The organism is Bartonella sp. AD24XZML (assembly GCF_042196485.1).
Lineage (GTDB): Bacteria > Pseudomonadota > Alphaproteobacteria > Rhizobiales > Rhizobiaceae > Bartonella.
In genome coordinates, this window is the sequence record NZ_JBHIQH010000077.1 from 1 (window position 1) to 57,671 (window position 57,671).

Genomic DNA, 57,671 nt, shown 5'->3' on the forward strand with positions numbered 1-57,671 from the left:
AGATGTTCCGGCTTTTTATAAAACACTTTGTGAAGCATCAACCATAACAAAACTGGCTTTGCGTCTGCTTATCCTTACAGGTAAACAACGCCATAAGATCACGAATAGACCAGCAATGGATTGGAAAGATGTTCCTGCCTTTTATCAAACACTTTGTCAAACAACAACCTTAACACAATTGGCTTTGCGTTTGCTTATTCTGACAGGGGTCCGTACCAACTCTTTACGTCATATTCGTGAAGATCAAGTTGATGGGGATATCTGGACCATACCTGCTGAAAATATGAAAGGAAAGCGCGATGCTACAACAGAATTTCGTGTGCCTTTATCATCAGAAGCAATGAAAGTAATTGAACAAGCCCGCTGTATCTCTAAAAGTGATTTCATTCTGTCTTTTTCTGGTCGTGCTCCCATTGCTGAAAATCGTATGGCTCAATATATGAGAGACAATAAGCTTGAAGCCTGCCCGCATGGTTTTCGCTCTAGTTTACGCGATTGGCTTGCTGAAACAACCGATGCCCCTTATGAGGTCGCTGAAACCATTCTAAGTCATACAGTAGGAGGGCAAGTAGAGCGCTCCTATCGTCGTACTGACTATCTAGGACAGCGCCGTGTCTATATGGATAAATGGGCGGCTTATGTCACAGGTCAAACCTAAAATATGGGGTGAATAACCCCATTATCTGTGGATAACTTTAGCTCTCTTTTCTCTCATTCTTTCTCAATAAGAGTCATAAATTATCACATCAGAAATTATATGATAAAATATTGTTTTCTATGAATAAAACATCTTTCTAAATGAACCAAAATGTGGTTAATAAATAGTTATGATTTGTTACCATTTTTTTATAGTGAAAGGATTTTAATATGACAGCAAATGATATTCTTTTAACAGACCGTGAAAGTGCAAAATTGCTTCATATGAGTGTTTCAACATTCCGCCGTCATGTAACCAATGGCTCTCTCCCAAAACCTTTAAAATTTGGTTTTTTATCGCGTTGGTTACAATCAGATCTTTTGAATGTCATCGAGCAAGCAAAACAGCAACGTTATAACGACGCGGCATAAAAAAACCTTGTCATGTAAGGACGGACAAGGCTTTTTCAAACTTATTATCCCAGAGCTTTATTTGGTGTAAATTCAAGGCTTTCTCTGCTGAAGCATGACTTAAGGTTTGCATTCAAGTTGTTCTGAATGTTTTTTACAATAAGGGCTATTTAAGCGCCTCTTGACACTTCTCTGTGGGATGACAGCACCTGGACGACAAATCGGAAGGTTTTCTTCTTTAAAAGTATAACACCATCCCCCTTCATGTTCATCTTTATAGTGGAATCCTGATTGAATCATGCAAGCATGGACTGTTGCCTATGCATTAATACTCTGCTCTCTGCTTTCTGAATCCTCATCATAAGGCATTGGCATTCCACATTCCAATAAAAGCTTTTCCTATCTCAGTAAAATCTGCTCCTGGCTTCTCCCACATATACATATACCCTGGAGCAGACTTAAAAAAATTACACCCAGCTATACTTAACAGGATTATCCCGCTTAATAATCTTAAAATGTGTTTCATTTTTTGCTCCATGAATTAATTGAATCAATTTGTATCCGGTGAGATGAACCATAATCATGCCTACATGCTCGATCCGCATTTGCATAACAAACATGAGGACTTGGATAATCAAATAGTACTTTCTTTGCCTCTTTAACTGCGTTACTACCAAGGGACTCTTGTCAAAAGTAGCGGGATTTTTGCCAAACACAACACCAACAAAATCATCTGCATGGTTTTCCAAGCCGACAGTGGTTTTCTTTCCATCCCTTAAGATATATAACGTATCTGCCATGTCTTGAGTATTATAAGCTGGACCAAAAAAATTAACCGTTGTTTCCTTTGCTATACCGTGAACACCATGCTTTACTAAATCGTGTGATCCATTTCCTGCTGTTATGGTCCACGACTATGGGCATCATCATGCAATCCTGTATTGCCATAAAGATACATTGTATCCTGGAATTTCTTGGTTGAATTGGTCAATCCAAAAAAAAATCTACCTTCCAGAAACTTCTGAAAAATCGCTATCCCTACTTCCACTTCCCAGTCTTCAGCTTCTGGGAAGTATGTAAAATAAAGGGGACCATGATCATTGTCAGCAAACTGGACAGTATAACGCGCAGCATCATCTGGTGAGGTAAAAATACCATTGTAAAACATATGAACCTTGCCATCAGAACCTTTTTGTAAATGTTTTTCTTCTTCTGGTGTTAAATAGTGATACAGAGGTATTTTTCTTCCATAGCTGTCTTTTATATAGTTTCCATTTTTATCTGTTGCATAGAGGACATTGCCATTTTCATCATGCTCAACCTCACCCTCAGGATGCTCTTTGAGATATGCGAATTCGCGTATTTTGTCCCAGTATCCCAATCCTTCATCCGATAAATCATTGATCATATCTACGCGATTATGCACTGCTCCTTCAAGCGGTGCGACATCTAGCTGTCCTACTGCTTGGTGGGCTGTAGCGGTGTTGCGGTTGAGTGCATCAATGATTTGTCCAGCATCTTGCCCCATCGCCCTCTGTCCAGTTGTATCAGTAAGGATGATAGTCCCATCGCTGATAGCAGATTTGGTTTTCCCTTCTGCTCCATCCTTGGCTTTGCCGTGATTTAAAACATTCTTGGCAATGTTTTTTATCGTGTCATTCCCAGAAATGCTAAACCCATGGCTGCTGGCTTTAGCATGCGCACTGTTGGTGATATCACTGGTGCTAATGCTTCCTGTGGTCAGGCTGTTTTTGTCCGCTGAGGCTGTGCTAGCAATAATGCCTCCGGTTAGGGTCGTTTTGTCTTTAACAATGATATTAAAGCCGCCATCACCCGCTTTGATGCCTGATTGCTCCACAACACTATGATAATCGCTAGAGGATTTATCCTTTTGGAAAGAGGCACTCATGGAGCCCCCACCTATTTACTAAGGAAATTAAACGTGTGTAATATCAAACATATCATCATACAGTCTGCTAAAGATGAGAGCTTTGTTTTTTACCATTGGCTATGAAAGAAAATCCTTTGAGGACTATTTCAATCAACTTATCAAAAATAATATTAAACTTTTGTATGATATTCGTAAAAATCCAATAAGCAGAAAATACGGATTTTCAAAAAGACAATTAGAGAAAGTTGTAAACAACATTGATATTGAATATATGGCATATGCCTGAACTTGGAATTGCCTCTGAAAAACGAAGAAATTTGAAAACACAAAAGATTATGATCGCCTTTTTGAAGATTATAAAAATACAACTCTCAAGGATAATTCTTGTGCAATAAACAAATTATATCAAATTTTTTTTAACAAAAAGCGCGTTGCAATCACCTGTTTTGAAGCCAATGTATGCATGTGTCATAGAGGACAACTCGCATTAGCTCTCATTCCATTGCCTGATTGGAAATATGAAATTAAGCACACCTAAAAAATAAATTTGCATATTTTTTAAAAATGGGAGTGCCCATATGCCTCCCAGCCCCCTACCCATTCCTAACAACTTTTAAGTGATGCATGATTCACGCTACGGGTGAATTCTGCGCAAATCAAGGAAAAGAAATATGAACTGACTGATAAAAAAATTGAGGTTGGTGGATACATTACACTTTACCGCATCCGTGCTTTGAGAGACTTTGGAGATGTAAAGGCAGGTGATCTTGGCGCTTTTATACAAAAAGAAGACAATCTAAGTCATGATGGCAATTACTGGATAAGTGATTATGCAAAAGTCTATGGTTATGCCAAGGTTTTTGGGGATGCACATGTTTACGGTGGCACATTTATTAGTGGAAAAGCTAAAATTTATGACAGTCCATTGATTTCCATCAGAGCAAATATACGCTGGCTATTAAACAAGCGCAAAATGGCATCTCCAAGAAAATAAACAGACTTACAAAAGGCTCTTTCGATTGGTTATTGCATCAGTATTTACAAAACATGCAATGGCATAATCAATCAGAATCTACTAAAAAAGTTAAATATCGAATTCTGAATAATGTTTCTAAACATATCGGTGATCGTGCATATAAAAGCATAAACAAACAACACATGCTTGAAGCCGTAGACAGAAGGCGGGATACCCTCGCGGCGGCAAAACATTTTTTAACCTCTTTAAACGGTCTCTTTAATTGGGCGGTTGATAATGCCCTTTTAAATAGAAATCCTGCCTTTAATATAAAAGCACCAAAATCTTTAAACAGTGGGGGATTACTGCCATGGCTAGAAGAGGACATAGACAAATATTATCACCGTTGGTCACATGGTACACATGAACGCGTCTGGATTGATGTTCTTCTTTATACAGGCTTGCGTCGTGGTGATGCCGTTCGTATCGGCTGGAAAGACGTCAAAGATAATATCATTTATCTCAAAACAGAAAAGAGCCAATTTAAAACAGATGTTTTTCTTCCTATTTTACCAGAACTAGAGGAAACCCTTAAAATTGGTCCCATAGGTAACGAAACATTTATTTGTGGTAAAGGTGGAAATAAGCTTGTCAAAGAAAGTTTTGGCAACCTCTTTCGTGAAGCATGTAATGCGGCGGGTATTAAAAAATCAGCGCACGGATTGCGAAAATTAGCAGCAACACGTGCAGCTAATGCTGGTGCGACAGTTTCGCAAATGAAAGCGCTTTTTGGCTGGACAGAAGATAAAATGGCATCCCTTTGTACCAGAACAGCCGATAGAAAACGACTTGCAATAGAAGCAATCAAAAAGCTACAAAAAAGTTAGAGCAATGGGCAGCAGCTAAAAAACAAACCAAAGCACCATCAAAATTATTAACGAAATCAAAGCGGCGTTTGAGGTGTATCAGAAACAAGAAGAGAAATAGGTGGTTGTGCCTGTTGCTTTGTTTGCCATAAATTATAGTTTGTTTGCATATCCAACCAAAATTTTGCTTTACTAAAACCAGCCAATTCTAATTTAATAGCAAGCTCGGTACTTATAGAAGCATGTCCGTTAATCACTCTTGATAAAGAAGCTCTTGTCATATGGAGATGATCAGCTAATTTTTGTATTGTTATCCCCATTTCTTCTAAGAAAGCTACTTTCAGAACTTCACCCGGATGTGCGGGGTTATGCATCATTTTTTTTCATTCCTCTCATCAATGGTAATCTTGATAATCAACAAGCTCCACATCTGTTCCTATAAAGCGAAAAGTAACACGCCAATTTCCATTCATCCATATAGAATAGTACCCTGTAAGTTCACCTTTAAGAGGGTGTATTTTAAAGGCAGGCGCTCTCAACATTTCAGGCGTAGTAGCACTTGTTAAAGCCGTTAAGATAACACGTGATTTTTTACGTGATCTGATCAAATAGCTTTTGTGGAACCTGTTGTATAAAATAATTTTAAGCCCTTATGTTTAAAACTCACAATTGCCATATACCGCCCCTTGTCGTATATCATTGCTATACGGTTAATAACAATAAGAGTCAAGCCCATGTTAGAAATATCTGATTCTATATCTGGAAAAATGGATGGGAATAAGTGATAAAAAAGCTTCAAAAAGGTTAGGGATAGATACCCAAAAAAACATAACAGAATCAATGATTATAAAATCCCTTACTCTTGTAATAAATTATTGATTTTAATTGCCTTTTTTACACTCTTTTAGTGGTGCAAAACTATAACGATGTAATCCTATAACTGGTCCATATTTATCAAGAGCTGTACGATGCGCTAGCGTTGCATAACCTACATGCTTCTCTAAACCATACCCTTTATAAACTTGTCCTGCACATTCCATCATCCGGTCACGCGTTACTTTCGCAATAATAGATGCGGCTGCAATGGAAACCGAACGCTGATCACCCTTAATCAACGCCATTGCAGGACAGGACAACTCAGAAGGAATATCACGCCCATCAACAAGGACATAGTGGACTGGTATGGCTAATCCTATAATACAGCGACTCATTGCTTCTAAAGTTGCTTTTCTAATATTGGATTGATCAATTGTACGGGCACAAAGACTGGCAACTGAAACCGCTAATGCACTTTGCAAAATTTCATGATAAAGTCTATTTCGTTGGAGAAAAGAAAGTTTTTTTGAATCATTTAACCCATTAGGAATACGATCTTTATCCAAGATAACTGCTGCTGTTACCACAGGTCCAGCGAGAGTCCCCCGTCCTACTTCATCAACACCTGCTATATAAAAAAAACCCTGTTTTTGCAAATCCAATTCGCACGAAAAATTTGGTTTTAGCGGAAAATTAAACATCTTTGATAAATCACAAATACAACAAACATACATCTATTTCTGTAGACTGATCATTTTTTGCAAGCATTACAGTTTTAAATGCCTCTTCAAACATTCCGCGAATTCTTGCACAAAAAATAAAAAAACACATTTCTTTGGTTACCCTCTTTTATTATGTATAATAAAATCATGATGAAATAAAAGCTTTTATATTTATTTATCAAATATTTCCTAAGTCATGATAGGTTTTACAAACCAATTTGGGTGCATTGATTTGATAAAAAGAGCTGCTTGTTGCGCCGTTTGTTTATTTTTAAAAATGCCAAAGCAAGTTGCTCCCGTTCCAGACATACGGGAAAAAAGAGCCCCACATTCATCTAATATAGATAACACTTCAGCTAACTGAGGTGCTATTTTTAATGCAGGAGAAAAAAGATCATTACGCGTTTCTTGTAAAACTTCAACTAATGAATCAACACTCTTTAAAGCGTCTGTATTAATTTTTAAAGAAGGATTATGACGCTTTTCTAACGCTTTAAAAACAGCTTGTGTTGAAATCTCTTGTCCATGATTAACCAATACCATTGCTAATGAACAAGCTTCTTTTAGTCGTATCATCTCTTGACCAATTCCTTTAACCAAAAGCGGCTGCTGATACTTTAATGCACAAAGGCACATGGGAACATCAGCACCAAGAACTAAGCTCATTTTTGCTAATTCTTCGTAAGAGCAATCAAGATTCCACTGCCGACGCAACATGCTGATAACCCCAGCTGCATCACCTGAGCCACCACCAATGCCTGAAGCAACAGGTAATGTTTTTACAAGCCGAAAAAAAGCAGGTTGAGCACATTCCGGAAAAGTCTTATGCATAAAGTCCCGTGCGCGAATAACCAAATTGTCTAAATGAGAAACAAGTCCTTTTGCAAACGGCCCCGTCAAAACAAACTGATTATTTTCACAAGGTGCATAGTGTAGACAATCACCGCTAAGACTAAAATAAACCAAACTTTCTATTAAATGATATCCATCAGCACGTTGCCCCACAACATGTAGAGCTAAATTCAATTTAATAGGTGTAAATAAATAGGAATGTCTTTGGAACGAAGTTTGTACATTTGATATCATATGACGTAATATTCACTTACATAGGGTTCTTTTACAAATTCCCCCTTTTATCCATACTTTTATTAGCACAAGCCCTATAAGCAGCTTGGAATATTCTTAATCGTTTTCTAAACAAACAATAAATATAAAGAGCACTCATACAAAATAAACGACATGTTTTCATTCATATCATTTCAAGCCTTTTTTCTTCTAGCATCTGTTTTTAGATAAAAATCTCTCTGGCTTGAATGAACCTTTCCATCACAAACCATAACGCTGCCAAAGCGCTCGCTCTTCTGCTGCCATCAATGCACTATCAACGACTGTATAAACCGTATGTGCCGTCACTCCTGAAGGCGTTTTAGGTCCTAAAAAACTTTTTGGAGGCATAATAAGTCGAAGTTTTGCATCATTACCAAAGCGCTCCTTAATAACAGAACGTACATCATTCAATCCATCAACCAGACCAAGCTCAACGCTTTGTTTTCCACTCCAAAACATTCCTGTAAAGAGATTCGAATCATCTGATAATTTTTCAGCACGCCGTTCTTTAACCAAATCGATAAAAGTTTGATGCACTTCAAGTTGGAGAGATTTCAAATGCTCAATATCCGCCTTTTTTTCTGGCTGAAATGGATCTAATGTAACTTTGTTCTTTCCTGCTGTGTATACACGCCGTTCGATACCAATTTTCTTCAAAAGTTCCGGAAAACCAAAGGAAGCTGAAACCACTCCAATGGAACCAACAATTGAAGAAGGATCTGCAAAAATTTCATCCCCTGCACAAGCAATCATATAACCACCAGATGCTGCAATATCTTCAATAAACACAAGAACCTTTTTATTTTTTTCTTCTGCCAAGTCACGAATGCGCTTGAAGATAAAACGCGATTGTACAGGTGAACCACCAGGAGAATTAATAATAAGTGCAACAGCCGGTGACTTTTTGTGTGCGAAAGCCTTCTCTAAAAGATTTGCACACCTACTGAGGGAAAGGGTACGAGATATAGATGCTGATGAATCCATAATTGCTCCTTGAAGGCGCACCACAGGAATTTCAAGTTTATCGGAAGAAAAACGGCGTGGAATAAAACTTTTAATAAAATCCATCAAAACAAAATCTCCTTATAAATTAAGAACAATTAAATAGGCAAGGACAACAAAAAGGAACAACGCTATAATATCCAAAAGCGCCAATCAATCCCCACATTACAACCAGAAATATAACTTCACCCAAAAGCTAAACCTCCCTAATGACAAAGTGTAGACTTTAAATAATAAACTAAAAAACACAAGATACTATTAGAAAAGTTCCCACAAGCTTATATATCCATTATTAATTGCATCAACTCGAGGTGAAAAAGTATGGTCATTACCTTCATGTATAACCAATGCCGGTAAAATAGATAAAGCTGCTCTGCTTCCTCGTTTTGCGTAAAATAAAAGACGAATTGCTGCTGTTTTCGCACGGGCATGCACAGGAATTATACAAATACCACCAAAACGCCCTTCTAAAGCACGCAAGATATCTGTCAGCGATTGTGGACGTGCAATGAGCCCTAAGTATCCACCTGGCTTAACAATAGCTGCTGCACTCCGCAACCAGTTATCAAACATTGCTTCAGACATAACATGTGCTTCAGATTTTTGTTTATCAGGTGTCTTACGATCGGTGGGATTATTAAAAGGTGGATTCATAATCGCAAAATCAAAGCTATTATCTATCAAACCTGCTTTTATACGGGCATTCCCTTTGAAGGTAACATCTGCTTCTAGCAAACAAATTCGGCTAGCAAATTGTTTATTTTGTTTTAGCATAAGCGTTTTTTGAGCGTAAGATACCATAAAAGCTGAACGTTCAACTAAGGTAACATGAACTTTCAGACAACGCGAAGCAACAGCCAACCCTGCAGCTCCAGCACCTGCACCTAAATCAACAACCTTGCCCTTTAAATCACTTGGAACCAAACTAGCTAATAACATCGCATCCATTCCAGAACGATGACCATATTTATGGGGTTGAACCAAATAAAATTTCCCGCGGTGAAAACTGTCAATTGTTTCACCACTCTGATTCGCTGCTTTATCCATTTAAAAGCCTAATGCTCACCTTTATAAACTGCATTTTTGCCATTCAGCTGCTATTTTAAATTTTTTATTATTTTATAACAATAAGATTACACTCGCTAAAGAACATTTCTTGCCAATAACATTCCAAGCTAACACTTTTAAACGACATCAAAAGCTTGAGTCAAAACCAAACCCCCTTTATGCTAATGAATAAAGTAAATTTTATATATGTCCATTGCAATACTCTAGGAGTAAACACATTGAGTGCAGCTATCAAACCAAAACAAATAAGAAATAATCAAATTTCTCTTCAATCTCTTGTCAATCTTACTCAAAAAGATATGGAGTGCGTAAATCAATTTATTCTCTCTATGGCAAAATCAGAGGTTGAGATGATCCCTGAAATTTCTAACCATCTTATTTCATCAGGTGGAAAGCGATTACGTCCAATGATTACGCTTGCTTCTGCTCATATGTTCGGTTATCAAAGTGACGGGCATATAAAACTCGCAACAGCTGTTGAATTTATGCATACAGCAACATTACTACACGATGATGTGATTGATGAAAGTAATTTACGACGTGGAAAATCTACAGCACGGATGATTTGGGGGAATCAAGCAAGTGTACTTGTTGGTGATTTCCTATTGGGTCAGGCCTTTAAAATGATGGTCGATGTCGGCTCCATAGAAGCGCTCTCTGTCCTAGCCAATGCTGCTGCAATTATTGCTGAAGGAGAAGTTATGCAACTTTCTGCTGCAAAAAATATCAAAACAAGCCCTCCAGACTATCTCAAAATCATCAATGCAAAAACAGCAGCACTTTTTTCAGCAGCCGCTGAAGTAGGACCCATTATTGCTGGCTATGGAAATAAAGAGCGTTCTTCATTACGTGAATATGGAACATCCTTAGGTTTAGCTTTCCAATTAATTGATGATGCACTTGACTATAGCGGTAGTGCTCAAAATTTAGGAAAAAATATAGGGGATGATTTTAGAGAAGGAAAAATCACAATGCCTGTTATTCTCGCATATGAGCGTGGGAATATGGTAGAAAAAGATTTCTGGAAAAAAGCGCTTGAAGATGGCAATAATAATGATGAATCCTTCGCACACGCGCAACACTTAATGGAAAAGTATGATAGTATCACAGATACAATAGAACAAGCACGCATCTATGGAAAATATGCAATTGATGCTCTTGTTCCCATGAACGAAAATCTTGCTTACAATGCTCTCGTTGAGACTGTTGAATTTTGTATTGCGCGCGTAAACTGAATTCTTTGCAAGAAGCGCAGTATTTCTCAATAAAGTAATGAGATATGATCTATAAACAACACCATCGATTGATTATCTTGAAAAGGATTAGCTCCATGTGCTCTGCAACGGTATCTCAACTTTTTGCCCTCTTTATCGTGGGTATCATGCTGATGCCATCCCTCACCTACAGTAAAATAAGTGCAGCAACTCATACAAGCTCATTTACAGGTGCTTATTTAGCTGGAAGGGTTGCAAATCATGAAAATAAAACAGAACTTGCTATCAATTATTTTAAACAAGCACTGGTTTATCAACCTGATAACATTGAAACACAAAAAGAGCTCCTTGAAGCTATGCTCTCAGTCGGAAACTTTAAAGAAGCTGTCCAACAAGCCCAAAAACTCAAAGAAAACGATGTTATAACTCCCTTTGTTTCCTTAACTTTGTCAGTAGAAAGTCTCATCAAAAAAGATTATAAGAATGCCAAGGCTCTTCTGAAATTAAAGGAACTTCCTACGTCCAATAATCCAATACCTGAACTCATCGGTGCTTGGATTACATTTGGATCTGGACAAAAATCTCAGGCAATCAATGATCTTAAGAAACTCAAAGGTCCTGTCTGGTATGATCTTTTTATATCTTATCATCTAGCACTTATGAGCGACCTTGCAGAACGGCCAAAGGATGCAAAAAAATATTTCATTAAAGCACTGAATAACAAACAGGGAACTCTTATCGCTCCTAATACTTATGAGCGTATTATCATAGCCTATGCCTCATTCCAATTGCGCCATAATATGCGCAACCAAGCTCTTCAAACAATCCAGCATGGCGAACAAATGTTGTCAGGTCGAGAAGTCCTTAAAAACTTTCGAGAAAAAATTGAAAAAAATTCTTTCTTAGAGAGAGTTATTAAAACACCTCAGCAAGGAGCAGCCGAGGTATTATATAATTTTGGAACAGCCCTCAACCACAAAAACTCAGGGCGAATTGCACGTATTTTTAAGCAATTATCTTTCGCCTTATACCCTCAAAATGACGCAACACTGTTTCAGCTCGCACACATTTCTGCTAAATTGAACGATCCACATCAAGCAATTAAACTTTATCGCGCTTTATCCCCTAAATCTCCTTATTATAAAGATGGGCAACTTCATCTTGCATTCCTTCTTGCCAATAACAATAATTACAAAGAAGCTATAAAATTACTCACATTATTAAATAAAAAATTTCCCAATGATCGTAATATTTTGATAACGCTCATTGCTTTTTATATGCAGGACAATAAATTTCTTGAGGCCATTAAAACTCTAGACTACGCTATTACAAAGATAAAAAACTTTCAGCAGGACGATTGGAAACTCTTTTATCAGCGTGGTATTGCTTTTGAACGTTTAAAGCAATGGCCAAAAGCAGAACTTGACTTGCGAAAATCACTTGAATTTTTCCCAAATCAACCGCAGGTTCTTAATTATTTAGCCTATTCCCTTGTGGAACGTGGTGAGAAGCTTGAAGAATCGCTCCGTATGCTACAAAAAGCCTCTGCTTTACAAGCTCACAACAGTCATATTCTCGATTCTTTAGGGTGGGCTTATTATAAACTAAAAGAATATAATAAAGCAGTGCAAATATTAGAAAATGCTGTCAGATTACAACCTGAAGACCCAACACTGAATGATCATTTAGGGGATGCCTATTGGAAAGTTGGGCGTAAACGTGAAGCAATCTTTCAATGGAATCACGCAATTGACGGAAAACCAGAAAATTCTGAACAAATTCAAGAAAAGTTGAAATTTGGTTTGCAATAAACGATGCTTAACCATAAACCACATGAATAATAAATAGAGAAACTAAAATTACTTTGGTTTTTTGTTTAGTCCAATATAAAGAGTATAAAGCGTGAAACTGCCTGAACATCTTAACCCCAAACGTTCTTTTCAGGGACTAATCTTAACTTTGCAAAATTATTGGGCACACTATGGATGTGCAATTTTGCAACCTTACGATATGGAAGTCGGAGCTGGAACTTTTCATCCAGCAACAACATTACGCTCTCTAGGACTACGCCCTTGGAAAGTTGCTTATGTCCAACCCTCTCGACGTCCAACAGATGGCCGATATGGTAAGAATCCAAATCGTTTACAACACTATTATCAATTCCAAGTGCTTCTCAAACCCTCTCCGCTCAATCTACAAGAACTTTATATAAAGTCGCTACAAGCTATCGGGCTTGATACAAAACTGCATGATATTCGCTTTGTTGAAGATGATTGGGAAAGTCCCACTCTTGGTGCTTGGGGGCTTGGATGGGAATGTTGGTGCGATGGAATGGAAGTCTCTCAATTTACTTATTTTCAACAAGTGTGCGGCATTGAATGCGCTCCAGTTTCAGGGGAACTCACATACGGTCTTGAGCGTCTAGCGATGTATATCCAAGGGGTTGATAACGTCTATGACCTTAACTTTAATGGTTTGGAGGGAGAAAACAAAATAAGTTATAGAGATATTTTTTTACAGGCAGAACAGGAATACTCATATTACAACTTCGAATTTTCTGATACAAAACTGCTCCATCAGCACTTTATCGATGCAGAACGCGAATGCAGGGCACTTCTTGATGCTGGAAAACCAAATAAAGAAAATGTATTCCATCGCTGTGTTTTTCCTGCCTATGACCAATGTATTAAAGCGAGCCATATCTTTAATCTTTTGCAAGCACGTGGCGTTATTTCTGTAACCGAACGACAAAATTACATTCTTCGCGTTCGTAATCTCGCGCGCCGTTGTGGGGAAGCCTTCTTACTCACAGAAGCTGGACAAATATATACTGGAGAAGCCTAATGTCTGATCTTCTTCTTGAACTTTTCAGTGAAGAAATACCCGCACGTATGCAACGAAAAGCTGCTGCTGATCTCAAAAAATCTGTTACAGATCAACTTGTGAATGCTGGATTGATCTATGAAGCTGCTCGTGAATATTGGACACCTCGTCGGCTAACATTGGACATACGCGGACTTTCCATACGCTCAAAAGATATCCATGAAGAACGAAGAGGTCCTAGTATAAAATCACCACAGCATGTAATTGATGGTTTTCTACGTGCAACAGGATTAAACGATATTTCTGAAGCACATATTGGACATGATGATAAAAAAGGGCATTTTTATATTGCTAAAATTGTTAAAAAAGGTCGAGCTGCAGAAGAAATTATTGCCGATATTTTACCGAATATTATCCGCAACTTTCCGTGGACGAAATCTATGCGTTGGGGAAAAGATTCAGCACAAAGTGGTGCTCTGAAGTGGATTCGACCTTTACAAAACATTCTTTGCGTCTTCGGACCAGAAATTGGTGAAACACATGTTATTCCGTTTACAATTGGTTCTCTTAAAAGCAATAATTTAACTTATGGTCATCGTTTCTTAAGTGATGGAAAGCCATTTCAAGTGCGCCGCTTTGATGATTATGTTACTCAACTTGAAACCCATAAAGTCATTCTGGATGCCGAGAGACGAAAGAATATTATTTTAGCTGATGCCCAAAATCTCTGCTTTGCCAACGGTTTAGAACTGGTTCAAGACAATCCGCTCCTAGAAGAAGTTGCTGGTCTTGTTGAATGGCCTGTTATCTTGATGGGTGATTTTGACCAATCATTCCTTGATATTCCTCCAGAAATTATTCGCTTGACCATTCGAGCCAATCAAAAATGTTTTGTTACCCGTAAACAAGGAGAAAAAGTAAAACTTTCTCATCATTTTATTCTCGTTTCTAATATTCTTTCAAATGATCAAGGCAAAGAAATTTCAAAAGGAAATAGTAAGGTTGTCCGTGCCCGTCTTTCTGATGCACTTTATTTTTGGCAAACCGATCAGCGTGATTTGCCTGATATTCAACAATTGGAATCTTCTATAAAAAAATTTGATCTTGATATAAAAAAGCCTCTTGATCAAAGAATGGCGCGACTTGATCATTTAAATGTAACTTTTCATGCTAAATTAGGTACGCAAGGTGCAAGAGTAGAACGCATTGCTACACTCGCACAAGAAATTGCACCTTTGATACAGACAGATCCTCTTTTAGCAAAACGTGCAGCAATCCTTGCAAAAGCTGATTTGCAAACAGAAATTGTCGGAGAATTTCCTGAACTACAAGGGGTTATGGGACAAAAATATGCCCTTCTTCAAGGGGAAGATCCTCGCGTAGCTGTAGCAATCGAAGAACATTATAAACCTCAAGGACCAACAGATCGTCTTCCACAAGAACCGCTTGCTATAACCGTTATGCTCGCCGACAAAATTGACACGCTCGTTGGCTTTTGGCTCATTAATGAAAAACCAACGAGCTCAAAAGATCCCTATGCGTTAAGACGAGCAGCATTGGGAATTATTAGGCTTGTACTTTCGCGAGATTGGAAAATCAATCTTATGCCGTTGTTCCAGTTAGCAACGAATCTTTTCTTACAACAAAAAAATAAATATGAAATCTCTCAAAAAGAAAATTCACAATTGCAGAATCTGCTTCCAGAAAAAACAGAATATATTTTATCAGACCTGTTATTCTTTTTTCATGACCGTTTGAAAATCTATCTAAAAGAGGAAGGTGCTCGTTACGATGCCCTTGAAGCCGTTTTAAATAAAGATTCTGATGATTTTTTATTGGTTGCACGTCGTGTCGAATCGCTTATCGCTTTTATCAATACCCATGATGGAATGAACTTTGTAGCCTCTGTAAAACGTACTGCCAATATTCTTGAAAATGAATTTCAAAAAAGCACAACAATAGCGAATGAAATTAATCCTGAACTCTTTGTCGAGAAAGAAGAAAAGCAGCTCTATCATGCAATCTGTGAAGTAGAAAAACAGGTTCTTGCTCCCATCAATGCGACAAATTTATCATTTGCACTCAGTGTGCTAGCGCCACTTGGAAAATTGATTGATATATTTTTCGAAAAGGTATTGGTGAATGATAAAAAACCTGATGTTCGTGCTAACCGTCTTGCTCTTCTCAAACACACTCACATTATTACACAATCGGTTGCAGACTTCTCAAAACTTATCATTTAAAATCAAATTACCCTATTAACTGATAAAAACAATGAAGATAATTTGTTCTTTTTTATGACTTTTATTAATTAATATTGAGAAAATCATGCAACCAAAGAGACTGTTCTTTATCTCTCAAATATCATTAATTAAGATATGTTTTCATTTTGATAAATGATTCTTTCTCAAGAGACTCTTTGATAAGTTCATCTGCCTTGTTAGAATCTATTTCCCTTGCAATAAGGGTACGTGCTGTAGAAATTGCCAAATCAATCGCCGATGAAGAAACCATGCGTATTGCATCAGCTTCTGCTTGGGCAATTTTTTGTTCTGCCAATTTATTGCGATTTTTTACATATTCTTCTGCTTTTGCACGGGCCTCAGCAATAACAGATTCAACTTCATGCTTTGCTGCTGCAATAATTTCTTGCGCATCTTTTTCTGCTTCTGCATGTTTGCGTTGATATTCAGCCAATATTTCCTGTGCCTCTTCACGAAGACGCAGGGCCTCATCCAGTTCATCTTTGATACGTTTCGCGCGCGCATCAAGATGGTGTATAACTCTCTGTGGAATTTGGAAATAGACTAAAAGAGCCAAAAAAAGAACTAACCCAACAAATGCCCAAAAAGTATCAGTCATCTTTGTCTTCCTCAATAATCCGCAGTTTTAACAACTGAACGAACAGCCTCTTTGCTGATATCAAAGTCAATCAATTTTTTCACAATTTCAAGAGCTACTTCTTCAGCGATAGAACCAACATTTTGCATCGCTTTATCCCGAATTTTTGCTATCTGTTTTTCAGCATCTGCAAGTTTTTTCTCTAGACTCTCTTCAATTTCTTTCCGTTCAAGCTCTGCCTTTTCTTTTAATTCTTCACTAGCTACCTGCGCTATAGCCTGCGCGTTCAAACGCGCTTCCGCTAATTTCCGCTCATAAGTTTCAACAACAATGTCTGCTTCTTGCTTCATGCGCATTGCCTGATCTAAATCAGATGCTATTCGATCTCGCCGTGTTTCAATAACACCGCCAATACGTGGTACAATTACACGGGAGATAAAAAGATAAAAAAGTCCGAAAGAAATTGCCAACCAGAAAAAATGCGAACCAAAATGCACAAAATCAAAAGGTGGAAACACACGCTTTGCATGCTCTGCCACCTTTTTAATATGTTCTATCGACGTTTCAGTGTTCTGTGCATAAGCGCTTGAAACAAACATCTTCTTTCATCCTTTAAATAGCTTATTAAAGCCCTCTATAACCGATGATAACTGACTAACATCTCTCTGGCATCTCTCTGGTTAAGAGCCTAAAAGGGTAAATCTTTCCTCATGCAAGAACAGATATACCCTTTTGATAATGATTAAACCCCAAAAAGAAGTAATAAAGCAATGAGCAATGAAAAAATTCCCAAAGCTTCTGTTACAGCAAAACCAAAGACGAGACGTCCAAACTGACTATCTGCTGCTGATGGATTTCGTAATGCACCAGAAAGATAGCTACCAAAAATATTACCAAGTCCTAAAGCTGTTCCAGCCATACCAAAGCAAGCAAGACCAGCACCAATATATTTTGCTGCAAGCACCATTTCCATGTTATTCTCCTTTAAAGCGAAATTGCATTATTCGACGGAAAACCGCCAGTTTATTAATGTCCTGGATGAATTGCATCATTAAGATACATACAAGTTAAAACCGTAAAGACGTAAGCCTGAAGAAATGCGACCAAAAACTCAAGAGCAGTAATTGCTACAGTCATAATAAGCGGTAAAATCGAACCACCCACACCTACGAGTCCTACCCCAATCATTGAAACAACAAACCCAGAAAACACTTTAAGCGTAATATGACCAGCAAGCATATTCGCAAAAAGACGAAGAGAAAGACTAATTGGACGGGAGAGAAAAGAAATAACCTCAATCATTGTCACCAGAGGTAAAACCACAACAGGAACTCCACTGGGAACGAACAGTTTCAAAAAACTGACCCCATGCTTATAAAAGCCATAACCAATCACCGTCAAGATTACCACCATTGCTAACGAAAACGTGATCATGATTTGAGACGTAACCGTATAAAAATAAGGAAAGAGACCAATAAAGTTAGCAACCAAAATAAAAGTAAACAGAGAAAAAACTAAAGGGAAAAACTGCATTCCCTGCACACCAGATGATTCCCGCAGAGTCGATGCTACAAATTCATATGCCATTTCCGAAAGAGACTGTATCCGCGTTGGAACCAATCCACGACTCGATGATGAAATAAAGAGAAAAATAGAAGTTACAACAACCGTGAGGGCTGTAAACAATGATACATTTGTAAACGATAAATCCATATTTCCTATGGAAATCTTAATCAGCCTTGAAACCTCAAACTGATGAATAGGATCTGGAGCGTGTGCTGTCACTTCAACCTCATTTATCGGACCTCTCATTGGCCCCTTTATCTTGTTTATCTTGGCGCAATACGCCTTTTTTTCCTAATTGACTGGAGGAAACATACCCCACAGACCGAAGAATACTCAATACACCCGCAGCAAATCCAAAGAAGAGAAAAAATACCAATCCCCAAGGCCATGAACTTGCTAACTTATCAAACCCCAACCCCAAAACAATACCAACTATAATACTTGCCAGAAACTCACTGGAAAGCTTAATTGCACCTGCCATCCTTCCTTGTGATTTTTCCCGCTTACTCTTATACTCCCGCTTCTTTAATGCTTGCTTGCGCACTAAAGCTACGCTTAAGTTCCTACTACGACATTCCAAATCCTCTGAATGAAGACACTCTCCTTGCTTTTTCTCTTCAGCCTCCTTACGGCTCATAACGGGTTTCTCGCCCATCGCCATCATTGGCTCCTTAATTAAAAAGCAACGTAAGAATACATTTCATAAAACCGTGTGCATCATATTGTTCCCGAATTTATTCGTCAAGATACTAAAAGAAATCTATCACAAGTTATCGTATAAATTTCATTGCAGAAATAACGTATTTTTCAATTTACATGCTTTCTTAAAAAGATATTCTAAGCACCTAAACCGATTTCACGACAGCACCCGTGAATGTATAACGAAAAGTTCCCGTGAATAATATAAAACTTATAGAACAACCATTTTACGCTTAACGAAAGATGTAAACTAATACCATCTTATTTTCCAACTCCCAATGTTATATCAGTCCTAGTTTTGAAAGAGAACATAGAAAACTAAAAACAGTATGAGAACGTTGGTTTTCTCCTTTTATTCGAATAAACTTGCACTTTTCATTTTATGAAAATGATAATAATCAATGGTTTCTGTATGATCCTATTCGCAAAGTATTTTATATACGCCATTACAAGCCTCATCACGAAATGAGCTTGAGGGTATTAAGAGAACCTCCTTTAAATACAAGATATTAATAAATCAAAAATTTCAAATAGATTAAGCCAATAGAACACAATAAAATTTAACTATGATTACCATACCACTTTATACAATTTTAATCCACTTTTATAAACTTCGCTCCTTACAATTGAATATCTGTGGATATTCAGCAAATATTTTTGCTTTTTATTCAGACAAACAAGCAAAAGCGCTTATTCATAAGCTTTATTTTTATGAAACGATAATCTAATGCTGCTTTTCAAACAAGCATCATAATTATATTCCCCTACCCTCATATTGCATCTATTCTTGCACTTAAATAACCCATTAAGAGGATTATGTACTCTTTCTTAAATACTCCCTATTAAACTCTTCTCATGACATGCAAATAAATGATCTTTATCAAGATGAGAGAGCTCTATTCAATAGCGCTCATAATAAATGATTATCAATAAAATTAAAACTTTAGCAAATAAAACTTTTTCTTTTATGAAAAGAAAGATCATTAAAAAACTTATTTTTAAGATTCTTAAGTATAGATTTCATTCACTTAAAAAATTAAAGAATTATCATTTCTTCTTGGAACGTGTCGCAAAAGGATTATCAGAGGCTCGTAATGATATGCGAACGGGTATACCAGACATATCAAATGTTTCACGTAACCCATTGACAAGATAACGCAAATACGACTGGGGCATACTTTTGGGGCGCGAGCAGGAAATCATAAATCCAGGAGGACGTGTCTTAACCTGTGTGATGTATTTAACCTTAAGTCGACGTCCAGAAACCGCAGGAGGTGGATGATGTGCCACAACAGCTCCAAGCCATTGGTTCAATTTAGCCGTCGAAATACGACGATTCCATACACGGTGCATCATCATGACATTTTCCATCAGTTTATCAATCCCTTGACCATATTGTCCTGATAAAGGAACAGCTCTCAAACCACGAACTTGAGGAAGAAATCGCGCACATTTTTCATGCAAATCAATCAATGTGATCTGACTGTTTTCAATAAGGTCCCACTTATTGAAAGCAATAACTGGAACACGCCCTTCACGAATCACAAGATCAGCAATTTGTAAATCCTGCTTTTCAAAAGGTATCGTTGCATCAAAAACAATGACCACCACTTCTGCAAAACGAATAGCACGTAAAGTATCTGCAACAGATAGTTTTTCTAATTTTTCTTGAATTCTCGATTTTCGACGTAAACCTGCAGTATCAAAAAGTTTAATATGACGACCACGCCATTCCCAATCTACAGAAATAGAATCACGCGTGAGTCCTGCTTCTGGTCCTGTTAACAATCGCTCTTGTTTCAACATACTATTGATAAGAGTGGATTTTCCTGTATTGGGACGCCCCGCAATTGCAATCCTAATGGGCTTACTTTCATCGTAAATAAGCTCCTCTCCTTCCAAATCCTTTACATCATCACCAACAGATGCAGGTTGTATCATTCTATCTTCTTCTTTGTTGTTGCCAAAAGCATGCTCTGACCCAACAGCATCTATAATTGCGTCACGCAGATCACTAAGTCCCAAACCATGTTCAGCCGATATTGGGCAAGGCTCCCCCAAACCTAATGACCACGCCTCATACTCTCCTCCTGTTGCCGCTCTTGACTCAGACTTATTGGCAACAAGCACAATTGGCTTTCCTGATTTACGAACCAATGAAGAAAAATTTAAATCACTTGGTGTTATTCCGCTCTTTGCATCAAATACAAATAAAATAAGATCCGCTTCATCAATTGCAACTTTTGTATGAGAACGCATACGCCCCTCAAGTGTATGATCACCTGCTTCTTCCAGCCCAGCCGTATCAATCACATAAAAACGTAGATCTTGAAGTTTTGCCGTATGAATACGCCGATCACGTGTTACACCAGGCTTATCATCAACCAAAGCCAATTTTTGCCCAACCAAACGATTAAATAGTGTTGACTTCCCAACATTGGGACGACCAACGATAGCAATGGTAAGGCTCATCGATTTATTCCTTATTTGCCTTGCCCTCTGCTTGTATAAGCTCAAGCATCATTCGAGCCCGATCTGTTATTTTTAAACCCAAAGAACCTTCTTCAGAAATTTTCTTAAAATAATAAACCGCCTCATCCATTTTATCCGCCTTATAAGCAGCTAAGCCTAAAGCTTCTCTTGCAGACATACGCATAGGATCGGTATCACTTGCCATATCTTTGATGCGCTTTTCAACATCAGTTAATGTCCCTGTATCAACCAGAATATAAGCCGCCCGAATTTTTGCAACTTTCTGCAAAATCTGCGGTGCTTTCTCGTCCGCTGCAACAGAATCAAAGATCTCCACTGACTTAATAATATCACCTTTCTCCATGAGTAAAGAAGCCTCACGTAAACGAGCAAGAAAAGGATACCCCCCAAAATGAGAGGTTTTAACCGTTTCTAATTGCTTTATCGCTTTATCAAAATCACGTGTATCCGCAAGATCAAGACTCTTTACAAATGCATCACCAATATAACCAGCTTTCTTTATTTGTGTATGATGATAAACTTGATAAGCAACTATCATGAATATAAAAAGAATAGCTGCTCCAATAATTGAAAAACCATACCGTCTCCAAAAAGCAAGCGCCTTTTCCTGACGAAATTCTGCATTCACTTCAGCAATAAAACTATCATACGACATATATCATACCTTGAAAAAAGTTACTTCACCTATGCTTTTACGCATAAATGGATAAAGATGGTAGCCCTAATTAACTAAAAATCTTTAAATTGCTCGTTTATTTATTTTAAATCAACATGTAGCCAATTCAATCAGATTTTTGCAACAGTCTTAATCGAAAATGATGTAAGCACCCTGTTTATTCACATTACAGCCTTTACATATATTGAGTCTTATGAAAAATTCACTGCCTTAATATTTATCATGATTGCCTATCATCTCAAGCGAACTTTCTCCCCATTATATAGAGGGATAATCTTTTGAAGTCTTCAACCGCAATCGTTGGTTGTATTGAATTATACAATTATAATAGAAAAACTAATTCTTGAAAAAACTTGAATAAACAGTAAATTTCCACGAATGTCTACTAAAACCAAATAGATAAAGTTTTATCTGTATCAAAAATACCGAAGCGCCGTGATTAAAGTGTGGTATAATTCCAAATCTTCAGTTAAAATTCTATATACAAAGTGTATCCCTTCAGCTTATCTTCATGCGATTAACAACTTTTTATAATTGATCCTTAAAGTTTTTTAAAATATCCTATTGTAAGGGCCAAACCCACATAAGCATTGGAACAGCAATAATAACGATCAACACCGCCAATGGAGCACCCAAACGTGGATAATCACTAAAACGATATCCTCCTGGCGCCATCACGAGCATATTACTTTGATGTCCAATAGGTGTAAGAAACTCACAACCCGCACCAATTGCAACAGCCATCAAAAAAGCTTCAGGCTTATAATGAAGGGAATGAGCAAAACTTGACGCAATTGGTGCTACCATCATCACTGTTGCTGCATTATTCAAAAATGGCGTGACCAACATAGCTGTCACCAACATAAGCGCTAAAGCACCGGATGGCGGGAAAAATATTGCCAATTGGCTCAGCCATTGACCAATGAGATCCGTACATCCTGTTTTCTCTAACGCTTCACTCACTGGAATAAGAGCCGCTAATAGCACTAATATTGGGCCATCTAATGCCTGATACAGATCACGCGCGGGTAAAACACGAAAGATCACCATTGCAGCAGCAGCAGAAAAGAAAGAAAAAGCAACTGGAACAATATGAAAAGCTGTAAAAATAATTGCTATAAATAAAACAGCTAAAGAGATGAAACCATGTCGTAAATTTCCAAACACAATATTTCGTTTTGCTAGGGGCAAGCATTTCAATTCTCTTAATAAATTTGGAATAACTGCATCCTGTCCTTGCAAAACAATCACATCTCCAAGATGGAAAATAATATCATCAAGTCTTCCCCGCACCCTTTCATGTTGACGACTTAACGCAAGCAAATTTACATTATAGTGATCAAATAGGGAAAACTCTTTCGCACTAATACCAATAAGAGGTGAATTATGGGTAATGACCGCTTCAATAATATCAATGTCACTGTCCTTATCACCTGCAGCAATAGTTCGCCCCTTAGAAAACTCTAAACGAGCAGAGTTCATCACGCTATCTAACCCTGTATGTGATCCTTCCAGCAAAATAATATCATTTTCAGACAAAACAAAATCTGGTAATGGTGAAATAGATACTTTGTTTCTGATGATTTGAATCACCATAACATCACCACTTGATGGCTTAACCAAATCAACAATATTTTTTCCCACAATCGGTGAATTTATTGGAATATGCACTTCTGCAACATAATTACGAATATCAATGGCATCATCAAACGATACACCTGAACGTACACGCACAGGCAAAAGCCAATAAAAAAGAACCAAATATAAAACACCAGCCGTCGCAATAACCGCACCAACTGGTGTAAAATCAAACATAGTAAAAGGTGTTCCTGCTAAACGTTCTTGCATCGCTGAAATAACAACATTGGGAGATGTTCCTATCTGTGTCATAAGCCCCCCCAACAAAGAACCAAAAGCCATGGGCATCAAAAAGACAGAAGGAGAAACCTGAGAACGACGTGCAAACTGAAAAGCTATCGGAAGCATAATCGCTAAAGCACCAATATTTTTAACAAACATTGATAATACGACAACAGAAAGAACCAAAAAAGCTAATTGAAGACGCACCGATTTCACATCTGGCCATATCCGTTGGATAATAAATTCCATTATACCAGAGCGAGATACAGCAGTACTGACAACAAACACACTCCCCACGATAATAACGATATCATTACTAAAACCACTAAAAGCTTCCTTCGGACTAACAAGACCAAGGGCACAAGCTATTAATAATGTACAAATAGCAACAAGATCATAACGAAATCGATCCCAAATAAAAACAACCATCATGAGACCAATGATCGAAAAAGCCATTATTTGATTTTCTGTCATAACACTTACCTCTCCCCTTTAAATTATAATGAACAAGAACATATTTTTTATGTTTTAAATATTCCTATAAACAGCAGCAAGATAAAAGCAGACATCGGAATATTTTAGGATAATTTTAAAGTGATAAAAAATTATGATGCGCATAAACTTGCCTCTCCTTATTATGCGTGCTTTTCTATAAAGTGCTGAACCCAAAGAAAATTGATAAAAGTTGATAAAGCTATATTGCAAAAAAGATGAGAATAACTCTAATATAGAGAGTAGATAATTGTTGAAACTGGTACACGCTATATTTAAACCTTTGTCGTTGCTTAAAAGAATTTATCTTCACTCTCAATTCAAAGAGTGATAAAAATGAAAGAAGAAAGAATGGTCAATCTTAATAGTGGGTATCAAAGTAACCTCAGATATTGGCTCACTTGCATTATTGGATTTGTTGCTATCTTGGCAATTATAATTGTTGGTGGATTTTATATTGCAAAACCCTATCTTGACAGTTTTGTAAGAAAAGAAATAGCCCGTCATTCCATAAAAGCCGAAACATCTGAAGTAAGCATTCTAGGTAAAATCAATTTGAAGAATGTGACAATACCTGTTCCAGCTGGTACATCACTTAAAATTGGTGCCATTTCTGCCCGTCCTCCTCTTTCCTTTATTCCCGGAACTTTTACATTTTATAATGTTGATTTAAAGCATAATAATATTCATGTGCAAATTCCCCAAATTTCTCTTCGGAATGTATCCTTAAAAGAAAAAGATAGAACGATAACATCACGTCTTTTACAATCAATGATGCGTATTGAGCTTTCCTCAATTATTGCTCCCAATATACAACTTTCTATAGAAAATAAAAATAACCGAACAGAAACGGTTGAAATCAAGAATTTCCAGCTTTCTGATTTTAGAAATAACCATATCCATTCAGTTAGTATCAAAAATATGGATCTTAAAACGGTCGTAGCAAATGGTGCCAAACAGATGCAACTTATGGCTAAAAGTGATACAATAAAAGCCCATGATATCGACATCAACTATGCCTACTCTATCATTTTTGGAAAAAACAATGCTCTCAATCAAGGTAAAACCGTTACTGGCCCCATTTCTTTGAATAATATAAATGTCGATATTTTTGAAGAAGCAGAAAAAAACAGCTCTTTCTTCCTTGGGCAATTTAAAACATCTGGTTTAAAGATGAAACCGCTTGAGCAAACTCCTGAAAATTTAATCAAAGCTTATCTTAATGCAAGAAAAGAGAATAATAAAATCGCTGAAAAAGTAGCACAAAATGGTCTTCTTCTAAACATACTGCTCGCCATTACCTCAGCGGATGCCAAAGTTGATAATATCACCGTTGATATACCGCAGTTGAAAGCAACGCTCGAATCATTCCAATTCAAACCAAGTTTGTGGAAACAACCTATCCCTAAAAAGCTTTTTCTTTCTCTCAATAACCTTTCCGTTTTACCTAAAAAAATGAATGAAAAAGACTTAGATTTCTTCAAAAATCTGAACTTTGAGCGCTTTAATGTTTCAGGAAAAATTGATATTTCTTACGATGAAAAAAAACGTATACTCTTTCTTGATACAATGTCTTTCAATATGAAAAACGTTGGATCTGGGAACATATCGGCTAAGGTTATTGATGTTGATGAAAAGCTTTTTTCGGGTCAGAAAAATATAATGATTGCTGCGTCTCAAGACCTTGGCATCAATGAAATTGATATACAATATACGGATGCAGGTTTCATTGATAAGCTTTTTTCTTATCTTGCGCAAAATCTTAATGACAGCCAACATGATCTAAAAAAGGAACTTTATGACGATTTCTATCTAATGATGACGCAGACCCCAAAAATTCTGCTAAAAAATCATGACGAAGCAGAAAAAATTTCAAAATCCTTAGGAGAATTTGCTAAAAATCCACAAACATTGATCGTTAAAATTAAAGCAAACGATAATAAAGGTCTCGCAATAGTTGATCTCGAATCTGCTCTACAAAATGATCTATCTAAGGCTTTAAGCAAAGTACATCTCACTATTAAAAATGAAACATCACCTTAAACATTTTGTGCTTTAAACATGATGATCTTGCCTATAAATTAAGAACTTTGTTCCTCTTTTTTCTTTTGTATGATACAGAAGGTATCATACAGAGTCATTTATACAGAGAATATAGAATCTAAAATTGTCGATGCTTGGAGTTGTTCATGTCTGATTTATCTTCAAATCGCCTGCCTAATCGCGCTTCTCGTGTCACTAATCAAGCGCTTTCTGCTATCGAGCGTTTTCTCCATATTGAAGCTCTTAGTGGTGTTGTTCTTTTATTAGCTGCTGCTTCTGCACTTATTTTTGCCAATTCTAAATATGCTGCTTTCTATGAATCTTTTTGGCATACACCTCTTGGCTTTAATTTGGGTCATTTCACTCTTTCATGGGATTTACATTTCTGGGTTAATGATGCCCTTATGACTATTTTCTTTCTCGTCGCAGGAATGGAAATTCGACGCGAAATTCATGAAGGTGCTCTTGCCGATTTTAAACAAGCAATCTTACCAATTGTTGCTGCAATAGGAGGCGTTTGTGTTCCTGCAATTATTTACTTTATCTTCAATTTTAACGAGGGACATATCCGCGGTTGGGCTGTGCCAACAGCAACAGATATTGCCTTTGCTCTAGGTATTCTTGCTCTTCTAGGAAAAAAAATTCCTTCTAATCTTCATATTATTCTTCTATCATTAGCGATTATTGACGATATTATCGCTGTTCTTATTATTGCTTTTTTCTACTCAACAAACATTGATCCTAGCGGTTTAATGATTGCAGGAGCAGGTATTGCTTTGGTACTATTTTTTCAGTGGATCGGGCTTGCATCAGCATGGCTTTACATTTTACCTGGTGCAATCATTTGGTGGGGTTTAATGGTAACAGGCGTTCACCCATCGCTTGCTGGCGTAATCTTAGGGATGATGACTCCCGTTCTTCCCACCCGTACTCTTGTAGCGCCACTCACCATGCTCAGTAACGCTATGCAAATTCTTCAAGAAAAAAATACAAAAACAGATCTACATCATATTTCAACAGCATTGAAAAAGATGCGCAAAGGACAACGGGCCATGATTGCCCCAGTAACACGTGTTCAAAAAGCATTGCATCCATGGGTTGCGTACGGTATCATGCCAGTTTTTGCCTTCGCAAATGCAGGAGTAAGTTTTGCAAACTTTGATCTTTCTTCTGACAAATCATTCTTGATTGTTCTGGGTGTTGTCATTGGTCTTTTCATCGGTAAGCCTCTTGGTATTATCACTGCCAGTTATATAGCTGTAAAATCAGGGCTATGCCGCCTACCCCCTCATATGACCTGGACAGGCGTTTTACTCATTGGTTTTTTAGCAGGAATTGGCTTTACAATGTCTATTTTTGTTTCAATGCTCGCTTTTAAAGATATTATTCTGCTTGATGCGGCAAAAATTGGGGTCCTTTGTGGCTCAGGTTTATCTGCTCTTATTGGTCTGGGATATGGATTTATTTATATTAAGCGCAATAAAGGAATTTCTCATAGTTCCTAACAAACTAACTGAAAATACATTTTTATGCAGAACTTTTAAAAAGCGATTTCGCTCATTTGTTGGGTTCGGACGATATTTAATGTAAAAGCTGTTGTCTCGCCTCATCTTTACACTTATAAAGGAGAAAACTAACATCATCATACTATTTACGAGCTTCTAATGTTGCAACACCTTTGACTCTTAAGAAGTCTTATAAGAGATATTTTATTCCTTTCTTCAATATTCTTTTACTCATTCACCAGCTCCACTCATGATATGCACAGAAATGATTTTAATTGTTTCAATATAAAAGGCTTCGTGGTTTCATAAAAGCTGCCTTTCGTCGGGACTATTATTCACTATAAAGAAAAAATTAATTATTATGAATCAATATCTTATGTTTAATTATACGAAACAGATAAGAATAAGCAAAGTTCAATAATCAGTTAAGTAATTCCATGGTTTATTTTTTTCCAATAAACCACCCTCCTCGTTACTGATTTTATTGCCGGTATTCTAAACAACTTTAATTTTATCTTCTTAAAAAGCACATTATTGTTGGGTAAAAATATTTAATTTATCATTATAAATCTTGAATGAAATTCAAATATCGTATGATTTCTTCATTTCAAATCTGTACATGATGAATCAATCAAGACTATTCTCTTACACGTCACAAGCCGAAGAGAAATATGGATTATTGAGGAAAGAAATAAGAATGCTTCATCATATCCATACAAGAGCTGTTCAACACGAAAACTAAAAATTAAATGATAACGGCCAACTGACACCTTTGATCTAAGAAGGAGATGGGGCCCAATAAACTTTACGTTATGCCATCCACAAGCGCCATAATAGTAGGGGAGCTTGGGGGGAGATATTTCTTCAAAACAAGCGCGTAAATTGGCACTATAATAGCGTTTTTTTACGTGAAAGGCATATATGATTTAATAACGCAATAAACAAAAACGTGAACCAATGTGTAATATCCATTATTTAAAAGATATTGCTGTCAATCCCTTTGAAAGTTGTAAAGCAGAATTAAAAGAAAGTTGTAAAATGGAAGTTGGTTTTCACTTTTATGGCTTCATATTCTCCCCCAATTAGGTTTTATCTCCATTCCAGAAATTACCCCAACAGGTATACGCAACATCCTTGTTCCTATCTGACATACAAAAACAGGAGTTGCTCGTAGGCCCCTTACCCGTCTCAATATATATCGTCAAACATGCATCTACGCTGATATTAGATATTGATACAGGTAACAAAAAACAAAAGATTTTTTTGGAATAACAACGTCATAACATTACTACTAGATTGACAATGGAGTGGAAAAATATTCCCGTTTTTTATCATCGACACATCGCTTATCTCACTCCATGAAAGAATTAAACTTGAAGCATGCTTTCACAGGAAGCACTCTAGTTTACGTAATTAACTCGCAGGAAAAAAGAAAATCCTAGTCATTTAGACTATTCTAAAACATATGATTGGTGGAAAAATAGAGCATATATATCGTTGTTTTCCCCTTTTTCCGCTTTTATTTGATATTTATTTTCTTTTTGTTTAAAGAGCTCGCTCTATATTTCTTGATACCATAAAATACTCTTTATAGATAATTTAAAAAGCAATATTTCCGAGACTTTCGAATTTATACAACACCACATAAAATACAAGAAGAGTAAAATAATATGGCTATATTTCTCACAAGAAGAGCTTTACTTACAAAGACCACCATTTGCAAAATATGTAAACATGATAAGAAACTAGCACGATATACTGCAAAAACGAAAGAATGTATTTCATGTGTGATTGGCAGTATGACACAGAAAATACTTATAATAGAGTAGTTAAGGGAAGAAAGTTAACCTAAAGAACATATGGAGGTATCAAAAACTTTGAAAATCTTAATCATAATTCAAAAAAGAGAAATAGACATGAATAAAAAATTAAGTAATAAAATCATAAAAGCAACACACTGTAACATTATCATTAGTTTTGATCTATATTTACATGATTTTATGAAAAGTACTTCTGAAGAAGCTATAAACGCATAAGATATGGTAATTTTATAACTTATAGTGCAACATAAATATTGTCTATAAAGATAGATTTTTTTATTGCCTCATAATACGGAAAAATTAAATTTTCAATATATACATAAAGTCATAAACAATCATTTGATGACAAACTAAACATCTCTAGAAAATACATCATCAATTCTATTTTTGGTAATTCCGTCACTAATCCAATGAGCGCCCATTTCTCTAAAATTTATAATATTAAATCTGTATTCACGAAGCTGTCCCTCATGTAACATGCATCCTTTGAATAAACGCAGTGCATTGTTCCTTAGTTCTATTAAGGCTTATCGTAAAGTCTTCTCCATCCCACTCTATAGGCTCTAAAACGTTTATAGACGGCATATTTTATATCCCTTCTTAAACAGAGTTTTTTACCTAAACATCTTTCTCTTGTAATATATAAGTGACCATTTTAAATTCATCATGAATAAGTTTAAAATAAGAGAATTCTGCTGTATTAAATATTCCATTTAAGTTTAAAATATAAATTATCCTTAACAAAAATTATTAATATATATTAAAGCTTTACGTTATTGAAACTAAAAAATACTTATCCCTTATCAAGTGCATAAACAGCATGTAATGTTCTAACCGCAAGTTCAGTGTAAGCACTATCAATCAAAATAGAAATTTTAATTTCTGAGGTCGTAATTGCTTGAATATTAATACCCTTTTCAGCCAAAGCCTTAAATGCTGTAGCGGCAACACCTGCATGACTACGCATTCCAATACCAATCACAGATACCTTGGCGAGATCGCTTTCAAATTGGAGAACATCAAATCCAATTTCTTTGCGATTCTTCTCAAGAAGTGTAACGGCTTTTTCTACATCTGATGATGGTACCGTAAAAGTCATATCAGTTTTTGAGCCATCTTCAGAAATATTTTGCACAATCATATCAACATTAATGCGTTCTTCAGCCAAGGGACCAAAAATTGCTGCCGAGATCCCTGGACGATCAGCAAGCCGCCGAAGGGAAATTTGTGCTTCATCCTTAGCAAAAGCAATACCAGTAACATTTTGTTGTTCCACAATTTCATCCTCATCGCAAATAAGTGTTCCAGAAGAACTCATTGGATCCTCCATGCCTAACGCATCAGGATTCTCAAAACTTGAACGCACAAAGGTACGAACCTTATGAACCATTGCCAATTCAACAGAACGAACCTGTAAAACCTTTGCACCAAGAGAAGCCATTTCTAGCATTTCTTCAAAAGCTACTTTTGGTAAACGACGCGCTTTCGGCTCTATACGTGGATCCGTTGTATAAACACCATCCACATCCGTATAAATATCACAGCGATCAGCTTGTACAGCAGCGGCTATAGCAACAGCACTTGTATCTGATCCTCCACGTCCTAAGGTAGAAATCCGATTATCCGGAGTCACCCCCTGAAAACCAGCAATAACGGCAACCTGACCTTCCTGAAAACACTCGATTAAAAAAGATCCATCAATATTAGTAATACGTGCACGGCCATGCGCATTGTCTGTATGAATAGGAATTTGCCAACCAAGCCATGAACGTGCATTCATCCCCATTTCTCGAAGTGTCAAAGCCAACAAACCTGACGTAACCTGTTCACCAGAAGCAACCACAACATCATATTCACGAGCATCTCTATGCATAGAGGAAGCATCACTTGTCCACTGAACAAGTTCATTTGTTTTACCAGCCATCGCAGATACGACAACGGCTACCTCATTGCCTGCATCAACCTCTCTTTTGACATGCCGTGCAACATTATGAATACATTCAATGTTTGCTACAGATGTTCCACCAAATTTCATGACAATGCGCGCCATTAATAACACTCTTACCTTTACATCTCTTATCTCAAACAGTAATGAGAATTAGATGCTGTATCAACTAACCATTTTCTCGACATAGCGAATATCTATCATTTGTGCAAGTTTCATTATGATTATATTAATTTCTCTTGACTTTGTATAAAATCTACTTGACCTGATCATTAAAAATAAAGGAAGGCAACATGATCGATGAAACACAAACGACTATTGATCAAAGTGAAATTGATCATTTTTCACGTATTGCTACAGAATGGTGGAATCCACAAGGAAAATTTCGACCTCTTCACCAATTTAACCCAACACGCCTTGCTTACATCAGAGAAAAAATCTGTTTAGAGTTTAATCGTGACCCTTCTTCACTTACGCCCTTTCACAATTTGAAAATTCTTGATATTGGCTGTGGAGGAGGCTTGTTATCTGAACCAATGGCACGTCTTGGTGCTATGGTCGTAGGCGTTGATGCTTCACAAACGAATATTGAAGTCGCAAAAATTCATGCAGCCCAAAATGATCTTTCCATTGATTACCGTACCACTACGGCAGAAGCACTCGCCAATGAAGGAGAAAAATTTGATATCATCCTTAATATGGAAGTTGTTGAACATGTCGCTGACGTTAATCTCTTCATAGCAGCTACAGCAAAAATGTTGAAACCACAAGGGTTGATGTTTGTCTCAACACTCAACCGCACATGGAAAGCATGGGGGCTTGCTATTGTAGGCGCTGAATATATTCTACGTTGGCTTCCTAAAGGAACCCATGATTATAAAAAATTCCTAAAACCTCTAGAACTTAAAAATTTCTTATCAAAAAACGCTCTGACTGTCATTGATGAGATAGGTATTACTTATAACCCATTAAACGACAGCTGGAATCGCTCAAAAGACATGGGCGTTAACTATCTCCTTCTTGCAAAACGGTCTTAAGAATATGTAATTTACAAATATTATATGCCTTGTAATAGAGAATTCAGCTTTCCCTCAGCCTCTAAAGCATAAAGATCATCACAACCGCCAACGTGATAATCACCTATGAAAATTTGTGGAAATGTATTACGTCCATTTGCACGCTGTACCATTTCTTGGCGAAGGGATGTGGAAGCATCAATATCTGTATACTTTACGCCTTTTTTATTAAGCAAATCACGTGCTTTTGTACAATAAGGACAACCAGGGCGTGTATAAATTATTATCTCTTTCATAGTATTATCCTCCAATATTTTTTAATAATATTCATTTTAAATTCCTCTTAAGAAGAGGGAAAAATAGAATCTTCTTTGAGAACACGCGAAAATGTTAGCACATCAACCTGTCGTGCACCTGCATCTTTTAATGCAGCAGCTGCTGCTGTAACTGTTGCACCCGTTGTAAATACATCATCAATCAGCAAAACAGAACATCCTTTGAGATATTTTTTAACTTTATGCGAAACCTTAAAAGCATTTTTTACGTTAAGTTTTCTCTCTCTCGAAGAAAGACTAACCTGCGGACGGGTATGCCGACAACGAACAAGCCAACTCGGTTTTAAAAGCTTTTTTTGTGATGCTGCAATATAACGTGCAAGCTCAGCAGATTGATTATAACGCCTCTCCCAAAAACGACGAAAATGCAATGGAATGGGAATAATAACATCACAATCATCAATAACCTCGCGTCCAGCAAACATCATCCAATTGGCCATAAATGATGCCAATTCTATATGATCACCATATTTTAAGCGCGTTACTAAAGTTCGTGCAAGCCCTTTATGAACAATGACTGAGCGAACACGTGAAAAAGGATGAGTATTACGGAGTGCTTCACCACTAAGAAAACCATCCCCCATATCACAAACAAAAGGAGTCCCCATAACAGGACAATAAGGTTTCGTGATAAATTGAAAATCTTTCCAACATTCGGAGCAAATCGTACCATAAGTAGAAACATTTTGCTTACATCCAGGACAAATTGGTGGATAAAGCATCGTTTTCAAGCGTTCAACGAACTTACTTAGTATATCTCCGCTATTTAACGCCGCTTCTCGAAAATACAACATTATAAATTTAGGCTTTTACAAGTTTCCCTCAGAACAAAAGTTCCTTTGTATTTCCTCATTTTATAATTTTAATTCCTTTAAAAACTCTTACCTTCTATAAATTTATTTCTTTCATATTATAAACTTGACAGAGCTTGCACAAATAATGAACTTTTTCAAAATATATTCTTTCATAGATCGAAAGTGTTCTACAATATGTCGCATCCTTTAATTTTTGATCATAACCGCATTGAAAAATTCCGAAAACGTGCTTTTCAAAAAGCAAAAAAAGGATGTGACTTTTTACTCTCTCACATGGCAGAAGATCTCTATAAACGCCTTAGTACTGTTGATCGCCTCTTTACATTAGCTCTCGATTTACACAGCCATACAGACCTTGCGGCGCAAGTTTTAATGAAATCTGGAAAAGTTTGTTCCATAGAACGCATTGAGACCGATACGCTTTATCAAAGCCATGATAAAAAATTTCATTTACGTCATCGAGAATTTCTTGATTTACCTCAAAGTTACTGTGATCTTATTGTTTCACTTCTTTCATTACAATTGACCAATGATACCCCTGGTGTTCTAAGCCAGATAAAAAATACCCTTAAACCAGATGGCTTATTTCTTGCTGTTATGGCAGGAGCTGGTACATTAAGAGAATTGCGCGAAAGCCTGCTGCAAGCTGAAAGTGAAATTTATGATGGAGCAAGCCCTAGGGTCTACCCTTTTGCCGACATTCGTGATGTAGGCGCTCTTTTACAGCGTGTTGGCTTTGCCCTTCCTGTAGCAGACGTTGAAGATATCACAATACGTTATAATACAATGTTTGACCTTATGCACGATCTTAAAGCTATGGGAATGCAAAATGCACTCATCAATCGTTCACGACGCCCTGTATCCAAACGTTTTTTTCTCCGCGCAGCTGAAATCTATGCACAACGATTTAGTGATCCTGATGGACGTATTCGTGCACATTTTTCTTTCATCTGGCTCTCTGGTTGGGCTCCTCATCCCCATCAACAAAAACCCCTCCAACCTGGTTCAGCGCAAATATCTCTTACAGATGTTTTACAGCCCAAAAAAATATAATCTAAAATTATTTTTTAAAAATATTTTTATCTGTTGTCCGTAATATTTGACTGGTGACCGTTCCAGCTATCATTGAATCGCTCACGTTTAGAGCAGTACGTCCCATATCAATTAGCGGTTCAATAGAGATAAGTACAGCAACCAAAGTAACAGGAAGCCCCATAATTGGTAACACAATCAATGCAGCGAAAATAGCACCTCCCCCCACACCAGCAACACCAATAGAACTCAATGTTACAACACCAATAAGCGTAGCAATCCAAGTAGGATCAAGAGGATTAATCCCCATAGAGGGTGCAATCATGGTCGCAAGCATCGCTGGATAAAGACCAGCACAACCATTTTGTCCAATTGTTGCCCCAAAAGAAGCTGCAAAACTCGCAATGGATTGTGGTACACCTATCCACTGTGTTTGCGCTTCAATATTCAAAGGAATACTTGCAGCACTTGAACGACTGCTAAAAGCAAATGTTAAAACCGGTAAAACCTTTTTGAAAAAACGAAAGGGATTAATCCCAGAAATACCAAGCAATACACCATGAATTCCAAAAATTAAAATAATACCGACATAAGAGGCAATGATAAAAACCAGTAAATTTAAAATATCTGCAATACGCGATATTGCTCCTACTTTCGTCATAAGTGCAAAAATACCATAAGGCGTCAAAGCAATCACAATACGGACTAACCGCATAATCCAAGCTTGTGCCACTTGAATAAATAAAAGCGCTTTTTCTCCTTTTTCTGGCTCATCTTTTTTTAAAAGGAGAACCGATGCACCTAAAAATGACGCAAAAATAACAACACTGATAATTGACGTACGTTTAGCTCCACTCAACTCAGCAAATGGATTTTTAGGAATCATAGACAAAATCATCTTTGGTATATTCATATCTCCAAGTTTAGAAATATGACCTTCAAGAAGAGCAGAAACATTTTGCCCTTCATGCACCAAACCATCGGTTGTTAATCCAAAAAAATTAACCACAAGCACACCAACCAATGCTGAAAGAGCCGTTGTAAAAAGCAATATTGAAATTGTTATTATACTCATCTTTCCAACAGCATAAACAGAATGTAAATGAGCAACTGCTGAAACGATAGAGATAAAAACCAGTGGCATAACAATCATTTGCAACAATAAAATATAGCCCTCACCGACAATGTTAAACCATTCAACGGATTTCAATAAAGTGCTTTCACCCTCTCCATAAATAAACTGCAAAACACTTCCAAAAATCAAGCCAAGGATAAGCCATAGCATAACACGTAGTGAAAGACTCCATTGCATTTTCTTACTTTGAGAAACCAACAATAAAAAAATAACAAATAGAAATAAATTAACGAAAAAATTAAATGTCATTGTCTATGCTCACTATTATTATGGTTGACATAAATAATCTGCATAATTCAAAATCAATGCATGATATTTAAAATTAACCTATAAATCTTACAAGGCTTTTACAAAATCATTATTTTTTTAATTTATAGATTAAAAGAGAATTTTTTATCTACTAATAACTGTTTAAAGAAAATAAATAAAATTATTTTCTTATTATTTAAATTTTCACTCTCATAAAATAGTTAAAAAAGAGAAATATAAGCAACATTCATTGCATCTTAATACTGAATAATTCCAGCATATCTTATCCTATAAATCTCCTTACCTCTCTCTTTTTCTATTTAAACTGAAGCGAGCTTTCCAAGCAAAGATGAATTAACAATCGAACATTCATGATTTTTCTAGAAAATACACCAACAAGCTACTTCTGCTCATTTTATGGACTGCACTCTCAATAGCTTTGATCAGCACTTCAAATATAATTATTTTATTGAAAATACTTTTTATACATTCTTTCTTTGCTCTCAATGAAAGCTTTTTTATTTTTCAAAACTCTTTTTATAGTCATAAAAAGGATTTGAAAGACAAGATGTTGATTTATAATGATAATTTACTGTTTTGCATATTAAATGAGAGTCCCAAATAACGTAAGATTCTCTCATTTCAAACCTGTTTATCTTGAATCAATCAAAATCATTTGCTTGCACGTCACAAGCAGGGCTGTCCGTATGGGTAAAAATGTATAAGAAAGGAGTAGAAATACCTCTGATGAAACATCTTAGTGCAAGAGCTGTCGCAACATTGGAGAGCGGAGCTTGAGCAGCAAATATAAATAATATGACTGCTTTTTATAATAGCGCAGTAAAACGTTTTAACGATACCTATTTATATGCTGATCGAACAACACGTGCACGTGCTGTAGATAATTTTGTCACTTTAGATATAAAAAAGATAAGTTGGAGTTATAATATTACGCAAGAACTAATAAGAGGAAAGGTTTTGAATTTGAAGAGGCATGCCTCACTCAGAGTTCATATCATCCTTTTACGCAACAGTGGTTTTATTATAATCGGAATCTCAACGATGGAATTTACCAAATGCCTCGTATAGTCCTGAGAGGACAAAAAGTTGAAAATAGGATGATACAAATTACAGGCATAGGAGCACGAAGCGTTTTTTCTGTATTGATAGCTAAGAATTTGCCTAATCTAGATGCAATAGATACAGGTCAATGCTTTCCACGGTATCTTTATAAAAACGTTGAATCTCTGTAACTGTTCATGATGAAAAACAATCTCATTTATTTGCAAATTCAATAAAGGAAAGAAAAACATCTGGTTTACAGAAGCGTGATGCCATTACGGATGAGGGACGAGAACATTTTAAAGCTGCTTATCCTAGTGAGAGCATAACAAAGACGATTACAAATTTCTAGATAATGAAAACAATGGAAAAGACTGAGGGTATATGATTAAAATGAGAGGCTTTAAGCCTACAAATATTATAAATTTTATAAATAGTACAGTTTAAAGCATTAAAAGCAGTCTTACAGTAAATTTACAATGTATGGGGATAATTAATCGCCTATAATAAGTTGCGCTCATACTGATAAAGATTATTCTGCTATAGAAATGTTGTGCTTTTTTGAATTTTTGTGCGTATTCAAACACTCATTCGTTGCAAATTCAATCTCTTTATCTCGTGCATCTTTATCAAGAATAATAGTATATTAATATAATACCCCTTTGCATACAAATAGTTATTTCTTATCTATGAATATCTTATAATTTCATATAACTCTATGAAGATAATATTTTTATTTATTAATATTTAATGATGTAATTAACACATTAATTCTATATATTATCATCTTTATTTCTATCTATTTACATAATATATTTCTTTTTTCTATAAAAATAAACTTGAGTTATACATACATAGATCTATCGGTATTTTTTCTACTGTCTTTTTAGCACACTGAAAGATTGATATCATAATTTTTGTATAATAAAATGCTCTTTCATATAAGCATCGTATACTGAATTATAATAATTGACTATTAACCGCAAATTATATTTTTTTATCCCTTTTAAAAGTGAAAAATATTATTTTCAGACCTATTCATAAGTAGGCTTAGCCAAGTGAATAAAAAATGTTTGATAATAAGCTTTATCTCTTATGAACTATCTTTTGTACAAAGGGACAACATTATGATTACGGAAATATCGTGATATTATTGGGTATAAAAATCACACTCCCTAAGAAATTTTTGTATTGTATCCTTTCCGTTATGGAAATGTTACAAGGTAGGATATGCTCTCTAGAGCAAATGAGTGAATGAACTACCACGGTGATATGCATTTTTAAAAAAATAGGAAGTATCCTTGCTTCAAATTTAATAGGCACATTCTAAAAATAAAGGTTCTACAGACTCATTCCAAATAGAATAGTAATGGGACAAAAATTTTTCAGCATCTGTTTGTCCCATTGCAACAACCTCTTCTAAAGGATTAAGAAAGTTTGTTTCATCAAAACCATTCGTATCATACTGTTTGCGATTTTTTAAGCCTTTGCGAGCAATAGCGAGAGCTTGACGTGCTAACTCTAAAAGAATAGTTTGACGAAAAGGAGTTCTTAACCCTTCTTTAGGAACGCGTTGGCGCAACTCTAAAACTTCTTCAAAACACCAATCTTTTGTCAAAGCCTCTGCCTCATTAAGTGCTTCCCTATCATAAAGAAGCCCAACCCAAAAAGCCGACAACGCACAAATGCGCTTCCAAGAACCACAATCAGCTCCCCTCATTTCTAAAAATCTTTTTAATCGGACTTCAGGAAATAACGTTGATAAGTGATTAATCCAATCTCCCATGTTTGGAATTGAATTTGCAACTTGTCCTTTTAATGCTCCATTCATAAACTGACGAAACGTTATGTGTGTACAATCATAGTAACGACCATCACGCACAACAAAATACATTGGAACATCAAGGGCCCATTCAACATAATCAGCAAAACCAAAGCGCTCAGAAAATATAAAAGGGAGAACCCCTGTCCTCTGATTATCCGTATTACGCCAAATTTCAGAACGCCAAGATAAAAAGCCATTCGGACGTCCTTCTGTAAAAGGTGAACTTGCAAATAATGCGGTCGCAATAGACTGTAACTTCATAGATACTTGCATTTTTTGCCGCATATCACTTTCAGATGAAAAATCAAGATTAACCTGAACCGTTGATGTGCGATACATCATATTAAGACCATTATGCCCCACTTTCGGCATATAATCAGCCATAATCTGATAACGTGACTTAGGCATTTTAGGCGTTTCAGCCAAAGTCCACTTTGGACTAGCTCCAAGACCTAAAAAACCAATCCCTAATGGTTCTGAAATTTTCTTGAGAAGAGTTAAATGCTCCATCAACTCGTGATAAGTATGACCTATTGTTTTTAATGGTGCACCAGATAATTCAAATTGTCCCCCAGGTTCCAAAGAAATAGCCCCCTGATCACCTGATCCTACGAGCCCAATAATATTCCCTTCATCTAAAATAGGTTCCCATCCTAAAGCGCTTTGCATCCCCTTTAAAAGCGCTCGGATTCCTCTCTCACCTTCATAAGGAACAGGAAGAAAACCATCTCTATAAAACGGAAATTTTTCATGTTCAGTACCAATGCGCCAATCATCTTCTGCTTTATACCCCCCTTGGAAATAGCTAACCAAGGAATCTAAGTTATAAATTTCACTTTCATCGGTTATATCAAGCGCCATAACTTATCATATCCTATCATCGGTATCATCGTCTTAAATGAATTGTTTAGAATGATTTTACAGACTTCTCAATCCATTGCCCAATCCCCCACGGTAGCATTAAGAAGAGCCAAAGCAGCAACAGCGGCAGTGTCAGCGCGTAAAATACGCGGACCTAATGATATTGGAACCACAAAAGGATGTTTTTTTAAAAAGCTCCGCTCTTCTTCACTAAAGCCACCTTCCGGTCCAATAAGAATACCAGGTGTTGTAACGCCACGCTTTTTAAAAGAAGGTAATGGATTATGCGATTTATGCTCTTCATCACAAAAGAATAAAGGCTGTGTCTCATCCCACTGTGCTAAAAGTTCTGCTAATGATAGAACCGATACGCATTCAGGAAGAGATAAAATTCCACACTGTTCAGAAGCTTCAATAACATTGGCTTCCATACGCGCCATATTGATACGCGTAACCTGCGTATGATGCGTTATAACAGGCTGCAAAATCGATACCCCCATTTCAACAGCTTTCTGCACCATATAATCCAACCGCGCATTTTTGAGTGGAGCAAAGCAATAAATAAGATTGGAATGCGTCGTTTGTAATCTTTCTTGATGGATAAGCTGAACCACAACAAATTTTTTCTTAACAATGATAAGTTTAGCAAGCCACTCACCATCCTGTCCATTAAAAAGTAAAATTTCTGCTCCTTCTTTCATACGCAAAACATGCATAAGATAAGAAGCTTGTGCCCCCTCTATCTTTATTTCTTCATTCAAAGCCAATGTCTGTCGGATAAATAATCTTTTAAGTTTATAATTTATGCGCATAAAAATTTTGCCAATGCTCACTATCGTCATCGAAAAAATGAAGAAAAATATATAGCAAAAAGAAAAAATTATATCTATAGAACTATAATATATTAAAGAATTATAGAGTTTTTTTAGCTTTATGAGATAATAATAGGAACTTATAGATCCTTAAGTGATTCTGCTTTCATAAAAGTTTAAATAATGCACCATTCATCTTTGCATTCAGTCATTGATGCATCCGTGGAGGAAAAATATGTCTGCTAAAAAAGCTACAATTATTACGATTACAACCCTCTTAGCCTTTATTTTGATTACAGTGGGAATTGGTTCTGTTGGAGCCGACGGGAAGCATACAATTACCAAAGATGGCTATGGTATTTCTTCTGCGACTCAATAAGCACTGGCCAACATCCTCCTTAAAATTTTAATGTTTTTTAGCAACTTTTATAAGATTAGCACCAATATTATGAATCTCTTATATTTGAAAGATTCCATAAGAAGGGTTTTTATTCCTCTCTTCAGTCATTTATCTATACCAACCTCACTTATTATGACGGTGAGGATGGTTTTTACTGCTTCACGACGAACGGATTTAAAATGAGAGAATCTTCCGATAATGGGAGCTCTGATTTAAATTTAAAAGACAATTTTAAGTTGCAAAAAGACGAATTACCATTATAGGATAGAATATTATACAGATGAAAAACGATACTCAATCTGCATCAATATCTTTTGTAACCCAAAGATCACCATGATTTTGTTCTTTAGAGCTTAGAGAAAATGTAAAAGGCCATGCAAGGCTATTAGTAAGACATTGGACGTCTTTACATAAAGTTTCTGATCTATAGTTTTTGCGTAGTTGTGCCTGTAATATCAGTTCATTTTCCTTCCCTTGCGCAATAGCAGTTGCAATGGTTCCTTGAATGGATAAGCTCAAGTCTGCTGTACGCATTAATGACTCTGTTACCTTCATCATACCTTCTGAAAAGCTTGTCTGAATATCCCAGTGATCAAATGTTGTTGAAAAAGTATCATTATTCATTAAAAGAAATTGTTGTTTATTTGAAAGTCTTGTTTGTAATTCATTCAGATCATACCCTAATAGCCGACCAGAAGACATCTTCAGTGTTAACTCACCCTGCATTTTCGTAAAAATTTCTCGCCAAGAATCAGCAAGTGTTCGTACCGTTGCAGTAAAATTCGTTTTGCTTTGTATAAATGGAATAAATCCCAAGGTTTCTAAAGTCTCCTGCATATTAATAGAAGCGCCTGAAATATTTCCTCCAATACGCACTCTCTGTCCAGCTGAGGTAACTTCAATATTACTTTGAATGGCCCCACCCCAAATATTCGCATGTCCAAGATCAAAAATACCATGCCCATCTCTTATTTGTATTGCAGCAGCTAAATTTGTGAGTGAAATATTTCCTATTTTAACTTGTGGCGCAGAAAGTCGTATATCCACGCCAATACGATCAAAAGTTCTCATATCAAAGCGGGCATTTTTCTTTTTTCCTGAAAAAAATATTGAACCCAAGAGGCTAAGGTCTAGGTTATCAAAAGCTAAAGAGCCCATGAGATTTGGTACATAATCTTGAAAATCGAGTTTTAAAGCTCCTCGCGCATTGGCTTTCCCCATCGTAAATGTAACATTGTTCATTTGGATATGCATTGGCTGCGCTAAAAAATGAGATTCCCATACAATGGGTATTTTTAATTTATGTCCCCAAAACTGATTTCCACCAACCCAAGACAATGTCTGATTCCATCCAGGAGAACGCATCGACACTTTTCCGTCAAAAATATAATATTCAGATAATCGAGCCTTTCCTGTAAAAGTTATTCCCCCACGTACAGAATTGAGACTTGCCCTAATATGACTTTTGCCTCCTGCAAGAAGCAGCAATGCTTGAGAAGCATCAAGTGATAATTTTGTAAATTCTCCACGCCAACGCGCATCTGCACGTAACCGCACTTCCTGAGTTGATTCCGGACAATCTAAAGTTGCATTTAATCCTGTTATTTTTTCTGCTACTCCTGAAAAACTATCGTGATACACAAGAACACCATTTTTAATGATAATCCGTCCAAAAGGTTGTTTTAAAAGGTGCTCTATCTCTGGATGCTCAGGATTATGTTTTAATATTTCACGCGTATTACGTATTGCCACCCCTAATGCACCTTGTGAGCGAGAAAACCGATCAAAAAAATCTGCTATTGTTTTAACAGGCTTTTCCATAACAAATTGAGGACGCATAATCCGCGTCTCTGAAAAAGAAATATGTCCCCAAAGAAGATCGACGACAGAAAGATCAACTTCTATTGATTCAGCTTCCATTAATGGCGCAACATCATCCATTTTTGATGTTAAAGTAACGCCAGAAAGAAATGCTTTAGGATAAGGAAAAAGATGTAACCGCGGTGGATCACGCAATTGCACATTGTAACCCGTCCATGCACTTAAATCCTGCGCTAAACGAATACGAATCGCATCTGTAGAAATAAGATAAGGTAAAACGAGAATCCCCACTCCAAATAAAAAGATAATTGTAATAAAAACTCCGCTCAAAAATTTTATTATTCTGATGCGCACATTATCCCTCTATACTTATCCCCCTATAACAGATTAAAAACAAACTTAAATGATCATAAAAAGTTTTTATAATCCTATAATTCACTATACCCACTTTGTATCTTCATTATTTTTGTTCTTTATCCAAAATTTATTCAAACAGCAATGTTGCTGCTTCTTTATAAAGCAATTATTTAAAAGTCTTCAAAACTATAAATCCACAGCATTATAAAACCATTTTTACTGTTCTCATATGAATATTGCTATAAAACTCTATCGTATTATTAGAAAATGCTTTACAAAAAAAACAAACAGCCTTACCGAAAGGATCTCTGAATGAATAATATTATCGACGGAAAAAAACTTGCTGAAGAGATTATTGTGAAAGTTAAGGCCGAAACAGCAAAGCTCCGCCATCACTATAATATACAACCTAGTATCGCTGTTATTATCGTTGGAGATGATCCTGCAAGTCAAGTATATGTCACCTCAAAAAATAAAAAAGCCGAAGAATGTGGGTTTCTTTCAATCAAACATGTCGTTTCTAAAGAAACGCAAGAAAAAGAACTCCTTCAACTTATTGCAACATTAAATTCTGATCCCAAAATTCATGGTATTTTGGTACAGCTGCCTCTCCCTGCTCATATGAATACAAATCGCATAACACAAGCCGTTGCTTTCCAAAAAGATGTTGATGGTTTTCATTATATTAATGTAGGAAAACTCGCAGCAAACGCACTTGAAGATGCGATGATTCCCTGCACTCCAGCTGGAGCCATGATGATGATTGAACAACACTGTGGGCAAGATTTATCTGGACTTGATGCTGTCGTTGTTGGACGCTCTAATATTGTTGGAAAACCTATGGCTGCCCTTTTAACAGCAGCCAATGCCACTGTGACAATTGCCCATAGTCGTACCCGTGACCTTGATGATGTGTGTCGAAGCGCTGATATTCTAGTAGCAGCTGTAGGCCGCCCACAAATGATTAAAAAAGACTGGATAAAAGATGGTGCAATTGTTATTGATGTCGGTATTAACCGCGTTGCTGCACCAGAAAAAGGTATAGGGAAAACACGTCTTGTTGGTGATGTCGATTTTGAAAACGTAAAAGAAAAAGCTGCTGCGATCACCCCTGTTCCAGGAGGCGTTGGACCAATGACAATTGCCATGCTTATGGTTAATACACTCAAAGCGGCTGCGCGATCACACAATCTGCCTATACCAAAATTCTAAAAATTGTAACAATTCCTTGTATATGGTTTCATTGTATATGGTTCAGCTTATTTATTTTTGCATTTTTCATGTCATAAAAACAGATGCCCCTTGATCTGCACGATTAACGGATTGACGAAAAACATGAAAAAGTTTGCGTCCAACACCATGTTCGTTTTTTGAAAGATCCGGAGGTATGATTTTTCGCGCGTTAAATTTTGCTAAATCCTCCAAAAGAGTTAATTTACCCTCATGAGCATCAAGAAAAACAATATCACCATCCTGCAAACGTGCAATGGGGCCATTATCCACTGCTTCTGGTGTCACATGGAGAGCAGCAGGAATTTTTCCTGACGCTCCTGACATACGCCCATCGGTTATCAATGCTACCTTTTGACCGCGATCTTGTAAAACGCCTAAAATGGTCGTTAATTTATGAAGCTCTGGCATACCATTGGCTTTTGGTCCTTGATAGCGAATGACAGCGATAAAGTCTTTATTATGCAACACTCCAGATTTAAAAGATTTTTGTAGTTCCTCTTGATCATTAAAAACAAAGACTGGTGCTTTAATCTGCCAATACTCTGGTTTAACAGAGGAAACTTTTATAATAGCTGTTCCCAAATCTCCTGATAAAACACGAAGACCACCATCAAGCTGAAATGGCTTTCTCCACCCCGCTAACACCTTATGATCACCACTTTCCTTAAGAGCCGCTTCACGTACCACATGACCATCAGCAGAAAGCTTTGCTTCAATTGCATAAGCATTGAGATCTTTACCAAAAACCGTAGAGACATCTTCATGTACCAAACCTGCCTCGATAAGCTCGCGAATAATAAATCCCATTCCCCCCCGCAGCATAAAAATGATTAATATCTGCTAAACCGTTAGGATAAATGCGCGCTAAAAGAGGCACAACGGATGAAATTTCTGCAATATCATGCCATGTCAATTTAATACCGCAAACAGCAGCCATAGCAATCAAATGAATCGTATGATTGGTAGAACCTCCTGTTGCATTTAATCCTACAATGGCATTCACAAAAGAACGCTCATCAATGATCATACCAAGTGGACTATAATGATCACCAAGATCTGTCATTTCAAGTACACGTTTCGTAGCTTCTTTTGTTAAAGCATCACGCAATGGTGTATTCGCATTAATAAAAGAAGCTCCCGGCATATGAAGCCCCATCATCTCCAGTATTACCTGATTAGAGTTAGCTGTTCCATAAAATGTACATGTTCCTGGCCCATGATAAGAACGTGCTTCTGATGCTAAAAGTGTTTGGCGATCTATTTTATTTTCCGCGTAAAGTTGACGTATCTTCGCTTTTTCATCATTACCTTGACCACTTGTCATGGGACCAGCTGCTATAAAAATTCCTGGTAAATGACCAAATGTTAGTGCACCAATCAATAAACCTGGTACAATTTTATCACACACCCCAAGATACAATGCTGCATCAAAGACATCGTGTGATAAGCTTATAGCTGTCGCCATTGCAATTACTTCACGCGAAAAAAGGGAAAGCTCCATCCCCGCATTTCCCTGTGTAACACCATCGCACATCGCGGGAACACCACCTGCAACCTGTGCAACACCACCAGCCATACGGGCCGACTCTTTAATTAAGTGAGGAAACTTTTCAAAAGGTTGATGCGCTGAAAGTATATCGTTATATGCCGTGATAATGCCAATATTCCCAACGATATTTCCCTTCAAACGCTCTTTATCTATTGCACCACAAGCAGCAAAGCCATGAGCCTGATTGGCACATCCTAAAAAACTCCGTTTGGGGCGATGAACTTGTGCTTTTGCAATACGATCTAAGTAAATTTCTCGTGTTGATCGAGAACGTTCATAAATCCTTCGTGTAACTGTGGCAATTGTCTTGGAAAGTGCCATATTTCTCTCCCCCTTTCATTGTTTCTTCCCCTCATTCATTGAGAGAGATTACGTTTTATTCACCTTGTGTCGCATACTTTGATTCACTTATTTCATTTTCTGCAGGCGACCAATAAACCTGAACGAGATGAGGGGAATTACGCAAAATTGCCCGAATAGGCATTTCTATTTCAAACCCGTCTTGACAAGCTTCTTCAAAACAATCGCGTTTCTGAAAACCTTCGAAATGGAGAATAATACAACGAGATTGCATAATAACTGGCAAAGTTAGTGAGAGTCTTGGCTCAACAGCACTCTTAGCATGAAGGGGTAAAACAAGTGCTTGTGTTCGTAAATCAAGCGCTTGCTTTAAACGATCAGCATCAGGAAAAAAAGATGCCGTATGTCCATCCTCCCCCATTCCTAAAACAACAACATCAAAGGGTTTAGGCAAAGTATTAACACGACTCGCCGCTGAAAAAGCAGCAAGTTCAGCAGTAATTGCTTTATGATAAAGCCCTACAAAACGTGCTTTTTCGGCAAAATTTTGTAACAAATGACACCGTACCATATATTCATTTGAACGTTCATCGTGTGTAGGGACAAAACGTTCATCGACCAAAGTGATAATGATCTTTTGCCAATCAATATCCGCTTTTGACAAATAATGAAAAAACAATTCTGGTGTTTTACCACCAGACACCGCTAAAACTGCTCTCTTGCGCTCAAGAACAGATACACTAAGCTCTGCGGCTACTCGATCTGCTAATGCCAAGGCTAAAGTCTGAGGGGTTTCAAAATCTAAACGGTCAATATTCATTCTATACATACTTATTGCTCTAAACTAAATTGTTCCATATACGCCCATCACGTTCCATGAGGCTCATCGAAGCAGACGGCCCCCACGAACCAGCGTTATAACTGTGAACAGGCTGTTTTATTGCTTCCCATCCCTCAATGATTGGATCAATCCAACGCCAAGCAGCCTCAACTTCATCACGACGCATAAACAGTGTTTGATCTCCACGAATAACATCCATTAATAAACGTTCATAAGCATCAGGATTACGTTCAGAAAATGCGGAAGCAAAACTCATGTCTAATGGAATGTGACGAAACCGCATACCGCCATAACTTGGATCCTTAATCATCAACCATTGTTTTACACCTTCATCAGGTTGGAGACGAATTACAAGCCGATTAGAAAAAATTTCATCTAAATCCACATTAAAAATATTATGAGGAATAGGTTTAAAAACAACAACAATTTCAGACATTCGCGTGAACATACGCTTACCTGTTCGTAAATAAAAAGGCGTATTAGCCCAACGCCAGTTATCAATCTTAACCTTAAGTGCTACAAAGGTTTCACTCTTACTCACTCTTCCCAGATCATCAAAATAGGACTCTACCGATATACCATTTGATAGACCAGAAAGATACTGCCCACGTACAGTATGCTGCCCTACATTATGGACATCAAGCGGTGTTAAAGAATGTAAAACTTTAAGTTTTTCATCGCGCACAGCATTAGCACTGTTAGTAAATGGTATTTCCATCGCAACCAAACAAAGTAATTGTAGCATATGGTTTTGAACCATATCGCGTAGAGCACCAGTGCTTTCATAATATTCTGTACGCCCCTCTAACCCCAAAGATTCAGCAACGGTTATTTGAACATGATCAATATAATTGGAGTTCCATAGCGGTTCATAAAGTGTATTAACAAACCGCAATGCCATTAAATTTTGAACAGTTTCCTTCCCAAGATAATGATCAATACGAAAGATCTGCTCTTCATTAAAGGCGCTTGCAAATACATCATTAAGTGAAACAGCTGTTTTTACATCACAACCAATTGGCTTTTCAATGATAATCCGTGTTTGTGCTGTCACCAAATCATTTTTTTCCAACTTCATCGCAATATCAGCAAAAAGTAACGAACCAACAGCCAAATAAAAAGCTCGAATATCCGCTGAATCTTGTGACAGAAGAAGGGCTAAATCCTCCCACCCTCGATTTGAGGAAACATCAACAGAAACATAGCTTAAACGTGCAAGAAAACGATTGAGTTCTGTTGAATTGAGATCTTTTGGATGGATATGTTTTTCTAAAGAAATGCGGACAAAATTTTGATATTCTTCACAACTTAAGGAAGTGCGCGAAACCCCAATAATACGTGTTGGCTCACTGAATTGCCCAGCACACTGACAATGATACAAAGCCGGCAAAAGCTTGCGCAACGCCAGATCACCATTGCCACCAAAAACAATACAATCAAAGGAAGAAACTGGAATAATTTTACGCACCATGAACTTGTTTATTTTTCTATTCGATTATGAAATCCCATATCACTTATAAAAGCTTTCATCATTAAAGCAGACAGATACTAAATAAGCCATTAATTTTCTTCATTTCAAGCAATGTTTCCATTAAAGGCGATCCAATAAAGAAAACCAACGCATTGCTAAAAATATAAGCGGATAACGCAAAACTCTTCCTCCCGGAAAAGATGAAATCTTTAAGTCTTGGAAATAGGAAAAACGTTCATATTTTCCAGTTAACCATTCTGCGTATAATTTTCCCACGAAAGGAGCCAGCATAACGCCATGCCCTGAATAACCACCACAATAAGTCATCCTTGAAAAAATTTGGCGAACATAGGGCATGCGTTCAACTGTGATGGCAACCGTTGCTCCCCACCGATGGCTTAAATTGATAGAATGTAATTGAGGATAAATTTCAACAATTTGCCGTTTTATACGTTCATCTAAATTTAGAGGATGCTTATTATCATAACTTTCTACACCACCAAATAAGAGACGATTATCAATGCTTTTGCGAAAATAGCGAACCATAAAACGGGAATCATCAACCGATTCCCCCCCTATAAGAATTGAACTATGCTTTGGTAATGGGTCCGTTGCTCCAATATAAGAGCGAATAGAAACAATATTTTTTTCAATAAAACGCTCCAGACCAAGTTTATACCCATTTGTTGCAAGTAAAACATGCTCTGCTGTTACACTACCTTTTTCTGTTATTACTTTCCAATGTGCTCCCTTGCGCCTTACGGTCGTTACTTGTGACTTCTCATAAAGCTTAGCACCAGCATCTTGTGCTCTTTTTGCCAACCCAATAATCAATTTTAAGGGATTTATATGACCGGTATCCGCATCATAAATACCACCACAATAAAAAGTTGATCCAAGTCGCTCAAATGTTTCAGCCTTATCCATAAAAGTAAGCGCGTGATAGCCATAACGCTGCATCGCCTCAATATGCTGTTGATAAGAGAGAAGCTCACGCCTTTTATGAGTTACAGAAAGCTGTCCTCCTATCAAATCACAAGGACAATTAGGCATTGCGCATAAAGCTAAAATATCTCTTTTAGCTTCTTCTGCTAAATCAAATAGAGCTTTACTTCGCTCAAAACCATACTTTTTTTCTAATGTTTCTACCCATTGCCGTTGCCCTGTTCCCAGCTGTCCACCATTGCGCCCTGAAGCACCATCACCAAAACGTGATGCTTCAAATAAAACAACATCTACTCCAGCCTTGGCTAAATGATAAGCAGCCGAAAGACCCGTAAATCCGCCTCCAATAATGACCACATCACACTGTCTGTTTTCACAAAAAGAAGGATAAGAGGGACGTTCTCTTAAAGCATCTTCATACCAAGAAATTCCTGGAGAAATTGAATTATAATCAATCATCGTCATAAAATTTAAACATTCAGCAGGAGATATTCACGCTCCCACGGACTGATTACTTCCATAAAAGTTTCAAACTCTTGTCGTTTGATTGCAGCATAAGTACTTACAAACACATCCCCTAAAATAGCACGTATCACTGTATCTTGTTCAAACAAATTGACTGCCTCAATGAGCCCACGCGGTAACTCAATATTATCAGCGTTTACATTATTTATCGCTGGCTCATCCGGCTCAATTTTTTGTTGCAAACCAATAAGACCACACGCTAAAGAAGCCGCAAGGGCTAAATAAGGATTCGCATCTGATGAAGGAAGCCTATTCTCAACACGTCGCGCTTGAGGAGCAGAACGGGGAACTCGAAAAGCTGTAGTACGATTATCATATCCCCACCGCAAATTAACAGGAGCCGAATTATCAGGGACAAGACGTCGATAAGAATTCACATAAGGCGCAAGCATCACAAGTACGCCTGGCATATGTTTTTGCAATCCACCAATAAAATGGCGAAAACAGATACTTTCTTCACCATTTTCCTGTGTAAAAATATTCATACCGGTTTTCTTATCAACAACCGATTGGTGAATATGCATAGCAGAACCCGGCTGCCCTTGAATGGGTTTTGCCATAAAAGTTGCATACATATTATGTTTTAGTGCTGCTTCACGAATTGTTCGTTTAAACATAAAAACTTGATCCGCTAATTCAATAGGATCACCATGACGTAAATTGATTTCAAACTGTCCTGCTCCTTCTTCATGAATGAGGGTATCAATTTCCAATCCTTGTGCCTCTGAAAATTGATAAATATCATCAATCAAATCATCGAATTCATTAACACCAGCAATGGAATACCCCTGTCCACCACCAATTGAACGCCCAGAACGACCAACCGGTGGAACTAACGGATAATCAGGATCGGGATTTTTTTGTACCAAATAAAACTCAATTTCTGGTGCCACAACAGGGCTTAAACCCATTTTTGTGTAAAAATGAACCACTGTTCGTAAAACATTGCGTGGTGTGTAATCCACAACCTGACCATTTTGATACACAAGATCACAAATCACCTGTGCCGTAGGAGCATCTTCCCATGGAACAATGCTTAACGTAGAAAGATCAGGCTCAAGGCGTAAATCACCATCTGCTTTAGGATATTCAAAACCATGACCATCTTCCGGATAATCCCCTGAAATTGTTGCCATAAAAACTGCTGAAGGCAATGCCAATGATGTTTCCGATGTAAATTTTTTAGAAAGCATCATCTTGCCCCGTGGTACCCCTGCTTGATCAGGCGTAATACATTCAATATCCTCTACCTTACGAAAAGCAAGCCATTGTGAAACTTGTTCCCAATTGCGCACACCACGTAAACTTTTGAGAAAACGAGAGACAGGTTTAAAATTCTTACTTTTCGTTTGTTTACCATTTTTTACAGCCATAACATACCAACTTTAAAAACAATCAAGTCCTATTCTTATTGTATCAGCCCATGCATAAACGACACGAAAAAAATTTATCAACTGATATTTTTGAAGAATACTATAAGATCTATCAAGGTAAAAGAACTTTACGCTCAAAAAGCTATCCTATCACCATAGTGAAAAAATTGATATTGCACCCGATACATCGGTGCGAACCTTCTCCTTATATAAAATAGCGAGAAATACCATATTGTACGTAACCTAATTCCGATTCAAATAATCATATATAAGCAAACATTGACGAGAATAATAAAGGCGAGATATTTAATTTCCTTTTGGTTGTAGCAATGCTTCATATTAAAAGAAAAGAAACTTTTCTTTTAATATGAAGCAAGTTTTGTAACTCTATTGTTATCCACATAGAAGTAAACACCCTAGGATGGTGAGTAGCCTTTACAGCTAGTGCTTACAAACACTCACCCCGCCATAATATGCGTAAATGTATTTTCAGGATAAGTCATACGCTCAGCATTTCCGACATGAAACTTAACCATCGTCTGCATAACAGAGCTATCAACCTTGTTCTGAGCGGATGGTACAGACTCTGCACTTATATCAATTCCCACCGCTTGACATTGCACTTCGCACACAATATTTAGAGCTGAGAATCTAGTAGAGCATACCAAATCCAATAGATAGGATTTTTTGCTAATTGCGCCATGTGTGATCCAACATTTGATAGTCTCCAGCCCACTAGGAGGTGTGTTATTTATATCTAAAAAGCCAAAAAATCAGGATATAAGAACACAATAATATCAATTTCCTTTTAACTAACGTCCTTTATCGTCGATCTTCCACCATCGTAAAATCTATTTTGTATTAGTTGCTTTCACATACTTTGACTTATGATCTAGTGATACTGTGCAGATTGAGTACACATCCCCAGAGCCCAGATTATAATTAAGTTCGTACCATTCTGCTCTTTTATAGAGCTAATATTTGAAAATAAATAACCATAATCTTTAGATATAATACGCCTAGGTTCAATAATTACCGTAAGCTTATGTAAATCACAACCCAATTGTGATAATGCCTCATAAATTTTACGAGGGTATTCGTCATTGACCGTCATGGCATCGCAGAACGCTGTGGAAGTCGGATATCCTCCGCCTAGACTGATAAAACTTTTTTGATCCTTCAATGCGTAAATATCCTTTCCAGCCTTAGTTAAGGTGGATACTATTAACTCAGTCGAATTCAAATTAGAGTCCACATGCAAAGGCACCCCATTAAGCCTAATCCTATTGGATTCTAGCAAAGATAATGCGGCACGTAACTTCGCCGCAGTCATACCAAAACACGATCTATCCCCGTTTGCCAGTACATGGCACAATCTCAATGAGATTTTAGGTAATATGTCAAAATGGCGTGCACGAGTGATAATGTCATGTAATTCGATAATAATCACACTGGACATTTATATGTTTTCTAATAGGATAATTCTATCTCTTCTCGAAGTTTTACAGGGATATTAAAAAATATATATCTACCTTTAAAACCATCTTTTTGCGCTAATGATATTTCATAACCAGACGCAAATTCCAAATCCCAGCAACATAACAAAGATACCCCGCACGTCCATTAAAATACCCTGCTTTTTCTCGCCCTAGGCATTCATAGCCCGACCGCGTAAAACAGGATACCAATTACAATATCAGACCATAAGGCTGCAAGAGAAAGTTCTTTTATATTTTTATCTTTACATTGCCTCTTAAACAAGCTCATCTGTTCATATAATGAGTTATATGTATAATACATATAACTTCTACAAAAGGAGGATTCATTATGTTCCGTAAAAATCTTTGGTAATACACTCGGATGATTGGGTCACCTGTCGCCCGTCAATAATATAGTGCGAGTTAAGAAATTGGGGGAGGTAAGCTATGCAACTCGTGGATCATCCTTTTGTGAAGTTCGATCAACTCAAGCCGATTTACAACTTCATATATCCGTTATTTCGCACTATTTCAAATGAATTTTACGATTACCTAGACTTTAATAAACTAGCGCAAAGTAAGCAGATTCCACAAGCGCGTACCATTTCTCTTTATTTGCATATTCCCTTTTGCGAAACCATCTGTTCCTTCTGTCCCTTTCAGAAAGGGGCCTACAAGCACGTTAAGCAAATCGAATCTTATATGTCAGCGCTTACCACAGAGATCAGAACCAAAGGAAATTTCATTCGCTCGCTTAGAGGGCCCATCCGCAGCATCTATATAGGGGGGCGGCACACCGTCGCTTTTGTCCGCAGATAATATCCGACACATCGGAAAAGTATTGCATGCCGAATTTGAGCTCTCTTCCTTAACCGAATTTACACTGGAAAGCGAACCGAAGAGCGTCACAGGTGATAAACTTTATGCTGCCCGTGAGATCGACGTTAACTGAATCAGCTTCGGCATACAGAGTTTCATTGAGCGTTTCCGATCATTGTTTAACCTCACCTCAACACGTGAACAAATCAACAATACCGTGGCTTGGTCACAAGACATAATTGGACATGTCGGTTTCAACCTACTATATGGCATGCACAGCCAGCAAGCTGAAGAACTATTATACGATTTGAAGCAAGCCAGCGAGCTTCACCCTGAAACCATCAACCTCTATGCAATCAACAATCTGGCTATCACGTCGCAACTGCATAAGTCTTACGCACAAAAAGGGCTAAAACCGTCCAGCCTACAGCATCGACAGATGCTTCGATTATTTAGCGATATCGTTATGCGCAGCTGCGGCTATGCGCCGTGTAATGGGCATTCCTATATCAAAATTGCCAATAACACTCCTCTAACGCTCGCTAAAACGAGTTCAGCTAATTATTTCCGCTATCACAAATATTTGCATGGTTATCATGACGATTATGTGGTTGGGTTTGGGGCGTCAGCACTGTCGATTCTCGGCTCACTTGTCACACGAGCCAATCCCAGTCGAAGCGGATACATTACCGACATACAACTTAAAGGAAAATCCAAAGTATACTACAATTGGGTATCAGCGGAGCAACAAGCCTCCAAGGCTTTGTGTATGCAGCTACCTTATAACGGCTATGCCAAAAAAGAAAGAATTGACTGGACCGCACTTCCCTCTTTCGTATACAATAACCTACAACAGCTCATAGGTGCAGGTCTCATCGCAGAAAGTGATAACAATCTCCAGCTGACTCAGCGTGGTTGGCAATGGTATTCCAACCTTATGTATTTTCTTCTACCTCAGGAAGACAGGAATATCTTGGACGGCTATGTTGCAAACATGCTGAATACAACCGCCGTACTTGATGGAACAGTGGAAACCTGTGTGGCATCTTAAGGAGAACAGAATGTTCACGCTTTTTGCCAACAAGAACATACGCTATTTTTGCCTAACCGTTAGTCTGCTCGCCTTACTCAGCGGTGCTTTACGCACTGCCATCCCGCTATTAGCAAGACAATCTGGATATGGTATAGTCGGAGTAAGTTGGGCGCAAGGTCTCTTCTCATTAGCGTGGCCAATTTTCGGCATCCTTGCAGGCGTTTTACTTGATCGCTGCGACAAAATAAAACTTGCCACCACAGCTCTCTTCATCTTCATGCTACTGCATATTGTACTGTTCGTACTGCTCATGATACAGATTGCTCCAGCCGAACAAATTTTCTTCTATGCAACCATTGCTGGATTCATCGTCGTTTCTGCCGAAGCTTATATAATGACGATTCCACCACTTATCATGGAGGGAGAGCGATTGATGACCTTCTACTCAATTGTCTTGTTTTTAGATTTCGGGGTCTCCTATTTTCTTGCCCCTGTCATAACAAGCAGCATTTTAGGGCATAGCACACTGCTATTTCTTGGCCTGTTAATCGTGCTTTTTATCACATTGATTTTTACCGCTCGCCGTGCTGTTCCGATATCGCCAACACCTGATAAAGAAAACATCACTTTCCGTTATATCATTGCCGGCTTTCGTTTCATTTTTTCAAATCGGCATCTTACCTCCCTTACATTACTCACATTCTTTCTATCGGTGGTATTTGGAGCATTCCTAACCTCATTCATCTTCTTCGTTACCGACGGTCGGTATCTGGTCCTACATAGCAGCCAATATGGCGCGATGTTTGCAGCCTACGCGCTTGGTACAATGGCAGGTGCCCTATTTGCGCCGCGTATACGCTATGCACCGGTGCGCCTAGCTGTTCTCACTGACGGTTTAGGAACTGTTGCCTTGCTGTTGATTCCAGCCTTTTCAAAAAGTGCTGTCGTCGTATGGGGCGTCACCTTTATCGCTGGCGTTGGAGCAAGCTTATGGTTTATTTGTGTTACCGCCTTCAGGCAGCACCTCACACCAAAGCAACTTCTCGGGCGAGCTAATTCTGCTTTTCGAGTGATCGGCTATGCTGGAACGCCGGTCGGAAGCTTTTTGGTCGGCGTCCTTGGTTCTTTTATATCATTGCAGTTTGCTGCCACCTTTATCGCTGGGCTCCTATTGGTGGCTATCGCTATAACGCTTCCTTTTCTTTGGCAGGCTGATCATATAGACACACCCAATCCTGCCACGAGGTAACAGCTGCTTTTTAAAAAAGAAACGGTCAAAAAGGCACACATACCCTATTACGCAATCGATTGATCTGTTCTTTGGACGAGAAAATTATCACCATAATGGCTGATAGAGCCAGCGGCACTATAGAAGCAGCCAAACAAACGCTAAAGACAAAACAGCCCCTTTACGTTGCATTGGGCGATGATCTCAACGCCTATATGAAGGATGCAGAGAGCTTATAGTGTACGAAGTGCAATTCTTAACCAAAAACTCCGCCCTCGCAATACCTCCTTATACTCCAGTTAATCCGTTACCCGCTGGAATCAAATACCTCACCCCTTTACTGCTCCTCAAAATACATTTTGCTTCACTTACGCGCCGTATTCTTCCTTTGTAATTAAAAGAGCAGCCCTCCTTTCCTAGTTTAGGATCCCTGCCTACACAATGCAGCAACAGATGCGACCATATATGCAATCACGCCTTAGGACCTGCATAGTAGAAAGCTTAGTTCGAGAGATTCATAAAGCCTATATCCCAATAAATTTGCCGCCCAATCCATCTTTTAAAAGGGCAGTTTTATATAAACCGTTAGAGCAAGCTATGAAATCCTTAGATGTATTAGAAATAATTGGCGGTTTTTACCTCAGACCAATGTTGATTGACTTTTACTCGTGCATATACGCAAGCGGTGCTACTCTTTTCTTAGATAGAAAGGACATAATCGTTACCATCTGACCTATTATTGTTTGAAAATAAAAAAAGTATCAGTGCGACTGATGATATTGAAGAGCTATCTCATTATGTGGCTGTACTTAATTACGGCATTGGGAAGCTAGTCACGCAATCACCCGTTTCTGCGCGCCTTCTGCATGATATTCATAAGATTTTATTACGCGATAAACGCGGTACGTCCAAAAGCCTTGGCGAATTTCGCAAAGCACAAAATTAGCTTGGTGGTACGCAACTAAAGACAGCGTCATTCGTGCCGCCCACTCTCCTACCACAGCCCCCCACTCTCTCTACCACCACCCCCCACTCTCTCTACCACCACCCCCCGCTTAGAATCGCGCCAACTCATCACCAGTGCCTCGTTAAACACCACACCAGTCTCAAGGGCGGTAAAATGCGCCTTGCCGCATTTAATCTTCAGCATTTCTTTAAGGTGCAAATCAAACTCGCTATTAGTTCCTTTTGTTTCCAGTACAAAATAAAGCTTTTGCGCGCCATCTCACTCTAAAAAACCGCCCAATCAGGCGTATAAGAACCAATGGGAGTGGCTATTTTTAAATTTCTTGGCAGTTTAAAAAACAATCTTACATCAGAGTCATTATCGACATTTTGCGCAAACTCTTTCTCAATACGGCTCTCACAAATCACATGATCATAAACACTTTTCTCATTGACCACCGCCGGCCATATGATCGCCTTTTCCGACCTAATTTTACAGATGTGGGATCAATCTTATTGTGATGCGCACATCCAGAGATTATTTTATCCTCTGCATTAGAACCAAAAACATGAACAATACGCAAGCAGCTTCGGTAAGAAGACCATCCGCTCAATCTCAACCTACACGAAAATGCATGTGCAGGCGAATGCTCTCCATAATATGCAATATTTCAAGCCCGTCTATAGTGGTATCCCTTTTTAAAATTGTGCCTATGGCTTATAATAATCTCCAAAATATACATTTAGCCCTTGTCTGAAA

General features: G+C 37.4%; 49 protein-coding genes and 5 pseudogenes. 20 read left to right on the forward strand and 34 right to left on the reverse strand.

Features of this window, described 5'->3' with window-relative positions; genetic code table 11:
* Positions 1-658, forward strand: a 658-nt coding sequence (locus tag ACFIMX_RS07200; RefSeq protein ID WP_375639783.1) for a tyrosine-type recombinase/integrase, incomplete at its 5' end; no start/stop codon positions are given.
* Positions 659-867: 209 nt separating this feature from the next.
* Positions 868-1,068, forward strand: a complete 201-nt coding sequence (locus tag ACFIMX_RS07205) for a helix-turn-helix transcriptional regulator (protein WP_375694247.1) — start codon at positions 868-870, stop codon at positions 1,066-1,068.
* Positions 1,069-1,167: 99 nt separating this feature from the next.
* On the opposite strand, the pseudogene ACFIMX_RS07210 reads toward ACFIMX_RS07205, so the two are convergent.
* The 3 genes and pseudogenes from ACFIMX_RS07210 to ACFIMX_RS07220 form a co-directional block, all read right to left on the reverse strand.
* Positions 1,168-1,573: pseudogene (locus ACFIMX_RS07210) on the reverse strand (hypothetical protein).
* Complete coding sequence (locus tag ACFIMX_RS07215) at positions 1,515-1,847, reverse strand: hypothetical protein (protein ID WP_375639786.1); 333 nt, start codon at positions 1,845-1,847, stop codon at positions 1,515-1,517. The pseudogene ACFIMX_RS07210 and the gene ACFIMX_RS07215 overlap by 59 nt, the downstream one beginning before the upstream one ends.
* Before the next feature lie 101 nt (positions 1,848-1,948).
* Positions 1,949-2,956: a filamentous hemagglutinin gene (locus tag ACFIMX_RS07220; protein ID WP_375694248.1), complete on the reverse strand. Its 1,008-nt coding sequence runs from the start codon at positions 2,954-2,956 to the stop codon at positions 1,949-1,951.
* 73 nt (positions 2,957-3,029) lie between these two features.
* On the opposite strand from ACFIMX_RS07220, the pseudogene ACFIMX_RS07225 reads away from it, so the two are divergent.
* The 3 genes and pseudogenes from ACFIMX_RS07225 to ACFIMX_RS07235 all read left to right on the forward strand — a co-directional run.
* Positions 3,030-3,476 (forward strand): annotated as a pseudogene (locus ACFIMX_RS07225) (DUF488 family protein).
* Positions 3,477-3,578: 102 nt separating this feature from the next.
* Positions 3,579-3,932: a hypothetical protein gene (locus ACFIMX_RS07230; RefSeq protein ID WP_375618460.1), complete on the forward strand. Its 354-nt coding sequence runs from the start codon at positions 3,579-3,581 to the stop codon at positions 3,930-3,932.
* Positions 3,884-4,780: pseudogene (locus ACFIMX_RS07235) on the forward strand (tyrosine-type recombinase/integrase); the annotation flags it as partial. The gene ACFIMX_RS07230 and the pseudogene ACFIMX_RS07235, both read left to right, overlap by 49 nt.
* A gap of 56 nt (positions 4,781-4,836) precedes the next feature.
* Here ACFIMX_RS07235 and ACFIMX_RS07240 read toward each other — a convergent pair.
* The 6 genes from ACFIMX_RS07240 to ACFIMX_RS07265 form a co-directional block, all read right to left on the reverse strand.
* On the reverse strand, positions 4,837-5,136 hold the full coding sequence (locus ACFIMX_RS07240) for a HigA family addiction module antitoxin (protein WP_375618459.1): 300 nt from the start codon (positions 5,134-5,136) through the stop codon (positions 4,837-4,839).
* Positions 5,137-5,154: 18 nt separating this feature from the next.
* A complete protein-coding gene (locus ACFIMX_RS07245; RefSeq protein WP_375618458.1) occupies positions 5,155-5,367 on the reverse strand; it encodes a type II toxin-antitoxin system RelE/ParE family toxin in 213 nt (70 codons plus the stop codon).
* 273 nt (positions 5,368-5,640) lie between these two features.
* Positions 5,641-6,309 (reverse strand): ribonuclease HII, encoded by a 669-nt coding sequence (locus tag ACFIMX_RS07250; protein WP_375640016.1) that lies wholly within the window; start codon positions 6,307-6,309, stop codon positions 5,641-5,643.
* A gap of 177 nt (positions 6,310-6,486) precedes the next feature.
* A complete protein-coding gene (locus ACFIMX_RS07255; protein ID WP_375618456.1) occupies positions 6,487-7,383 on the reverse strand; it encodes a 4-(cytidine 5'-diphospho)-2-C-methyl-D-erythritol kinase in 897 nt (298 codons plus the stop codon).
* Positions 7,384-7,623: 240 nt separating this feature from the next.
* On the reverse strand, positions 7,624-8,472 hold the full coding sequence (locus tag ACFIMX_RS07260; protein ID WP_012754808.1) for a S49 family peptidase: 849 nt from the start codon (positions 8,470-8,472) through the stop codon (positions 7,624-7,626).
* Positions 8,473-8,664: 192 nt separating this feature from the next.
* Positions 8,665-9,453, reverse strand: a complete 789-nt coding sequence (locus ACFIMX_RS07265; protein ID WP_375618455.1) for a tRNA1(Val) (adenine(37)-N6)-methyltransferase — start codon at positions 9,451-9,453, stop codon at positions 8,665-8,667.
* Positions 9,454-9,632: 179 nt separating this feature from the next.
* On the opposite strand from ACFIMX_RS07265, the gene ACFIMX_RS07270 reads away from it, so the two are divergent.
* The 4 genes from ACFIMX_RS07270 to glyS all read left to right on the forward strand — a co-directional run bounded on the left by ACFIMX_RS07270 (position 9,633) and on the right by glyS (position 15,754).
* Positions 9,633-10,709, forward strand: a complete 1,077-nt coding sequence (locus ACFIMX_RS07270; RefSeq protein WP_375618454.1) for a polyprenyl synthetase family protein — start codon at positions 9,633-9,635, stop codon at positions 10,707-10,709.
* A 95-nt stretch (positions 10,710-10,804) separates the two neighbouring features.
* Positions 10,805-12,499 (forward strand): tetratricopeptide repeat protein, encoded by a 1,695-nt coding sequence (locus ACFIMX_RS07275; RefSeq protein ID WP_375618453.1) that lies wholly within the window; start codon positions 10,805-10,807, stop codon positions 12,497-12,499.
* A 91-nt stretch (positions 12,500-12,590) separates the two neighbouring features.
* Positions 12,591-13,532: a glycine--tRNA ligase subunit alpha gene (locus ACFIMX_RS07280; protein WP_375640013.1), complete on the forward strand. Its 942-nt coding sequence runs from the start codon at positions 12,591-12,593 to the stop codon at positions 13,530-13,532.
* Entirely contained in the window at positions 13,532-15,754 is a 2,223-nt protein-coding gene (gene glyS, locus ACFIMX_RS07285) for a glycine--tRNA ligase subunit beta (protein ID WP_375640012.1), read from the forward strand. The genes ACFIMX_RS07280 and glyS overlap by 1 nt, the downstream gene beginning before the upstream one ends.
* A 124-nt stretch (positions 15,755-15,878) precedes the next feature.
* On the opposite strand, the gene ACFIMX_RS07290 is transcribed toward glyS, so the two are convergent.
* The 8 genes from ACFIMX_RS07290 to ACFIMX_RS07325 form a co-directional block, all read right to left on the reverse strand.
* On the reverse strand, positions 15,879-16,373 hold the full coding sequence (locus tag ACFIMX_RS07290; protein WP_375612090.1) for a F0F1 ATP synthase subunit B: 495 nt from the start codon (positions 16,371-16,373) through the stop codon (positions 15,879-15,881).
* A gap of 11 nt (positions 16,374-16,384) precedes the next feature.
* On the reverse strand, positions 16,385-16,951 hold the full coding sequence (locus ACFIMX_RS07295; protein ID WP_375640010.1) for a F0F1 ATP synthase subunit B: 567 nt from the start codon (positions 16,949-16,951) through the stop codon (positions 16,385-16,387).
* A gap of 143 nt (positions 16,952-17,094) precedes the next feature.
* Positions 17,095-17,325 (reverse strand): F0F1 ATP synthase subunit C, encoded by a 231-nt coding sequence (locus ACFIMX_RS07300; protein WP_005773968.1) that lies wholly within the window; start codon positions 17,323-17,325, stop codon positions 17,095-17,097.
* 53 nt (positions 17,326-17,378) lie between these two features.
* On the reverse strand, positions 17,379-18,137 hold the full coding sequence (locus ACFIMX_RS07305) for a F0F1 ATP synthase subunit A (RefSeq protein WP_375618463.1): 759 nt from the start codon (positions 18,135-18,137) through the stop codon (positions 17,379-17,381).
* A 7-nt stretch (positions 18,138-18,144) separates the two neighbouring features.
* Positions 18,145-18,579 carry an AtpZ/AtpI family protein gene (locus ACFIMX_RS07310; RefSeq protein WP_375618449.1) on the reverse strand — a complete coding sequence of 145 codons (435 nt, stop codon included), beginning with the start codon at positions 18,577-18,579 and terminating at the stop codon, positions 18,145-18,147.
* Positions 18,580-19,664: 1,085 nt separating this feature from the next.
* On the reverse strand, positions 19,665-21,089 hold the full coding sequence (der, locus tag ACFIMX_RS07315; RefSeq protein WP_375618448.1) for a ribosome biogenesis GTPase Der: 1,425 nt from the start codon (positions 21,087-21,089) through the stop codon (positions 19,665-19,667).
* Positions 21,090-21,093: 4 nt separating this feature from the next.
* On the reverse strand, positions 21,094-21,765 hold the full coding sequence (locus ACFIMX_RS07320) for a tetratricopeptide repeat protein (RefSeq protein WP_375618447.1): 672 nt from the start codon (positions 21,763-21,765) through the stop codon (positions 21,094-21,096).
* Positions 21,766-22,347: 582 nt separating this feature from the next.
* Entirely contained in the window at positions 22,348-24,120 is a 1,773-nt protein-coding gene (locus ACFIMX_RS07325; protein WP_375633547.1) for an SLC13 family permease, read from the reverse strand.
* Between the two features lie 354 nt (positions 24,121-24,474).
* Here ACFIMX_RS07325 and ACFIMX_RS07330 point away from each other — a divergent pair, with 354 nt between their 5' ends.
* Together ACFIMX_RS07330 and nhaA are read left to right on the forward strand one after the other, a co-directional pair.
* Positions 24,475-26,181: a hypothetical protein gene (locus ACFIMX_RS07330; RefSeq protein ID WP_375694249.1), complete on the forward strand. Its 1,707-nt coding sequence runs from the start codon at positions 24,475-24,477 to the stop codon at positions 26,179-26,181.
* Between the two features lie 146 nt (positions 26,182-26,327).
* Positions 26,328-27,686 (forward strand): Na+/H+ antiporter NhaA, encoded by a 1,359-nt coding sequence (nhaA, locus tag ACFIMX_RS07335; RefSeq protein WP_375618444.1) that lies wholly within the window; start codon positions 26,328-26,330, stop codon positions 27,684-27,686.
* Positions 27,687-30,299: 2,613 nt separating this feature from the next.
* Here nhaA and ACFIMX_RS07340 read toward each other — a convergent pair.
* Positions 30,300-31,556: an aspartate kinase gene (locus ACFIMX_RS07340; RefSeq protein ID WP_375694250.1), complete on the reverse strand. Its 1,257-nt coding sequence runs from the start codon at positions 31,554-31,556 to the stop codon at positions 30,300-30,302.
* 188 nt (positions 31,557-31,744) lie between these two features.
* Between ACFIMX_RS07340 and ubiG the strand changes: the two genes are divergently transcribed.
* On the forward strand, positions 31,745-32,488 hold the full coding sequence (gene ubiG, locus ACFIMX_RS07345; protein WP_375640006.1) for a bifunctional 2-polyprenyl-6-hydroxyphenol methylase/3-demethylubiquinol 3-O-methyltransferase UbiG: 744 nt from the start codon (positions 31,745-31,747) through the stop codon (positions 32,486-32,488).
* Positions 32,489-32,508: 20 nt separating this feature from the next.
* Here the strand turns inward: ubiG and grxC are convergent, their stop codons facing one another.
* Both grxC and ACFIMX_RS07355 read right to left on the reverse strand, forming a co-directional pair.
* Positions 32,509-32,763, reverse strand: a complete 255-nt coding sequence (grxC, locus tag ACFIMX_RS07350) for a glutaredoxin 3 (protein ID WP_375618441.1) — start codon at positions 32,761-32,763, stop codon at positions 32,509-32,511.
* Positions 32,764-32,810: 47 nt separating this feature from the next.
* Entirely contained in the window at positions 32,811-33,596 is a 786-nt protein-coding gene (locus ACFIMX_RS07355; protein ID WP_375694251.1) for a ComF family protein, read from the reverse strand.
* Positions 33,597-33,791: 195 nt separating this feature from the next.
* Between ACFIMX_RS07355 and ACFIMX_RS07360 the strand changes: the two genes are divergently transcribed.
* Positions 33,792-34,670, forward strand: a complete 879-nt coding sequence (locus tag ACFIMX_RS07360; protein WP_375694252.1) for a methyltransferase — start codon at positions 33,792-33,794, stop codon at positions 34,668-34,670.
* A gap of 7 nt (positions 34,671-34,677) precedes the next feature.
* Here the strand turns inward: ACFIMX_RS07360 and ACFIMX_RS07365 are convergent, their stop codons facing one another.
* Positions 34,678-36,033 carry an L-cystine transporter gene (locus ACFIMX_RS07365; protein ID WP_375694253.1) on the reverse strand — a complete coding sequence of 452 codons (1,356 nt, stop codon included), beginning with the start codon at positions 36,031-36,033 and terminating at the stop codon, positions 34,678-34,680.
* Positions 36,034-36,831: 798 nt separating this feature from the next.
* Here ACFIMX_RS07365 and ACFIMX_RS10395 point away from each other — a divergent pair.
* Positions 36,832-37,429 (forward strand): annotated as a pseudogene (locus tag ACFIMX_RS10395) (type ISP restriction/modification enzyme); the annotation flags it as partial.
* Positions 37,430-38,407: 978 nt separating this feature from the next.
* Here the strand turns inward: ACFIMX_RS10395 and ACFIMX_RS07380 are convergent.
* The gene (locus ACFIMX_RS07380; RefSeq protein ID WP_375640000.1) at positions 38,408-39,781 is read right to left on the reverse strand and encodes a glutamate--cysteine ligase; all 1,374 of its coding nucleotides are present in this window, start codon (positions 39,779-39,781) and stop codon (positions 38,408-38,410) included.
* A 68-nt stretch (positions 39,782-39,849) separates the two neighbouring features.
* Positions 39,850-40,593 carry a 16S rRNA (uracil(1498)-N(3))-methyltransferase gene (locus ACFIMX_RS07385; protein WP_375639998.1) on the reverse strand — a complete coding sequence of 248 codons (744 nt, stop codon included), beginning with the start codon at positions 40,591-40,593 and terminating at the stop codon, positions 39,850-39,852.
* A gap of 235 nt (positions 40,594-40,828) precedes the next feature.
* Between ACFIMX_RS07385 and ACFIMX_RS07390 the strand changes: the two genes are divergently transcribed.
* Complete coding sequence (locus ACFIMX_RS07390; RefSeq protein ID WP_375618436.1) at positions 40,829-40,972, forward strand: hypothetical protein; 144 nt, start codon at positions 40,829-40,831, stop codon at positions 40,970-40,972.
* A 315-nt stretch (positions 40,973-41,287) separates the two neighbouring features.
* Here ACFIMX_RS07390 and ACFIMX_RS07395 read toward each other — a convergent pair whose 3' ends face one another.
* Positions 41,288-43,168: an AsmA family protein gene (locus tag ACFIMX_RS07395; RefSeq protein ID WP_375694254.1), complete on the reverse strand. Its 1,881-nt coding sequence runs from the start codon at positions 43,166-43,168 to the stop codon at positions 41,288-41,290.
* 315 nt (positions 43,169-43,483) lie between these two features.
* Here ACFIMX_RS07395 and folD point away from each other — a divergent pair, with 315 nt between their 5' ends.
* Positions 43,484-44,383 (forward strand): bifunctional methylenetetrahydrofolate dehydrogenase/methenyltetrahydrofolate cyclohydrolase FolD, encoded by a 900-nt coding sequence (folD, locus tag ACFIMX_RS07400; protein ID WP_375618434.1) that lies wholly within the window; start codon positions 43,484-43,486, stop codon positions 44,381-44,383.
* A gap of 66 nt (positions 44,384-44,449) precedes the next feature.
* Here folD and edd read toward each other — a convergent pair.
* The 8 genes and pseudogenes from edd to ACFIMX_RS07440 all read right to left on the reverse strand — a co-directional run bounded on the left by edd (position 44,450) and on the right by ACFIMX_RS07440 (position 53,717).
* A pseudogene (gene edd, locus ACFIMX_RS07405) lies at positions 44,450-46,274 on the reverse strand (phosphogluconate dehydratase).
* 55 nt (positions 46,275-46,329) lie between these two features.
* The gene (gene pgl / locus ACFIMX_RS07410; protein WP_375618432.1) at positions 46,330-47,082 is read right to left on the reverse strand and encodes a 6-phosphogluconolactonase; all 753 of its coding nucleotides are present in this window, start codon (positions 47,080-47,082) and stop codon (positions 46,330-46,332) included.
* A 10-nt stretch (positions 47,083-47,092) separates the two neighbouring features.
* Positions 47,093-48,565, reverse strand: coding sequence for a glucose-6-phosphate dehydrogenase (gene zwf, locus ACFIMX_RS07415; RefSeq protein ID WP_375618431.1), 1,473 nt, complete (start codon positions 48,563-48,565; stop codon positions 47,093-47,095).
* 120 nt (positions 48,566-48,685) lie between these two features.
* Entirely contained in the window at positions 48,686-49,969 is a 1,284-nt protein-coding gene (locus ACFIMX_RS07420; RefSeq protein WP_375629621.1) for an NAD(P)/FAD-dependent oxidoreductase, read from the reverse strand.
* An 11-nt stretch (positions 49,970-49,980) separates the two neighbouring features.
* Positions 49,981-51,408, reverse strand: a complete 1,428-nt coding sequence (locus ACFIMX_RS07425; protein WP_375618430.1) for a glutamine synthetase family protein — start codon at positions 51,406-51,408, stop codon at positions 49,981-49,983.
* Between the two features lie 458 nt (positions 51,409-51,866).
* Positions 51,867-52,082, reverse strand: coding sequence for a class I SAM-dependent methyltransferase (locus ACFIMX_RS07430; RefSeq protein WP_375636605.1), 216 nt, complete (start codon positions 52,080-52,082; stop codon positions 51,867-51,869).
* 218 nt (positions 52,083-52,300) lie between these two features.
* Positions 52,301-52,867, reverse strand: coding sequence for a hypothetical protein (locus ACFIMX_RS07435; RefSeq protein ID WP_375618429.1), 567 nt, complete (start codon positions 52,865-52,867; stop codon positions 52,301-52,303).
* Between the two features lie 724 nt (positions 52,868-53,591).
* Positions 53,592-53,717 carry a hypothetical protein gene (locus ACFIMX_RS07440; protein WP_375618428.1) on the reverse strand — a complete coding sequence of 42 codons (126 nt, stop codon included), beginning with the start codon at positions 53,715-53,717 and terminating at the stop codon, positions 53,592-53,594.
* A gap of 163 nt (positions 53,718-53,880) precedes the next feature.
* On the opposite strand from ACFIMX_RS07440, the gene ACFIMX_RS07445 reads away from it, so the two are divergent.
* From ACFIMX_RS07445 to ACFIMX_RS07460, 4 genes are all read left to right on the forward strand, one after another.
* Positions 53,881-54,756 carry a hypothetical protein gene (locus ACFIMX_RS07445; protein ID WP_375618427.1) on the forward strand — a complete coding sequence of 292 codons (876 nt, stop codon included), beginning with the start codon at positions 53,881-53,883 and terminating at the stop codon, positions 54,754-54,756.
* 10 nt (positions 54,757-54,766) lie between these two features.
* The gene (locus ACFIMX_RS07450) at positions 54,767-55,987 is read left to right on the forward strand and encodes an MFS transporter (protein WP_375694255.1); all 1,221 of its coding nucleotides are present in this window, start codon (positions 54,767-54,769) and stop codon (positions 55,985-55,987) included.
* Between the two features lie 95 nt (positions 55,988-56,082).
* On the forward strand, positions 56,083-56,205 hold the full coding sequence (locus ACFIMX_RS07455) for a hypothetical protein (RefSeq protein ID WP_375694256.1): 123 nt from the start codon (positions 56,083-56,085) through the stop codon (positions 56,203-56,205).
* A 560-nt stretch (positions 56,206-56,765) separates the two neighbouring features.
* Positions 56,766-56,912 carry a hypothetical protein gene (locus ACFIMX_RS07460; RefSeq protein ID WP_375694257.1) on the forward strand — a complete coding sequence of 49 codons (147 nt, stop codon included), beginning with the start codon at positions 56,766-56,768 and terminating at the stop codon, positions 56,910-56,912.
* Between the two features lie 48 nt (positions 56,913-56,960).
* On the opposite strand, the gene ACFIMX_RS07465 is transcribed toward ACFIMX_RS07460, so the two are convergent.
* Both ACFIMX_RS07465 and ACFIMX_RS07470 read right to left on the reverse strand, forming a co-directional pair.
* Complete coding sequence (locus ACFIMX_RS07465; RefSeq protein ID WP_375694258.1) at positions 56,961-57,131, reverse strand: hypothetical protein; 171 nt, start codon at positions 57,129-57,131, stop codon at positions 56,961-56,963.
* A 65-nt stretch (positions 57,132-57,196) separates the two neighbouring features.
* Complete coding sequence (locus ACFIMX_RS07470) at positions 57,197-57,370, reverse strand: hypothetical protein (RefSeq protein ID WP_375694259.1); 174 nt, start codon at positions 57,368-57,370, stop codon at positions 57,197-57,199.
* Between the last annotated feature and the right edge of the window lie 301 nt (positions 57,371-57,671).

Bases quoted from the DNA above. Each gene is read 5' to 3' on its own strand.
- ACFIMX_RS07455 (WP_375694256.1), top strand. From the start codon at position 56,083: ATGGCTGATAGAGCCAGCGGCACTATAGAAGCAGCCAAACAAACGCTA.
- ACFIMX_RS07390 (WP_375618436.1), top strand. From the start codon at position 40,829: ATGTCTGCTAAAAAAGCTACAATTATTACGATTACAACCCTCTTAGCC.
- grxC (WP_375618441.1), bottom strand. From the start codon at position 32,763: ATGAAAGAGATAATAATTTATACACGCCCTGGTTGTCCTTATTGTACA.
- ACFIMX_RS07450 (WP_375694255.1), top strand. From the start codon at position 54,767: ATGTTCACGCTTTTTGCCAACAAGAACATACGCTATTTTTGCCTAACC.
- ACFIMX_RS07265 (WP_375618455.1), bottom strand. From the start codon at position 9,453: ATGGATAAAGCAGCGAATCAGAGTGGTGAAACAATTGACAGTTTTCAC.
- ACFIMX_RS07330 (WP_375694249.1), top strand. From the start codon at position 24,475: ATGAAAGAAGAAAGAATGGTCAATCTTAATAGTGGGTATCAAAGTAAC.
- ACFIMX_RS07320 (WP_375618447.1), bottom strand. From the start codon at position 21,765: ATGTCGTATGATAGTTTTATTGCTGAAGTGAATGCAGAATTTCGTCAG.
- pgl (WP_375618432.1), bottom strand. From the start codon at position 47,082: ATGTATAGAATGAATATTGACCGTTTAGATTTTGAAACCCCTCAGACT.
- ACFIMX_RS07420 (WP_375629621.1), bottom strand. From the start codon at position 49,969: ATGATTGATTATAATTCAATTTCTCCAGGAATTTCTTGGTATGAAGAT.
- ACFIMX_RS07255 (WP_375618456.1), bottom strand. From the start codon at position 7,383: ATGATATCAAATGTACAAACTTCGTTCCAAAGACATTCCTATTTATTT.
- ubiG (WP_375640006.1), top strand. From the start codon at position 31,745: ATGATCGATGAAACACAAACGACTATTGATCAAAGTGAAATTGATCAT.
- folD (WP_375618434.1), top strand. From the start codon at position 43,484: ATGAATAATATTATCGACGGAAAAAAACTTGCTGAAGAGATTATTGTG.
- ACFIMX_RS07270 (WP_375618454.1), top strand. From the start codon at position 9,633: ATGCTAATGAATAAAGTAAATTTTATATATGTCCATTGCAATACTCTA.
- ACFIMX_RS07325 (WP_375633547.1), bottom strand. From the start codon at position 24,120: ATGACAGAAAATCAAATAATGGCTTTTTCGATCATTGGTCTCATGATG.
- ACFIMX_RS07250 (WP_375640016.1), bottom strand. From the start codon at position 6,309: ATGTATGTTTGTTGTATTTGTGATTTATCAAAGATGTTTAATTTTCCG.
- ACFIMX_RS07365 (WP_375694253.1), bottom strand. From the start codon at position 36,033: ATGACATTTAATTTTTTCGTTAATTTATTTCTATTTGTTATTTTTTTA.
- ACFIMX_RS07380 (WP_375640000.1), bottom strand. From the start codon at position 39,781: ATGGCGCTTGATATAACCGATGAAAGTGAAATTTATAACTTAGATTCC.
- glyS (WP_375640012.1), top strand. From the start codon at position 13,532: ATGTCTGATCTTCTTCTTGAACTTTTCAGTGAAGAAATACCCGCACGT.
- ACFIMX_RS07340 (WP_375694250.1), bottom strand. From the start codon at position 31,556: ATGGCGCGCATTGTCATGAAATTTGGTGGAACATCTGTAGCAAACATT.
- ACFIMX_RS07290 (WP_375612090.1), bottom strand. From the start codon at position 16,373: ATGACTGATACTTTTTGGGCATTTGTTGGGTTAGTTCTTTTTTTGGCT.
- ACFIMX_RS07205 (WP_375694247.1), top strand. From the start codon at position 868: ATGACAGCAAATGATATTCTTTTAACAGACCGTGAAAGTGCAAAATTG.
- der (WP_375618448.1), bottom strand. From the start codon at position 21,089: ATGAGCCTTACCATTGCTATCGTTGGTCGTCCCAATGTTGGGAAGTCA.
- ACFIMX_RS07275 (WP_375618453.1), top strand. From the start codon at position 10,805: ATGTGCTCTGCAACGGTATCTCAACTTTTTGCCCTCTTTATCGTGGGT.
- ACFIMX_RS07220 (WP_375694248.1), bottom strand. From the start codon at position 2,956: ATGAGTGCCTCTTTCCAAAAGGATAAATCCTCTAGCGATTATCATAGT.
- ACFIMX_RS07385 (WP_375639998.1), bottom strand. From the start codon at position 40,593: ATGCGCATAAATTATAAACTTAAAAGATTATTTATCCGACAGACATTG.
- ACFIMX_RS07295 (WP_375640010.1), bottom strand. From the start codon at position 16,951: ATGTTTGTTTCAAGCGCTTATGCACAGAACACTGAAACGTCGATAGAA.
- ACFIMX_RS07360 (WP_375694252.1), top strand. From the start codon at position 33,792: ATGTCGCATCCTTTAATTTTTGATCATAACCGCATTGAAAAATTCCGA.
- ACFIMX_RS07300 (WP_005773968.1), bottom strand. From the start codon at position 17,325: ATGGAAATGGTGCTTGCAGCAAAATATATTGGTGCTGGTCTTGCTTGC.
- ACFIMX_RS07215 (WP_375639786.1), bottom strand. From the start codon at position 1,847: ATGGCAGATACGTTATATATCTTAAGGGATGGAAAGAAAACCACTGTC.
- zwf (WP_375618431.1), bottom strand. From the start codon at position 48,565: ATGGTGCGTAAAATTATTCCAGTTTCTTCCTTTGATTGTATTGTTTTT.
- ACFIMX_RS07260 (WP_012754808.1), bottom strand. From the start codon at position 8,472: ATGGATTTTATTAAAAGTTTTATTCCACGCCGTTTTTCTTCCGATAAA.
- ACFIMX_RS07240 (WP_375618459.1), bottom strand. From the start codon at position 5,136: ATGATGCATAACCCCGCACATCCGGGTGAAGTTCTGAAAGTAGCTTTC.
- ACFIMX_RS07425 (WP_375618430.1), bottom strand. From the start codon at position 51,408: ATGGCTGTAAAAAATGGTAAACAAACGAAAAGTAAGAATTTTAAACCT.
- nhaA (WP_375618444.1), top strand. From the start codon at position 26,328: ATGTCTGATTTATCTTCAAATCGCCTGCCTAATCGCGCTTCTCGTGTC.
- ACFIMX_RS07440 (WP_375618428.1), bottom strand. From the start codon at position 53,717: ATGTGTCGGATATTATCTGCGGACAAAAGCGACGGTGTGCCGCCCCCC.
- ACFIMX_RS07435 (WP_375618429.1), bottom strand. From the start codon at position 52,867: ATGTCCAGTGTGATTATTATCGAATTACATGACATTATCACTCGTGCA.
- ACFIMX_RS07355 (WP_375694251.1), bottom strand. From the start codon at position 33,596: ATGTTGTATTTTCGAGAAGCGGCGTTAAATAGCGGAGATATACTAAGT.
- ACFIMX_RS07310 (WP_375618449.1), bottom strand. From the start codon at position 18,579: ATGGCGATGGGCGAGAAACCCGTTATGAGCCGTAAGGAGGCTGAAGAG.